Source organism: Staphylococcus sp. HMSC071G07, assembly GCF_001811435.1.
Taxonomy (GTDB): Bacteria; Bacillota; Bacilli; order Staphylococcales; family Staphylococcaceae; genus Staphylococcus; species Staphylococcus pettenkoferi.
In genome coordinates, this window is the sequence record NZ_KV804768.1 from 103,794 (window position 1) to 161,464 (window position 57,671).

At 39.1% G+C, this 57,671-nt stretch carries 55 protein-coding genes, 1 pseudogene and 1 riboswitch (1 of these 57 only partly in view); of the genes and pseudogenes, 18 read left to right on the forward strand and 38 right to left on the reverse strand.

Features of this window, described 5'->3' with window-relative positions; translation table 11 throughout:
• The first annotated feature begins 212 nt into the window (after nt 1-212).
• Nucleotides 213-1,121, forward strand: coding sequence for a COX15/CtaA family protein (locus tag HMPREF2802_RS04825; RefSeq protein ID WP_070502944.1), 909 nt, complete (start codon nt 213-215; stop codon nt 1,119-1,121).
• 97 nt (nt 1,122-1,218) lie between these two features.
• Here HMPREF2802_RS04825 and ftsW read toward each other — a convergent pair whose 3' ends face one another.
• Both ftsW and HMPREF2802_RS04835 read right to left on the reverse strand, forming a co-directional pair.
• Complete coding sequence (gene ftsW / locus HMPREF2802_RS04830) at nt 1,219-2,454, reverse strand: cell division peptidoglycan polymerase FtsW (protein WP_049410779.1); 1,236 nt, start codon at nt 2,452-2,454, stop codon at nt 1,219-1,221.
• A 918-nt stretch (nt 2,455-3,372) separates the two neighbouring features.
• Nucleotides 3,373-3,648 carry an Fpa/YlaN family protein gene (locus HMPREF2802_RS04835; protein WP_002472897.1) on the reverse strand — a complete coding sequence of 92 codons (276 nt, stop codon included), beginning with the start codon at nt 3,646-3,648 and terminating at the stop codon, nt 3,373-3,375.
• Nucleotides 3,649-3,999: 351 nt separating this feature from the next.
• On the opposite strand from HMPREF2802_RS04835, the gene HMPREF2802_RS04840 reads away from it, so the two are divergent.
• Both HMPREF2802_RS04840 and HMPREF2802_RS11825 read left to right on the forward strand, forming a co-directional pair.
• Nucleotides 4,000-4,482, forward strand: a complete 483-nt coding sequence (locus HMPREF2802_RS04840; RefSeq protein ID WP_070502945.1) for a hypothetical protein — start codon at nt 4,000-4,002, stop codon at nt 4,480-4,482.
• A 4-nt stretch (nt 4,483-4,486) separates the two neighbouring features.
• The gene (locus tag HMPREF2802_RS11825) at nt 4,487-4,660 is read left to right on the forward strand and encodes a DUF2197 domain-containing protein (RefSeq protein ID WP_002472895.1); all 174 of its coding nucleotides are present in this window, start codon (nt 4,487-4,489) and stop codon (nt 4,658-4,660) included.
• Between the two features lie 130 nt (nt 4,661-4,790).
• Here the strand turns inward: HMPREF2802_RS11825 and HMPREF2802_RS04845 are convergent, their stop codons facing one another.
• Nucleotides 4,791-5,960 (reverse strand): MFS transporter, encoded by a 1,170-nt coding sequence (locus HMPREF2802_RS04845; protein ID WP_176744773.1) that lies wholly within the window; start codon nt 5,958-5,960, stop codon nt 4,791-4,793.
• Nucleotides 5,961-6,206: 246 nt separating this feature from the next.
• Entirely contained in the window at nt 6,207-8,054 is a 1,848-nt protein-coding gene (typA, locus tag HMPREF2802_RS04850) for a translational GTPase TypA (RefSeq protein WP_070502947.1), read from the reverse strand.
• 98 nt (nt 8,055-8,152) lie between these two features.
• Here typA and HMPREF2802_RS04855 point away from each other — a divergent pair, with 98 nt between their 5' ends.
• Nucleotides 8,153-8,353: a DUF5325 family protein gene (locus HMPREF2802_RS04855; protein ID WP_002471888.1), complete on the forward strand. Its 201-nt coding sequence runs from the start codon at nt 8,153-8,155 to the stop codon at nt 8,351-8,353.
• A gap of 150 nt (nt 8,354-8,503) precedes the next feature.
• Here the strand turns inward: HMPREF2802_RS04855 and HMPREF2802_RS04860 are convergent, their stop codons facing one another.
• Nucleotides 8,504-9,322 carry an inositol monophosphatase family protein gene (locus HMPREF2802_RS04860; RefSeq protein ID WP_070502948.1) on the reverse strand — a complete coding sequence of 273 codons (819 nt, stop codon included), beginning with the start codon at nt 9,320-9,322 and terminating at the stop codon, nt 8,504-8,506.
• Nucleotides 9,323-9,527: 205 nt separating this feature from the next.
• On the opposite strand from HMPREF2802_RS04860, the gene HMPREF2802_RS04865 reads away from it, so the two are divergent.
• Entirely contained in the window at nt 9,528-10,139 is a 612-nt protein-coding gene (locus HMPREF2802_RS04865; protein ID WP_049406922.1) for a YktB family protein, read from the forward strand.
• Nucleotides 10,140-10,240: 101 nt separating this feature from the next.
• On the opposite strand, the gene HMPREF2802_RS04870 is transcribed toward HMPREF2802_RS04865, so the two are convergent.
• Nucleotides 10,241-10,735 carry a DUF4064 domain-containing protein gene (locus HMPREF2802_RS04870; RefSeq protein WP_070502949.1) on the reverse strand — a complete coding sequence of 165 codons (495 nt, stop codon included), beginning with the start codon at nt 10,733-10,735 and terminating at the stop codon, nt 10,241-10,243.
• Between the two features lie 246 nt (nt 10,736-10,981).
• Between HMPREF2802_RS04870 and HMPREF2802_RS04875 the strand changes: the two genes are divergently transcribed.
• A complete protein-coding gene (locus HMPREF2802_RS04875; protein WP_371091351.1) occupies nt 10,982-12,325 on the forward strand; it encodes an Nramp family divalent metal transporter in 1,344 nt (447 codons plus the stop codon).
• A gap of 106 nt (nt 12,326-12,431) precedes the next feature.
• On the opposite strand, the gene auxB is transcribed toward HMPREF2802_RS04875, so the two are convergent.
• From auxB to HMPREF2802_RS04935, 12 genes are all read right to left on the reverse strand, one after another.
• Nucleotides 12,432-13,517, reverse strand: coding sequence for a lipoteichoic acid stability factor AuxB (gene auxB / locus HMPREF2802_RS04880; protein ID WP_070502951.1), 1,086 nt, complete (start codon nt 13,515-13,517; stop codon nt 12,432-12,434).
• Between the two features lie 261 nt (nt 13,518-13,778).
• The gene (locus tag HMPREF2802_RS04885) at nt 13,779-14,849 is read right to left on the reverse strand and encodes an ABC transporter substrate-binding protein (RefSeq protein WP_070502952.1); all 1,071 of its coding nucleotides are present in this window, start codon (nt 14,847-14,849) and stop codon (nt 13,779-13,781) included.
• On the reverse strand, nt 14,846-15,652 hold the full coding sequence (locus tag HMPREF2802_RS04890; RefSeq protein ID WP_070502953.1) for an ABC transporter permease: 807 nt from the start codon (nt 15,650-15,652) through the stop codon (nt 14,846-14,848). Before HMPREF2802_RS04890 ends, HMPREF2802_RS04885 begins: the two co-directional genes overlap by 4 nt.
• Nucleotides 15,653-15,657: 5 nt before the next feature.
• The gene (locus HMPREF2802_RS04895) at nt 15,658-16,461 is read right to left on the reverse strand and encodes an ABC transporter permease (RefSeq protein WP_070502954.1); all 804 of its coding nucleotides are present in this window, start codon (nt 16,459-16,461) and stop codon (nt 15,658-15,660) included.
• Nucleotides 16,445-17,545 (reverse strand): ABC transporter ATP-binding protein, encoded by a 1,101-nt coding sequence (locus tag HMPREF2802_RS04900; RefSeq protein WP_070502955.1) that lies wholly within the window; start codon nt 17,543-17,545, stop codon nt 16,445-16,447. The genes HMPREF2802_RS04895 and HMPREF2802_RS04900 overlap by 17 nt, the downstream gene beginning before the upstream one ends.
• 10 nt (nt 17,546-17,555) lie before the next feature.
• Nucleotides 17,556-18,092: a helix-turn-helix domain-containing protein gene (locus HMPREF2802_RS04905; RefSeq protein WP_070502956.1), complete on the reverse strand. Its 537-nt coding sequence runs from the start codon at nt 18,090-18,092 to the stop codon at nt 17,556-17,558.
• A gap of 115 nt (nt 18,093-18,207) precedes the next feature.
• A complete protein-coding gene (locus HMPREF2802_RS04910; RefSeq protein ID WP_070502957.1) occupies nt 18,208-18,480 on the reverse strand; it encodes a UPF0223 family protein in 273 nt (90 codons plus the stop codon).
• Nucleotides 18,481-18,667: 187 nt separating this feature from the next.
• Entirely contained in the window at nt 18,668-20,074 is a 1,407-nt protein-coding gene (lpdA, locus tag HMPREF2802_RS04915) for a dihydrolipoyl dehydrogenase (RefSeq protein WP_049406893.1), read from the reverse strand.
• A gap of 3 nt (nt 20,075-20,077) precedes the next feature.
• Entirely contained in the window at nt 20,078-21,391 is a 1,314-nt protein-coding gene (locus tag HMPREF2802_RS04920; protein ID WP_070502958.1) for a dihydrolipoamide acetyltransferase family protein, read from the reverse strand.
• Nucleotides 21,392-21,538: 147 nt separating this feature from the next.
• Nucleotides 21,539-22,516, reverse strand: a complete 978-nt coding sequence (locus tag HMPREF2802_RS04925) for an alpha-ketoacid dehydrogenase subunit beta (RefSeq protein ID WP_049409235.1) — start codon at nt 22,514-22,516, stop codon at nt 21,539-21,541.
• Between the two features lie 3 nt (nt 22,517-22,519).
• On the reverse strand, nt 22,520-23,632 hold the full coding sequence (gene pdhA / locus HMPREF2802_RS04930; RefSeq protein WP_002471907.1) for a pyruvate dehydrogenase (acetyl-transferring) E1 component subunit alpha: 1,113 nt from the start codon (nt 23,630-23,632) through the stop codon (nt 22,520-22,522).
• Nucleotides 23,633-23,913: 281 nt separating this feature from the next.
• Nucleotides 23,914-24,543, reverse strand: a complete 630-nt coding sequence (locus tag HMPREF2802_RS04935) for a YkyA family protein (RefSeq protein WP_070502959.1) — start codon at nt 24,541-24,543, stop codon at nt 23,914-23,916.
• Between the two features lie 125 nt (nt 24,544-24,668).
• On the opposite strand from HMPREF2802_RS04935, the gene def reads away from it, so the two are divergent.
• A complete protein-coding gene (def, locus tag HMPREF2802_RS04940) occupies nt 24,669-25,220 on the forward strand; it encodes a peptide deformylase (RefSeq protein WP_049406883.1) in 552 nt (183 codons plus the stop codon).
• A gap of 89 nt (nt 25,221-25,309) precedes the next feature.
• Here the strand turns inward: def and HMPREF2802_RS04945 are convergent, their stop codons facing one another.
• Complete coding sequence (locus tag HMPREF2802_RS04945) at nt 25,310-25,582, reverse strand: hypothetical protein (RefSeq protein WP_070502960.1); 273 nt, start codon at nt 25,580-25,582, stop codon at nt 25,310-25,312.
• A 335-nt stretch (nt 25,583-25,917) separates the two neighbouring features.
• Between HMPREF2802_RS04945 and HMPREF2802_RS04950 the strand changes: the two are divergent.
• From HMPREF2802_RS04950 to rnjA, 3 genes and pseudogenes are all read left to right on the forward strand, one after another.
• A pseudogene (locus HMPREF2802_RS04950) lies at nt 25,918-27,301 on the forward strand (amino acid permease).
• Between the two features lie 673 nt (nt 27,302-27,974).
• On the forward strand, nt 27,975-28,190 hold the full coding sequence (locus HMPREF2802_RS04955) for a DNA-dependent RNA polymerase subunit epsilon (protein ID WP_002471871.1): 216 nt from the start codon (nt 27,975-27,977) through the stop codon (nt 28,188-28,190).
• A complete protein-coding gene (rnjA, locus tag HMPREF2802_RS04960) occupies nt 28,190-29,956 on the forward strand; it encodes a ribonuclease J1 (RefSeq protein WP_070502961.1) in 1,767 nt (588 codons plus the stop codon). The genes HMPREF2802_RS04955 and rnjA overlap by 1 nt, the downstream gene beginning before the upstream one ends.
• A gap of 55 nt (nt 29,957-30,011) precedes the next feature.
• Here the strand turns inward: rnjA and HMPREF2802_RS04965 are convergent, their stop codons facing one another.
• From HMPREF2802_RS04965 to HMPREF2802_RS04975, 3 genes are all read right to left on the reverse strand, one after another.
• Nucleotides 30,012-30,674 carry a potassium channel family protein gene (locus tag HMPREF2802_RS04965; protein WP_002471883.1) on the reverse strand — a complete coding sequence of 221 codons (663 nt, stop codon included), beginning with the start codon at nt 30,672-30,674 and terminating at the stop codon, nt 30,012-30,014.
• A gap of 115 nt (nt 30,675-30,789) precedes the next feature.
• Nucleotides 30,790-31,806: a cytochrome d ubiquinol oxidase subunit II gene (locus HMPREF2802_RS04970; RefSeq protein WP_070502962.1), complete on the reverse strand. Its 1,017-nt coding sequence runs from the start codon at nt 31,804-31,806 to the stop codon at nt 30,790-30,792.
• Nucleotides 31,806-33,158: a cytochrome ubiquinol oxidase subunit I gene (locus HMPREF2802_RS04975; protein WP_070502963.1), complete on the reverse strand. Its 1,353-nt coding sequence runs from the start codon at nt 33,156-33,158 to the stop codon at nt 31,806-31,808. Before HMPREF2802_RS04975 ends, HMPREF2802_RS04970 begins: the two co-directional genes overlap by 1 nt.
• Nucleotides 33,159-33,359: 201 nt before the next feature.
• On the opposite strand from HMPREF2802_RS04975, the gene HMPREF2802_RS04980 reads away from it, so the two are divergent.
• The gene (locus tag HMPREF2802_RS04980) at nt 33,360-33,590 is read left to right on the forward strand and encodes a glutaredoxin family protein (protein WP_070502964.1); all 231 of its coding nucleotides are present in this window, start codon (nt 33,360-33,362) and stop codon (nt 33,588-33,590) included.
• A 254-nt stretch (nt 33,591-33,844) separates the two neighbouring features.
• Here HMPREF2802_RS04980 and ptsP read toward each other — a convergent pair whose 3' ends face one another.
• The 5 genes from ptsP to auxA form a co-directional block, all read right to left on the reverse strand.
• Nucleotides 33,845-35,560 carry a phosphoenolpyruvate--protein phosphotransferase gene (ptsP, locus tag HMPREF2802_RS04985; RefSeq protein ID WP_070502965.1) on the reverse strand — a complete coding sequence of 572 codons (1,716 nt, stop codon included), beginning with the start codon at nt 35,558-35,560 and terminating at the stop codon, nt 33,845-33,847.
• 1 nt (nt 35,561) lies between these two features.
• On the reverse strand, nt 35,562-35,828 hold the full coding sequence (locus HMPREF2802_RS04990; protein WP_002471864.1) for a phosphocarrier protein HPr: 267 nt from the start codon (nt 35,826-35,828) through the stop codon (nt 35,562-35,564).
• A gap of 161 nt (nt 35,829-35,989) precedes the next feature.
• On the reverse strand, nt 35,990-36,532 hold the full coding sequence (locus HMPREF2802_RS04995; protein ID WP_049406862.1) for a hypothetical protein: 543 nt from the start codon (nt 36,530-36,532) through the stop codon (nt 35,990-35,992).
• Nucleotides 36,533-36,590: 58 nt separating this feature from the next.
• Nucleotides 36,591-37,760 carry a class I SAM-dependent rRNA methyltransferase gene (locus tag HMPREF2802_RS05000; RefSeq protein ID WP_070502966.1) on the reverse strand — a complete coding sequence of 390 codons (1,170 nt, stop codon included), beginning with the start codon at nt 37,758-37,760 and terminating at the stop codon, nt 36,591-36,593.
• Nucleotides 37,761-38,060: 300 nt separating this feature from the next.
• The gene (auxA, locus tag HMPREF2802_RS05005) at nt 38,061-39,395 is read right to left on the reverse strand and encodes a lipoteichoic acid stability factor AuxA (protein WP_002471891.1); all 1,335 of its coding nucleotides are present in this window, start codon (nt 39,393-39,395) and stop codon (nt 38,061-38,063) included.
• A 513-nt stretch (nt 39,396-39,908) separates the two neighbouring features.
• On the opposite strand from auxA, the gene graF reads away from it, so the two are divergent.
• The 4 genes from graF to HMPREF2802_RS05020 all read left to right on the forward strand — a co-directional run bounded on the left by graF (nt 39,909) and on the right by HMPREF2802_RS05020 (nt 43,313).
• Nucleotides 39,909-40,043, forward strand: coding sequence for a glycopeptide resistance-associated protein GraF (gene graF / locus HMPREF2802_RS12225; RefSeq protein ID WP_002471901.1), 135 nt, complete (start codon nt 39,909-39,911; stop codon nt 40,041-40,043).
• A 243-nt stretch (nt 40,044-40,286) separates the two neighbouring features.
• Nucleotides 40,287-40,391, forward strand: a riboswitch (TPP riboswitch).
• Nucleotides 40,392-40,510: 119 nt separating this feature from the next.
• Nucleotides 40,511-41,095: an ECF transporter S component gene (locus HMPREF2802_RS05010; protein WP_070502967.1), complete on the forward strand. Its 585-nt coding sequence runs from the start codon at nt 40,511-40,513 to the stop codon at nt 41,093-41,095.
• 12 nt (nt 41,096-41,107) lie between these two features.
• Nucleotides 41,108-42,517 carry an ABC transporter ATP-binding protein gene (locus HMPREF2802_RS05015; protein ID WP_070502968.1) on the forward strand — a complete coding sequence of 470 codons (1,410 nt, stop codon included), beginning with the start codon at nt 41,108-41,110 and terminating at the stop codon, nt 42,515-42,517.
• Nucleotides 42,510-43,313 (forward strand): energy-coupling factor transporter transmembrane component T family protein, encoded by an 804-nt coding sequence (locus HMPREF2802_RS05020; protein ID WP_070502969.1) that lies wholly within the window; start codon nt 42,510-42,512, stop codon nt 43,311-43,313. Before HMPREF2802_RS05015 ends, HMPREF2802_RS05020 begins: the two co-directional genes overlap by 8 nt.
• 240 nt (nt 43,314-43,553) lie before the next feature.
• Here HMPREF2802_RS05020 and purD read toward each other — a convergent pair whose 3' ends face one another.
• The 11 genes from purD to purE are packed head-to-tail and all read right to left on the reverse strand — an operon-like array spanning nt 43,554 to nt 54,786.
• On the reverse strand, nt 43,554-44,795 hold the full coding sequence (gene purD, locus HMPREF2802_RS05025) for a phosphoribosylamine--glycine ligase (protein WP_070502970.1): 1,242 nt from the start codon (nt 44,793-44,795) through the stop codon (nt 43,554-43,556).
• A 23-nt stretch (nt 44,796-44,818) separates the two neighbouring features.
• Nucleotides 44,819-46,297, reverse strand: coding sequence for a bifunctional phosphoribosylaminoimidazolecarboxamide formyltransferase/IMP cyclohydrolase (gene purH / locus HMPREF2802_RS05030; protein WP_070502971.1), 1,479 nt, complete (start codon nt 46,295-46,297; stop codon nt 44,819-44,821).
• An 18-nt stretch (nt 46,298-46,315) separates the two neighbouring features.
• Nucleotides 46,316-46,882: a phosphoribosylglycinamide formyltransferase gene (gene purN, locus HMPREF2802_RS05035; protein ID WP_049409214.1), complete on the reverse strand. Its 567-nt coding sequence runs from the start codon at nt 46,880-46,882 to the stop codon at nt 46,316-46,318.
• A gap of 3 nt (nt 46,883-46,885) precedes the next feature.
• On the reverse strand, nt 46,886-47,914 hold the full coding sequence (gene purM / locus HMPREF2802_RS05040) for a phosphoribosylformylglycinamidine cyclo-ligase (protein ID WP_002471942.1): 1,029 nt from the start codon (nt 47,912-47,914) through the stop codon (nt 46,886-46,888).
• Nucleotides 47,907-49,394: an amidophosphoribosyltransferase gene (gene purF / locus HMPREF2802_RS05045; protein ID WP_070502972.1), complete on the reverse strand. Its 1,488-nt coding sequence runs from the start codon at nt 49,392-49,394 to the stop codon at nt 47,907-47,909. The genes purM and purF overlap by 8 nt, the downstream gene beginning before the upstream one ends.
• The gene (gene purL / locus HMPREF2802_RS05050) at nt 49,373-51,562 is read right to left on the reverse strand and encodes a phosphoribosylformylglycinamidine synthase subunit PurL (RefSeq protein ID WP_070502973.1); all 2,190 of its coding nucleotides are present in this window, start codon (nt 51,560-51,562) and stop codon (nt 49,373-49,375) included. The genes purF and purL overlap by 22 nt, the downstream gene beginning before the upstream one ends.
• Entirely contained in the window at nt 51,555-52,226 is a 672-nt protein-coding gene (gene purQ, locus HMPREF2802_RS05055) for a phosphoribosylformylglycinamidine synthase I (protein WP_070502974.1), read from the reverse strand. The genes purL and purQ overlap by 8 nt, the downstream gene beginning before the upstream one ends.
• The gene (gene purS, locus HMPREF2802_RS05060; RefSeq protein WP_002471865.1) at nt 52,226-52,486 is read right to left on the reverse strand and encodes a phosphoribosylformylglycinamidine synthase subunit PurS; all 261 of its coding nucleotides are present in this window, start codon (nt 52,484-52,486) and stop codon (nt 52,226-52,228) included. The genes purQ and purS overlap by 1 nt, the downstream gene beginning before the upstream one ends.
• Nucleotides 52,486-53,190, reverse strand: a complete 705-nt coding sequence (purC, locus tag HMPREF2802_RS05065; RefSeq protein ID WP_049409204.1) for a phosphoribosylaminoimidazolesuccinocarboxamide synthase — start codon at nt 53,188-53,190, stop codon at nt 52,486-52,488. Before purC ends, purS begins: the two co-directional genes overlap by 1 nt.
• Complete coding sequence (gene purK / locus HMPREF2802_RS05070) at nt 53,190-54,317, reverse strand: 5-(carboxyamino)imidazole ribonucleotide synthase (protein ID WP_070502975.1); 1,128 nt, start codon at nt 54,315-54,317, stop codon at nt 53,190-53,192. Before purK ends, purC begins: the two co-directional genes overlap by 1 nt.
• On the reverse strand, nt 54,304-54,786 hold the full coding sequence (purE, locus tag HMPREF2802_RS05075) for a 5-(carboxyamino)imidazole ribonucleotide mutase (RefSeq protein ID WP_002471940.1): 483 nt from the start codon (nt 54,784-54,786) through the stop codon (nt 54,304-54,306). The genes purK and purE overlap by 14 nt, the downstream gene beginning before the upstream one ends.
• A 207-nt stretch (nt 54,787-54,993) precedes the next feature.
• Between purE and folD the strand changes: the two genes are divergently transcribed.
• From folD to qoxA, 3 genes are all read left to right on the forward strand, one after another.
• Entirely contained in the window at nt 54,994-55,851 is an 858-nt protein-coding gene (gene folD / locus HMPREF2802_RS05080) for a bifunctional methylenetetrahydrofolate dehydrogenase/methenyltetrahydrofolate cyclohydrolase FolD (RefSeq protein WP_002471878.1), read from the forward strand.
• A 517-nt stretch (nt 55,852-56,368) separates the two neighbouring features.
• Nucleotides 56,369-56,686 carry a DUF5011 domain-containing protein gene (locus tag HMPREF2802_RS05085; protein WP_070502976.1) on the forward strand — a complete coding sequence of 106 codons (318 nt, stop codon included), beginning with the start codon at nt 56,369-56,371 and terminating at the stop codon, nt 56,684-56,686.
• 344 nt (nt 56,687-57,030) lie between these two features.
• Nucleotides 57,031-57,671, forward strand: partial view of a cytochrome aa3 quinol oxidase subunit II gene (qoxA, locus tag HMPREF2802_RS05090; protein ID WP_049409201.1) — the 5' portion only. It continues 484 nt past the right edge of the window; the window shows 641 of its 1,125 coding nt (coding positions 1-641); the start codon lies at nt 57,031-57,033; its stop codon lies off the right edge, out of view.

The following is a 57,671-nucleotide window of genomic DNA, read 5'->3' on the forward strand; positions in this document are numbered from 1 at the left end:
TAAATGACTAATGAACCATTTTCATTGACGCAGGATTGAGGTATTTAGTTTAACTTGTCATTATAAAGACACAAATTAAAGGCATATCCTTGTTATAATAATACTAAGATTTTATTATGTTCAGTGAGAACATAGAAACGGTATATAAAAGAGAAATATGGTGAAACTGAGGAACAGAATATTCCTTAGTTTCTTTGATGGGGTGTTTAACATTGTTTAGAAAGCGTAACCTTAAGTGGTTATCTATTATAGCGACACTCATTATGGCTTGGGTCCAACTTGGTGGTGCTTTAGTCACGAAGACAGGATCTGAAGATGGTTGCGGGACAGACTGGCCTTTATGTCACGGCGCGTTAATCCCTGATAGCATGCCAATTCAAACGGTCATTGAATTAAACCATCGTGCTGTGAGTGCCTTGTCTTTAATCTTTGTATTATGGTTAGTCATCGTTGCTTGGCGCCATATTGGTTACATCAAAGAAGTTAAGCCGTTATGTATTATCAGTGTCGGTTTCTTGCTGATTCAAGCCCTTATCGGAGCTGCCGCAGTCGTTTGGCAACAGAACGCTTATGTATTAGCCTTGCACTTTGGTATCTCACTTGTCAGCTTCTCATCTGTGTTTGTTCTGACATTGATTATTTTCGAAGTAGATAGAAAGTATGACGCGGATGAACTTTATATTCATAAACCGCTACGTGTCTTAACTTGGTTGATGGCCGCTATCGTTTACTTAACGATTTACACAGGCGCATTAGTTCGTCACAAGAAAGCAAGTTTAGCTTACGGTGACTGGCCAATTCCATTTAGCGATCCATTGCCACATAGCGTAGTAGATTGGGTCAACTTCACCCACCGCTGTATGGCACTCATCGCGTTCACTTGGATACTGATTTCATTTATCCATGCGATTAAAATTTATTCAGAGAACCGTACGATTCGTTACGGCTACACTGCAGCCTTTATATTAATCATTCTACAAGTCATTACAGGTGCTTTATCTGTGATTACACATGTGAATTTGATTATCGCATTATTACATGCTTTAATTATTACAATACTCTTCGGTCTGATCGCCTACTTCATGGTTCTGATGATAAGAACGATTCGAAGTGGACATTAGCTGTTGAATGATATATAGACCTTGAGGAACGTAACCTCAAGGTCTTTTTTCTATATCGTAAAAAAGCAAGAGCCCGCATAGAGCTCTTGCTTAATTGTTAATAGCGACGCGGAATATCTACGTTACGTTGATGTTTCTGTGCTTGTTTCTTGCGCGCTTCATCAATTTTAATCTGTTTAGCTGTGATAAGTAATAGACCCATTGCGATACTCAAGCTGATCATAGATGAACCACCGAAACTGATGAACGGCAATGGCACACCCGTCAATGGAATCGTACCTGAGATACCACCTAAGTTAACGAACGTTTGACTACCGATGTAACTTGCGACACCTACACACACGAGTTTGTAGAAATAAGATGTCGTCTTATTCGCTAAGACAAAGGCTTTGTATACGATGAAGAACAGTAAGCAAATGACGAATAAACCGCCGATTAAACCGAGTTCTTCACAGATAATCGCAAAGATAAAGTCTGTATGTGGCTCTGGCAGATAACCGAGCTTCAGCACACTGTTACCGAGTCCACGTCCCAACAGTCCACCATTACCAATAGCGAGCAGCGAGTTAGAGACGTGATAGCCTGTACCCGATTCGCTGTTGAACGGATTGGTAAAAGTACTGAAACGTGCGGCTAAATAATCAGGAAAGGCCCCTAATAGTAAGAAGAGTCCACCTACTAATATGATACCGAAGAGGATGATAAACCCATACTTCAATATCTTCTCAATCCCTACCCCAGCGTAGAGAATAACCGCAAAGACAACCATAAGTATAAGCAATGTTTGACCTACGTCGCGTTGCAGAAGTACAAGTGCCACACAAATACCAGTGAGAATAAGTGGAGACATCAGTACTTTAGGTTCTCTGAAGACTCGTGGCCGCTTCTTCTCTATCATAAACGACAAATAAAGGACTAACGCGATCTTCAAGAATTCTGAAGCTTGTAAGTTCATAAAACCTAAATGAATCCAACTTTTAGAACCATTGATATTACTACCAATCAATAATGTAGCGACTAGTAAACCTACCATGACTAGCATCATAATCTTCTGGAATTTGAGCGTTTGTAAGATCTTGACGTTCATAAAGAAGGCCATGAAGAATACCAGTCCCATACTGACAATGACATAAAGCAATTGTCGTGTATAGAAGTACGTACCACTTACAGGCGTACCATTGGTCAACGTTCCTTTCGTCGCAGCTACCATGCTTGCACTATAAACCATGATGATGCTGATCAAGCACAAGATGACATAGGTCACGACTAAAGGATAATCTATGTATTTAGAATATTTACCTATGTATCGTAGAAATTGTTTAAAATTATTCATTTGCTTTACTCATCCAATTCTCCAAAATAAGTGCAGTAATTCGGCTTGGGACAAAATTAAAACTTATTAATTTTCAATGTTACAACTCTCGCTTGCTTGGGAGAAGTACAGAAATCTATGATTTCGTAGTACTTCCCCCGTGAAGCTGACTAGAGTTCGAGAAAGCGATAGCCATCTCGAATTCAGACAGCTACTACGTAGGACCACACTCAACTAATTCTTTTCGCTCAAAGAGCTCGAAGAATGGATTTTCGTTGTGGTCTTAATCCATCAAGCGTCTCGAGTTCACATTGAAAATTTGCTCAAAAAAATTCACTTTAAGCGCGATGTGAACTTATCTAAGATGTTAATTTCTTTTAGTGTCCCAGCCTCATACTTATTTATCAATATAAAAATATTTGATTTGTTTTCATTAAAATATACTTAAAGATTCATATGTAACATTCATTAATAAAAATGAGCAATAAGAAAGAACTAATAACAAAAGTAAACACTATTACATTTTAAGTGCCATATAAAAGTAAGTAGTATCTTACAAATTCTAGCTCATTGTTTATTTTTAATTAGTATATCCAATCACATCACTCATCTATTCACATATTATAGCAAAGATTTATGGTCAGACTCGAATAAATCTATGTGATTGTTCAAGACTTTTACTGCAGAAAAGAAAAAAGACTGAGTCGAATCAACTAGTGATAACTCAGTCTGCAACCTTTCATCTATGTATCATGTATAACTGCTATACGACATAGATACGGGTGTCCTATTAACATGCAATCCAGCTCGACTCTGTTTCACATGAAGAATAAGACATCTTTCTCTCTAACAATCTATATTCGAACTGCGACGTGCCATACCAAGCTATTCCCCTGACTCAGTTTCACACAGTAGCAGTTTGATAACTCGAACTAACTATTAGACATTTGTGAAAGCTTCATGTAATTTAGAAAGTTCTTTTTCTAAACGAAGCATTAAATCTTTGCCTTCTTCTCGGTCGACTAAACCAAGTTCAACTGCAAAGTCTACTTCTTTCTGTAAGCCATACATTTGAGTGTCTAATACTTCTTCGTATAATGGGCACTGCGGTAAAGTAAGATTATCCATTTGAACTTTAATCATTTGGAAGATTCTTTCCGCATCTTTATTTAACTGGTCATATGCCGCACTATTCAACTTCTGGCTCTTTACCATGACATACTCCCCCTATCATTTATAGCTTATAAATCAAATTCTATCTTACTGTTGCGTAAAAAGCAAGCCAATTCCAAGAATATGCTTACACTTGTGAGATGTGATAAAATTATTAAGAAAGAGCCTGAGACTAATTTAATAACTATTTACAAATGAGGTCGATTTTTAATTTCATCGACACTATAAGCAATGCTCATTTAATATCTCAGTCTCATTACAAAATAGTAAATGTCGATGTATTTGTATGGTAACGTTTTCAAGATGAATTGCAACTATTTTATAACTCTGAGAAATTCGAAATCAACTCAACCATACATAACGATACTAATAATCAATCGAGGGAGTGGAATTATGATACAAATTACGGGCGCTGTTAAATTCCCAATCACTTTAGATAGCACAACTTGGATCTTCGATGATCGCAAGGTACGTATTGAAGATTTAGAGAAAGGTGTCTTCGAAGGAACTAAACCTATCGCATTTGAAGACAACCGTGAATGGAACCGTGCCATTCTTGAGGGGCAAACGAATCCTCCAACATTAAACTCTGAAATTAAATATAAACGTCGTTCTTTCCTAGAAGGTACATTCGTGATTAATATGACACCATTTTTCAAAAATGCAGAGCCAGCGAAAGATGCATCTATCATTCGTTTATCTAACGAAGAAACCTCAGTGGATGTGCCGCTAGAACTCTTGCCTTACCTCTTCTTCCAATTTGCGAAGGAAGGTAAACGTCTTTACGATGACAACATGGTAGATAGTTTCGTCTATATTCCAGATAAAGGTTACGACTATCAAATCAAGCACGTCACACATATCGAGGTGCGATAAGCCGATGAGGAAAGTCACATGTATAATTTGTGATACAGAGGTTTATATCGACGAACGTACGCTAGAAGCTAAGCGTTTACGTAATGATCCGATTCATACCTTTATGTGTGATGAGTGTAAAAGTAGACTCGATACACCTAAGCAACGACGTCAAAAGACAACATTTAATCATCGCTAATATGTAATTACGCTCTCATGACTGTGCTATGGTCTTGAGAGCGTTTGTTTTTTTGAGTATGACTATAAGGAATTTTTATCCTATGAGTTATATTTATCTATGTGACGACAATCTATCTTCGTTGAATAGCTTATTCGACAGTTAAATGTACACAACGACTAAAGTATATAAATATGAGGAGCGTCAAAGTTGCGACGCCAATGAAAATGCCGACCATTGAAAAATGGAATAAAAAACCAAAAATTAAAAATGAGAGTGGTATTAACGATTGAACTAACATTTCATTTAATGAAAGCACACGTCCTTTATAGCTCTCTTTTACACTATTTTGTAAATAAATTGAATAAGGAACACTCGCAAGTGTCACAGATAACCCCATCACGAAATAAATACAAATCATCAATATTAGTGAGTATATAGCATGAAGATTTCCAATAAACATTAAACTTAAGGAAATGAGTATACCCAATTGCATTAAGATTGATATTTGAAATGACCGCTTCAGATTCTTTGAAATAGGAAGTAAAGACAACACTAATGATAGTACAAACATGCCGAGTGTAAAGGCACCCTCGATCAATCCAAATTGCTTTGAAGATAATTTGAAATAGTGAATTGCAGCAACTGGAACGCCTACAACTACAGAATTCATCAGAAAGTTTAATATACAACTGATCATCATAAATCTTAATAAATTAGACTGTCTAAGTGTATATCTCCATCCCTCTTTGAATGAATGGTAAAGAGATTCTTCTTCCGACTCAATCATTTTCTTTAAACTGATATAGAATAAGAGAATAATAGTCAGCGCCTCTGTAAATGCATTAAAGAATGCTAAATTCTCAATAGTGAAAAACGCAATCAACATACCGCCAAGAATTGGACCAAGAAAGTTCATGCCAATTTTATACATTTGTCTTATAGGAATAAATCGCTCAAGAGAATCACCTGATATATATTTCAAGTTTGCGTTAATAACAATAGATACTACTCCATCCGTTAAATTTAGGAACACACCTAACGCCACAATGAAATAAACTGTATGTAAATTGAAGGCTGCAAATAATATTAGTAACATCACATTGATAACTTGTGCAAAGAAGATCAGTTTCTTGTTGTTAAGCTTATCAGCAAATACGCCTAATATGGGTTCGCTCAATATAGTTGAACTAACAATTAAAGCTAAATAAATAGAATAAATCATAGAAGTATGTGACATTTGTAAAAGGTAAAACGCACACGCAAAGCTAAAAACCTTTGATCCAAGTGAAGAGATAATTTCAAATGACGCGAGTTTCATCGTCGATTGGTTCATGTAAGTCACCTACTTGCTGTTATTTTATTATTTATAGTGCTTAAATGTCAGAATTTTGTCAATTTTATCCTGCTGCTTTTATTATGAACAAAATCTGCTGCTTCAAATTAACTTATCCTTATACAGTAAATTGTCTCTTCCTCCAAACTCTACACCCTAACTTACCTAAATAAAATCGAAAAAAGCACCCACCCCCTGTTGGGATGCGTGCTCTATTCCTGCAACTAATTATTATTCTTCGTCTTGCATCATTTGTTTAACACGTTTTGCTTCTTTTTCACGTGCACCTTTTTCTAGTATTTTCTTTCTAATACGGATGGATTCAGGTGTCACTTCAACTAATTCATCATCGTTGATAAATTGAAGCGCTTCTTCAAGTGTTAAGATACGAGGACGTTTCATAGTTTCTGTTTGGTCTTTCGTAGCTGAACGTACGTTAGTTTGATGTTTCGTCTTCGTGATATTTACAGTTAAGTCATTTTCACGATTATGTTCACCAACAATCATACCTTCATACACATCTGTACCAGGTTCCATGAAGTTCGTACCACGGTCTTCTAAGTTAATAATCGCATAAGAACTTGCTTGACCTTTATCCATTGATACGAGTGCACCATTACGACGACCACCTAAACGGCTCTTAATACGTGGTCTGAATTCTTCAAAGGTATGGTTAATGATACCATAACCGCGTGTTTGAGACATAAATTCAGTTGTGTAACCAATCATACCACGCGCTGGCACCATAAAGATTAAGCGAGTAAGACCATTATCTGTAGTAATCATGTCTTCCATTTCGCCTTTTCGTGCACCTAGAGATTCAATTACTGCACCTGTGTAGTCAGATGGCACCTCACATTGAACGCGTTCAAACGGTTCGCAAGTCACGCCATCAATATCGCGTAAGATAACTTGTGGTTTAGACACTTGTAATTCGTAACCTTCACGTCTCATATTTTCGATTAGAATAGATAAATGGAGCTCACCACGACCTGCAACAATCCAAGTATCTGGTGAATCTGTTTCAGTAACTTTGAGAGATACGTCTGTCTCGAGTTGTTCGTCTAAACGTTCTTGAATTTGACGTGCAGTTACATAATCACCTTCACGACCTGCGAATGGTGAATTGTTAACTTTAAACGTCATTTCCAATGTAGGTTCGTCAATTCTGAGCACAGGTAATGCTTCTTGATGGTCTTGAGGTGTTACCGTTTCACCTACGTTAATGTCTTCCATACCAGATACAGCGATGAGGTCGCCGGCTTTCGCTTCTTCGATTTCTTCACGATTTAAGCCGAAGTAACCGAAGAGTTTCGTTACACGGAAGTTCTTCACGGATCCATCAAGTTTTAAAAGTGATACGCTGTCGCCAACTTTGATTGTTCCTCTGAACACACGACCGACACCGATACGGCCTACATAATCATTGTAATCGAGGAGTGCGACTTGGAATTGAAGTGGTTCGTCGCTATTATCAACCGGTGCTGGAACGTAGTCGATAATTGTTTCATATAATGCTTTCATGTTGTCATCTTGTTGTTCTGGGTCAAGACTTGCTGTACCGTTGACTGCTGAACTGTAAACAACAGGGAAATCACATTGTTCTTCAGAAGCATCGAGTTCGATAAAGAGATCCAATACTTCATCAACGACTGCTTCAGGACGTGCTGTCGGTTTGTCGATTTTGTTGATTACGACAACAGGTTTAAGGTTTTGTTCTAACGCTTTTTTCAACACAAAACGTGTTTGAGGCATTGTACCTTCGTACGCATCGACAACAAGTAAAACACCGTCTACCATTTTCATAATACGTTCTACTTCGCCACCAAAGTCAGCGTGACCTGGTGTATCTAATATATTAATACGATTACCGTTATAATCTACTGCTGTGTTCTTAGAAAGGATTGTAATACCGCGTTCTCTTTCTAAGTCATTGGAGTCCATTGCACGTTCATCAACATGTTCATTTTCACGGAAAATACCAGATTGTTTAAGTAATTCATCCACAATCGTAGTCTTACCATGGTCGACGTGCGCGATGATAGCAATATTACGAACATCTTCTCTTAAATTAGTCATTTTATATTTTCCTTTCTTATTGTAGATTCCCACTTTTAATTGTAACTTTTTTATTATATCATATAATAGATGAAAGAATACAAAAAGGTGTGATTCAGATGCAACAAAAGTCACAGAAAAAATCGAAAGCGATTTTCTGGGTACTCGCTGTCCTAGCGATTGTCTTTCTTACCCTCTTTAGCTTCAGTATAGGTGCTGGAAATATTCCATACATGATTTTAACACTTATACTATTCATTGCAACATTTGGCGTAGGTTTCTCACTCAAGAAGAAATATAGAGAGAATGACTGGTTCTAAGGAACTCAGCTCGTATAAATTTAGATACGTACATCTCGAAACGCGCATCCTATTGAAAAATGCGATGAGATACGTCAATCCAAAGCATGTCATATGACGAGGTAAAAAAGCCGGTTTAGCGTGAAGCACTACGCTAGACCGGCTTTCTGTTTATGATTGCTGTATTCTTTGATGGAAAGCTTGAATTACCTCTTGATGATGTGAGAAATAATGTGTAATAAGTTCTTCATGTAATTGAGGGTTAGCTACGACAACTGAGCTTGGTTGTTGAATCGATAAGGGTTGTCCAAGTAAATCTGTCGCTGTACCTCCTGTTTCTGCAAGGATAATCGCTGCACCTGCATAATCCCATGGACTGAGTCGCGGTGTCATATATCCTGCAAGCTTACCTAATGCCACGTTGACGATTTCCAACGCCGCAGAACCATAAGCACGCGCACTTCTCGCATCGGCCACCACTTGTTTAAATATCGCTTCGGATTTCGGTTTCGCTAACCAATTCGGATTGATACCAATGATACTTGTTTTTAAGGTTGTATGATTGATTTGACTTAATGCTTTATCATCAACAAAGGCACCTTCACCAGCTTTCGCATGATAGAGCGTATCCCCCATCACATCGTAAACAAAGCCAGCATAGGGTTCTCCGTCATCATAAATACCTATAGAAATCGCAAAGTAATCACCTTGATGTACAAAGTTCAACGTTCCATCAATCGGGTCAACCACCCACGTCACACCTTTAATTGAACCTAAATCATGTCCATGACCTTCTTCACCAATGACATGATGCTCTGGATACGTCTCTTGTATATTATTATAGATAAACGTTTCCGTCTCTTTATCTACATTCGTTACCAAATCATTAGGATTCGATTTCGTTTCAACTTGAATTGAAGCGTGCATCTTCTCACGGATTTGTTGCCCCGCTTCAAGTATTAATCCCTTAGCAAATTCGTACACTGTCATAGTTTCATCTCCCATATCTCCATTATACTACACTTATGTGTCATCTTTTCGCATTTCTCACTTGTAAAATGAGAACTAAAATTTCGTTAATATCACATATCAGTTGTCCATTTCCCTTTTACCTATAGTTAAAATCACTTACATGAGTAAAACTGTGAATTGTGCTACAATAACTACAAATAGACTCGTTGACGAGGAGGATTCGATGACTCAATACACATTTAAACCTAACGATTTCAAAGTCTTTGACGTTGATGGACTCGACGCTCGTATGGAAGCGTTAGACAAATATATACGCCCTCAATTACGCGAACTTGGCGAATACTTCACACAATTCCTTGAGACGGAAACAGGTGAAACATTCTATGCTCACGTAGCGAAACACGCACGTCGAAGTGTCAACCCACCTAGCGATACGTGGGTAGCCTTTGCGACAAATAAGCGTGGCTATAAGATGGAACCTCACTTCCAAATTGGCTTGTTCCGCGATCAACTCTTTGTCATGTACGGTATCATGCACGAAGGCAAAGATAAAGAAGAGAAAGTTAAGACTTTCGAAGAACACTTTGACTACTTGAAACAACTACCAGACGACTATAGTTTGAGTTTGGATCACATGAAACCCGAGAAGAAATACATTAAAGATTTAACGGATGAGGAAATTCAAGCTGCTATCGATCGTGTTAAAAATGTTAAAAAAGGTGAGTTGTTCGTAGCCAGAACACTCGATCCATCTGATTATCGCTTGAAGAAAGATCAAGCGTTCCTTTACTTCTTAGAAGATACGTTTAAACATTTATTGAAATTCTATCAATAAGTGCAGCACATAACTCAATATTACTACGAGTAAACCTCCTTATGAGCGAGAACGTTACGCACGGCTTATCGCGTTTGTTCTCTCATAAGGAGGTCTCTTTTTTAATAAATGTAAGAATCTTTCTCTTTTCTTTGTTGCATTTCGCGTTCTGGATCAAAGCTTTGTTCTGTGTTGCGTGTCTCTTGAGATAAAGAATCGTCTTCCCCACTATATTGTGGACGTTTCGGATCTTTCTTAGATAGCAACATAATACCTGCGATTAACCAAAGTATTGCAGCGATGTAGTTGCTCGTAACGAACCCAACTACAGCTACGGCAATCATGAGTATGCCACTTAACACGCGTTTCTTCTTAAGTAATAGCGTCGCAATGATTCCAAATACGGTACTGAATAATACACCTACGACAAACGCACCAAGTTGAAATGTGATTTGGTCCATTGAAAGTTGTTGACCTTGTTGTTTCATGACATCACTTATTTGTGCTCTCGTTTCAGGAATACTAAATAAAACTAAAGATAAAGCCATTATAATGAGAAACAATGCACTTAAACCGTTAGCGATCCATGCTAGAATCTTCTCTGTTTTTCTACTCATATTCTTCCTCCTCTACACTTATTTCTATAGTATCAAAAATATTTTAACTTCGACAATTTCGGGAATAGATTTTCGTAAGGTACTTGATTGTACAATGATTGCATTTTACTCAAACCTGTCGTTCTCCGTATTGTACGGAAATTCGAGTGAAACCGCCTTAAATAAATTTGCGCATAAATTTAGGTTGACCTAACTTTAGATTTCGATTAAGGTAATAGATGTAAAAATCAATAGATTGAAGGTGTTATATTGAAGTCTGAACCCGAATCCTCTCGTAAAAGTCTTGAGGAAATAAACAATACAGTTTCTGTAAATCATGATGGAAAGTTTAGTCAAAAATTATTATCTTATCTAGGTCCAGGATTACTAGTGGCAGTCGGATACATGGACCCTGGTAACTGGATAACTTCAATGCAAGGTGGCGCGCAATTTGGTTATACATTGCTATTCGTAATCTTACTCTCTAGTGTCGCAGCCATGTTATTACAAAGTATGACTGTGAGATTAGGCATAGCAACGGGTGATGACCTAGCTCAAGCAACACGTCGCTATCTCAATAAACCGATGGCATTTGTCTTCTGGATTATTGCAGAACTTGCTATTATTGCGACGGATATTGCAGAGGTCATTGGAAGTGCCATAGCTTTAGACTTGCTCTTCCACATTCCATTAATTGTGGGGGCAATCATTACCGTGTTAGATGTATTCTTACTTCTCTTTATTATGCGCTTTGGTTTCCGCAAGATTGAAGCGATTGTGGGCGTATTAATCTTTACGGTGCTCGCTATCTTTGTCTTTGAAGTGTTTGTCGCATCACCCCATGTGAATGAGATGTTAGAAGGCTTCTTACCGAGTCAATCAATTATCACAAATCACAGCATACTCTTTATCGCATTAGGTATCGTAGGTGCGACGATTATGCCACATAACTTATATCTACATTCATCTATCGTTCAATCAAGAATGTATGATCGCAATAGTACAGAAAGTAAAGCTCAAGCGATTAAATATGCGACGATGGATTCTAATATTCAACTCATCATCGCTTTCGTCATCAACTGCTTGTTGCTCGTCTTGGGTGCTGCATTATTCTACGGCGTCGACAGTGACAAACTCGGTGGTTTCTACGACCTATATCATGCGTTGCAGAACCAACCACTACTCGGCGCAACTTTAGGCAGCATCATGAGTACACTTTTCGCTGTGGCATTGCTTGCATCTGGACAGAACTCAACGATCACAGGTACGATTGCCGGACAAATTGTGATGGAAGGCTTTATTCATTTACGTTTACCTAACTGGGCACGACGTTTGATTACACGCGGTTTAGCGATCCTTCCTATCATCCTCTGTCTCATCATTTACAAAGGCAGCGAATCTAAGATGGAGGAGCTACTCGTGTTCTCGCAAGTCTTTCTGAGTATCGCCTTGCCATTCTCGTTAATTCCACTTCAACTTGCTACCAATAATAGTAAAATGATGGGGCGTTTCAAGAATAAAATGTGGGTTAACGTTATATCCTGGGCATTGATTATTATCTTGAGTATCTTAAATATTTATCTCATCATCGAAACATTCCAAGAGTTATAAGCGAAATTTAAAGCGCGCTGAGAGCATATACATAACGGTATGCTTTCAACGCGCTTCTTCTATACATAAAAGTGGAAGAACAACTGCTCTTCCACTTTTCACATACTTATTTCTGCTGATTTGTTGAATCGTTCTCAGAAGCTTGAGCATCACCTTCATGCTGTTGTTCAATCACTTTGCGTCGTTCTTCATAATTCATACGACGTTGATTAACCGCACTCGGTTGCTCTTTACGCTTCTCTTTCAAACGTTTCTTACGTTCTTTCTTCTCTTGACGTGCTTGCGCTTTCTCTTCTTTCTTCTGTTGTTTCAAACGCGCAGCCTCTTCTGCTTGTTCTTGTTTACGCGCTTGTGCCTCTTCACGCTCACGTTGACGCTCTTCCTCTTGTTGTCTAAACGCTTCCTCACGTGACAATCGTTGACCGTCATCTACCCAGTAATCCGTCGCAGATTCGTCACTCTTCGGCTGTTCAAAGTCATCCGCTTTGTACTTTTTCTTATAGTTGTACTTATCTTGACGAGACAACACTTCTGGTTCCTCTTCCGTAGCAGGTGTCTCATAGTCACTCGGGATATATCCGCCACGTCTGAGCAATTCATCTTGACGCGGTTGCGTTTCCGCTTCAGGTTGTGCATATTGCGGTTGAGCCGGTTCATGACTTTGAGGTCTCGGTCTTGGCTCCTCATCGTAAAATGGCTGAGCGTATTCAGGTCGATAAGACGTTGCATACTCAAACTTATCTTTACGCGCAAACATCATAATAGAAACGATGAAGAATAGAATCGGAATAATTAACGTCACCATCAACAATACGAGCGGTAAAGTTATAATGGATGCGATAAAGAATAAGATACCTGATAATATGCGAATATTCATCGAAATCAATGCTAAGAATGAAATAAGCAAACATACGATAAAGTAAACGATGATTGCCCAAATCCCATTCTGAAGCCAGATGACAAACTGCGTCGTATTCCAATCCAAATTGGAAAAGATTTGTTGGGCTAAATCATTATTATTTAACGAACCCTCTAACTTCTGAATCGATGTATCGCTACTAAACGACACGAGCGCGATAAACATCATCACAACAGTTAGCAATAAGAGGAATATCCAGTTCAACCAGCCTAAGACCTTTTCAGCCATACGATTGACTGGCTTTCTTATTTGAGTAAATTGCTCATCTGACATACTAACAGCTCCTTATATGTCTTGTTGAATTACACAGGATGGACATCGTCATCATCGAGCGTTCATCTCAAATCATCATCGACGCTCTCTGTAAGTGCACGCTATCTTCAAGCACTTAACTGCTTATCAACTCGCCAGCGTCGGTGCCATCTATATGTAATCATGTACTATAATTTTTGTGTAATCATTTCCTGTCGTCTCATTATATCTAATTCACGTTTAAATAACTACTCACACATATTTAATCATTCTTATTATACTTTACTGCAAACCCATCTTAAAGTTTAAGAATCGTTCATTATACTCACTCAAATGCTGCGAACCTAAATCACGATAAACTTCTAACTGACGTTGTTGCTTCTGAGTAGGATAAAAGCGTGTGTCATTCTTGATTTCAGCAGGTAACTGAGCACGTGCTGCTTTATTCGGCGTTGCGTACCCTACCCATTCCGTGTTCTGTTTACTGTTACGTGCTTCAAGTAAAAAGTCTATAAAGCGATACGCCGCTTCTTTATTCTGCGCCGTCTTAGGTATGACCATGTTGTCAATCCAAACATTCGAACCCTCTTTCGGAATTACATACTCAAATTCAGGGTGTTCTTGAACAATAGGTGTTGCCACGCCACTCCAAACGACTGCTGCATTTGCTTCGTGTTGTGTCATCATCATTGTCACCTCATCACCTACGACACCTTTGACTTGAGGTTTCAACTCATTAAGAAAGGTCTGCGCACGATGGAGATGAGTTTCAGACGTATCATTTAAACTATAACCATATCGATTCAATGACAAACCTATGACTTCACGTGCGCCATCTACCAGTAACACGTCGTTCTTTAGCTCGGATGGCGTTAAGTCTTTCCAAGAATCAAACTTGATATTAGGATAGCGATCTTTATTATACAATATACCGACTGTACCAAAGAAATAAGGGATAGAATAACGATTATGAGGGTCAAAGTCTTGATTTAAATAAGCCGCATCTAGATTTTTATAATGTGGTAACTTCTGATGGTCAAGCGGTAACAGCATATGCTCTTTCTTTAGCTTTTCCACCGTATACTCACTCGGAAATGCTACATCATAATGCGTACCCCCATTACGTATCTTTGCTTCCATCGCTTCATTGGAATCGAAAGTTTCATAAATTACTTTGATACCCGTCTGTTTCTCAAATTGTTTGATTAAACTTGGGTCAATATATTCTCCCCAGTTATAAATATAAACTTTCTCTTGATGTCTTGATTTCTGCGCCGTCAATTGATGACTAAGCACGAGGGCAAGTATACCAATAATAATCGCTCCACCCATCCATTGTATTAATCTCATCATGATGGCAGCCCTCGCTTTCTCGACTTGTTAGAGAATCTTTTTACAATATAATAGCCTGCTACACCAAGCATAATAAAGAGGAAGATCAACGTAGATATCGCATTAATCTCCATACTTATACCTTTACGTGCCATGGCATAGACCTCAACTGAAAGGACACTGAAACCATTGCCAGTGACAAAGAAGCTCACAGTGAAATCATCGAGTGAGTATGTCAAAGCCATAAAGAAACCGCCGATAATTGCAGGTGTAAGTTGTGGCAACAATACTTTACTCAACACTTGTCCTTCAGTGGCACCAAGATCTCGTGCTGCATTCAAGATATTGTGATTCATGTCGTAAAGCTGTGGCAACACGAGAATGAAGACAATCGGAATACAGAAAGCGATATGAGAAATGAGCACTGTAGTAAAACCAAGTCCAAAGCCCGTAATCTGACCTATAGCGATAAACATGATTAAAAATGATGCACCGATAACGACATCTGATGAAACCATCAATACGTTATTCAAAGCGGTTACTGTCGTCTTGATCTTCCGCTGCCTCAAATGATATACACCAATCGCTCCAAATGTTCCAATAATCGTCGCAATAGCTGCTGCGAGTAAAGCAACACTAACAGTATTGAGAATCACGCTCATCAGACGAGTATTTGAGAACAACGATGCATAATGTTCAAGCGTAAAGCCTTTAAACTCAATCATGTTGTTCGCACTATTAAATGAGTACACCATCAAGAAGAAGATTGGAAAGTAGAGAAAGAGAATGAGACATGTTAAATATACTTTGTCTTGCCAACGCATCCTGTTCACCCTCTTCCTTCACGTTGCGTCACTTGGGTTACGATAAGCACGAGCACCATAAAGATGACGAGCACTAGCGCTATCGCGGATCCTAGTCCATAGTTCTGTATGACTAAAAATTGTTCCTCAATCGCTGTACCTATATTGATGACCTTATTTCCTGCAATGAGACGTGTGATCATAAATAGAGACAAAGCAGGTATAAAGGTTACTTGAACGCCTGTCATCACGCCTTTTAAACTCAAAGGAAAGATTACTTTACGAAATGTCGTCCAAGGTGTCGCACCTAAATCGCTGGCTGCCTGAATCAGTTGATGTGGAATGTCGCGCAAGCAATTGAAGATAGGCAAGATCATAAACGGGATGTAGATGTAAACCGCAACTACTACAAAGGCTGGCCCTGTGAACAGAATATTTAACTCAGGAAGATGCACAGCATGTAATATGCGATTAATAATTCCATCATGACTGAAGATCCCAATAAATGCATAGGTCTTGAGAAGTAAATTGATCCACGTCGGTACGATTAAGATGAGAAGTAGCATTTGTTGATGACGAGATTGTGCCACATAGTAGGCAGCCGGATAACTCACGAGTAGCGTAATGAAAGTGATGATGAAAGCATAAATCATCGACGTGCTGAACATCTTTACATACTGCCAACTCAAGATTTGATGATAGTTACTCAAACTCCAATGACCCGCACTATCTGTGAGCGAAAAATAAATCAATAAAAGTATCGGAATGATGATAAAAATACCGAGCCATAAAACATATGGAACGAGTAATAGTTTATTCAGTCTCGTCATTTGCCGTGTCCTCATAACTTTCAATACGTTGATCAAACTCTGCTTCCGTTTCGCCAGGTACCATGATATGAATGGCTTCAGGATCAAAGTACAATCCTACGACCTCGCCGACTTCAGTACTTTGCGTCGAGTGAATAATCCACTCGTAGCCTCGCTGATCTCGACATATCAGCTCATAGTGAACGCCTCTAAACAACTTAGAATCTACTGTCACTTCAAATAATCCATGCTCACGATCAACGAGTGTAATATCCTCAGGTCGAATAACGACTTCAACTGCTTGTCTTGATGGAATACCTTGGTCGACACACTCGAAATCTTGACCATAAATATTCACCTTGAAATCTTCGACCATTGTACCTTCAATAATATTGGATTCCCCAATGAAATCGGCGACGAAGCGATTAACTGGTTCATCATAAATATCATTTGGTGTACCAAATTGCTGAATCTTACCCTCTTTCAACACAAAGATATAATCACTCAAAGCCAACGCTTCCTCTTGATCGTGTGTGACGAAGATAAACGTAATGCCTAATCGTGATTGAAGTTCACGTAATTCATACTGCATTTCTGTACGCAATTTCAAATCGAGCGCTGATAACGATTCATCCAGTAACAAGATTTCCGGCTCATTGACAATAGCTCTAGCAATCGCCACACGTTGTCGTTGACCTCCACTCATTTCTTCAATTCGACGTGTCTCATAGCCGCTTAATTTCACGAGTTGAAGTGCTTCTGTGACCTTGTCTTTAATTTGAGAACGGCTCAACTTTTTTAACTTCAGACCAAAGGCAATATTGTCAAACACGTTCAAGTGCGGAAAGAGTGCGTAGTCTTGAAAGACGGTATTGACTTGACGTTCATTGGCAGGTATCGCTTGTAGATCTTTACCTTGATACTTAATCTGGCCGTTATCGGCATACTCAAACCCGGCAATCAGCTTTAATATCGTCGTCTTACCACAGCCCGAGGGACCGAGCAAAGTATAGAAATGACCTGCTTCAATTTCTAAATTTATCTGATCAAGTACAGTCGTATCTTGATATTGTTTACTTACATTATGAAAAGACAAGAGTGCCATCACTTTCCTCCTAACTCGTCGATGTCGTTACGACCATCACTTCAGTTTCTACTTCACTCGGATTCGATAAGCAATGGGATTGATTCGCTTTGAAGTATAGCGCATCTCCTGATTCTGCTATATATTCGGATGCTCCTAATTGAAGTTGTATTTGACCTTTCAAGCAATAAACGAATGTTTCAGAATTCGAGGGTGCAAACGCTTTGTATGACGCGTGTGGACGAAGTGTAATCTTAAGTGGATCCATCTCAAAATCATGGGATTGATTGACGAGCCAATTCAAGACGTACCCTTCATCGTATTCGTCATAGCGGTGCTGTTGGTCAGACTTATAGAGTACGCGTGTTTCGCTTTGTTTTTTGAAAAATGTACTCGGAGTCGTATTCATCACTTCAAGTATTGATAGAAAGGTATCCATACTTGGAGAAGCATATCCACTCTCAATTTGGCTAATGTAACCCTTTGATAAGTCTGTACGTTCAGCTAATTCTTCTTGTGTCAGACCTTTGATTTGTCTTAAAGTTTTCAAACGTTGACCGATATCCATACCGTCACCTTTTCGTACCATATATTAAAAAGCTATACTTTGTTTACTTTTACTAAACTTTTTGTTTATTGCTTAATAAAAGTACCAAAATATAGCTTCAATAGCAAGAACTATTTTATTGTGAGTGAGAAATTGTTGTATCCGGCTCACGCTTAGCTAATTGTACAACTTTATAACTGTTATAACCGCTTGCCTTTTCAAAGGTTTTAAAGATTTGTTTCTCTTCTGCTTTACTTGGCACCACATTTTTAAAACGTTTGTAGTGGTCAATGACGTGATCGCTTTTAACTTGAGATTCATAATACGCTTCAATTTGGTTAAAGAATGCGATTACATCCATCATTTCTTCATTCGACCAATCTAAATCAATGGGATAATGATATTCCATCGTCGTTCATTCTCCTTTCTACACGAAAAGAGCAGGACAGAAATCGACATGATTTCATTGTCCTGCCCTACCAGTTCGTTCAAAACGCTTTAAAGTGAATTGTACACTAAGCGCTTTGAACAGCTATTTTATAACTATCAGAGATATCGTTTAACTCCCAATGAAGTTAAATCAACTATCTAATCAATTACATAGTGTGGATTGGTAAACCTAATGCTTTCTCAGCAGCTTCCATAGACATTTCACCTAAAGTTGGGTGAGCATGTACAGTTAATGCTAAGTCTTCAGCATTCATACCTGCTTCGATAGCTAAGCCAAGTTCAGAGATAACATCTGAAGCACCTGTACCTGCTACTTGAGCACCGATGACTGTGTTGTCTTCTTTAAGTGTGATTAACTTAACGAAACCAGTAGTATCGTCTAATGATAATGCACGGCCGTTAGCAGCGTAAGGGAATTTAGATGCTTTGTAATCTAAACCTTCTTCTTTAGCTTGTGCTTCAGTGTAACCTACTTGAGCTAATTCAGGTTCAGTGAAGGCAACAGCTGGCATACCGATGTAGTCTACTTCTGCAGCTTGTCCATCGATAGCTTCAGCTGCTACTTTACCTTCGTAGCTTGCTTTGTGTGCAAGTGCAAGACCAGGTACGATGTCACCGATAGCGTAGATGTTGTCGATAGAAGTACGGCTTTGTTTGTCAACTTCTAATAAGCCGCGTTCGCCGAATTTAAGTCCTAATTCTTCAAGACCTAATTCGTCAGTGTTTGGACGACGACCTACAGTAACTAATACGTAGTCTGCTTCGATTGTTTGTTCTTCACCTTTAGCTTCGTAAGTTACTTTCACGCCGTCTTCAGTTTCTTCAGCTGATTTCGCCATTGCTTCAGTGATGATTTCGATTCCTTTTTCTTTCATACCTTTTTTAACAGGTTGAGTCATTTGTTTCTCGAAGCCGCCTAAGATGTCTTTCGCACCTTCAAGGATAGTTACTTCAGTACCGAAGTTTGCATATGCAGTACTTAATTCTGAACCGATGTAACCGCCACCTACAACAACTAATTTCTTAGGTGCTTCTTTAAGGTTTAACGCACCAGTTGAGTCGATGATACGTTCACCGAATTCGAAGTTAGGAATTTCAATTGGTCTAGAACCAGTTGCGATGATCGCATTTTTGAAGTTGTAAGTTTGAGCTGATTTTTCGTCCATAACACGTAAGCTATTGTTATCTACGAAGTAAGCTTCACCTTTAACGATTTCAACTTTGTTACCTTTAAGTAAGCCTTCAACGCCGCCTGTTAATTTATTTACTACAGAGTTTTTGAACTCTTGTACTTGATCAAATTTAAGCTGAACGTTTTCAGCAACTACACCAAGATTTTCAGAGCTTTGAGCTTCTTCAAAACGGTGAGAAACGTGTAATAATGCTTTAGATGGAATACAACCCACGTTTAAGCACACACCGCCTAAGTTGCCTTTCTCAACGATTGTTACCTTTTGGCCTAATTGAGCCGCGCGAATAGCAGCTACGTAACCCCCTGGGCCTGCTCCGATAACTATAGTGTCTGTTTCAATTGGAAAATCTCCAACTACCATGTTTTACCCCTCCATTAATAATAATTCTGGATTATTTAATAAGCGTTTGATGTGATTCATAGCGTTTTGACCTGTTGCACCATCAATTTGTCTGTGGTCAAAGCTTAATGATAATGCTAGAACGGGTGCAGCTATGATTTCTCCATCTTTCACAATTGGTTTTTGAGCAATACGACCGATACCTAAGATCGCAACCTCAGGATGGTTGATTACTGGTGTAAACCATTGTCCACCTGCAGAACCAATGTTACTGATTGTGCAAGTAGCACCTTTCATTTCTTCTGATGTTAGTTTACCATCTCTGGCTTTAACTGCAAGTTCATTGATTTCATCAGAGATTTCGAAGATAGACTTACGATCTGCATGTTTCACAACTGGAACGAGTAATCCACGTTCAGTATCTGCTGCAATACCGATGTTCCAGTAGTGTTTGTGAGTGATCGTACCTTCTTCTTCGTTGAATGAAGTGTTAAGTGCTGGATATTTTTTCAATGCTGAAACAAGTGCTTTAACAACGTAAGGTAAGAATGTTAATTTAGTACCTTGTTCTGCAGCGATTTCTTTGAATTTCTTACGGTGATCCCATAATTGTTGTACATCGATTTCGTCCATCAATGTTACGTGTGGTGCTGTATGTTTAGAGCTAACCATCGCTTTCGCAATTGCTTTACGCATAGCTGGAATATTCTCAGTAGTTTCTGGGAAGTCACCTTCAGTTGATACAGGTGCTGATTGTTCAGATGCACTTGCTGCAGGTGCTTCTGTTGCAGCCACTTCTTCACCTGTTGCTGCTGAAGCATCACCGTTAAGGTATGCATCTACGTCTTCTTTAAGCACACGTCCATGTTTACCTGTACCATTAACTGCTTTGATATTGACACCATTTTCACGTGCGTATTTACGTACAGATGGCATCGCTTTAACACGTTTGTTCTCATCGACTTCTTCAGATGAAGTTGACGGAGTTGCGCCTGATTGTTCAGACGTTGATTCTTCTTGGCTTTGAGTTTCTTCTTCTGAAGCTTCTTCTTTGCCAGAATCGTCGTGGTCTCCGCCTTTGAATTGCATCTCTTCAGCATCTGGCGCATCAATCTTAACGATTGTGTCACCTACTACTGCTACTGTACCTTCGTCAACTAATACTTCTTCAATCGTACCAGCGACAGGAGATGGAATTTCAACAACGGATTTATCATTTTGTACTTCAGCTAGAACGTCATCTTCTTCGATAGTGTCTCCAGCTTTAACGAACCATTTTACAATTTCACCTTCATGGATACCTTCACCAATGTCAGGTAGTTTAAATTCAAATGCCACGTTCTTGTCCTCCTAATGTTTCAATATAAATTCTGTGCTTATCATCTTAAAATAGTAAAGACGAAGCTGAAATAATCATCACTAGAACCCTTTATACGGGCCAACATCTTTAATTATTTCAAGCTTCTCTTCACCATGATACTTTAATTAGAATTCTAACGTTGCTTTCGCTTGTTCTACGATATCATTCTTGTTTGGTAGCCAAACGTTCTCAGCTTGAGTAAATGGATATACTGTGTCAGCTGCTGCTACACGAGCGATTGGTGCTTCAAGAGAAAGAATGGCTCTTTCTGATAATTCAGCTGCTACTGTAGCACCTACGCCTGCTTGACGTTGCGCTTCTTGTACGACTACCGCACGGCCTGTTTTTTCAACAGAAGCTACAAGCGTATCGATATCGATTGGTTGAACACTGCGTAAGTCAATGACTTCGACAGAGTAACCGTCTTTTTCAAGCTCTTCAGCAGCTTTAAGAGACTCTTGAACCATCGCACCATAAGCGATTAAAGTGATATCGTTACCTTCTTGTTTAACGCTCGCTTTATCAAGTTCAACTGTGTACTCTTCTTCAGGAACTTCTTCACGGAATGAGCGGTAAAGTTTCATGTGTTCTAAGTATACGACAGGGTCATTGCTACGGATAGCTGAAATGAGTAGCCCTTTAGCGTCGTATGGGTTAGAAGGAATAACTACACGTAATCCTGGAGATTGCGCTAAAATGCCTTCAAGGTTATCTGCGTGCAATTCAGGTGTATGTACTCCCCCACCAAATGGTGTACGAATTGTGATCGGTGCAGCTTTAGAACCGCCTGCACGGAAGCGTGTACGAGCGATTTGACCTGCAACCTCGTCAAACACTTCAAATACGAAACCTAAGAATTGAATTTCCATAACTGGACGGAAGCCTTGAGTCGATAAACCTAAAGCTAAACCGCCGATACCAGATTCCGCTAATGGTGTATCGAATACACGATCTTCACCGAATTCTTTCTGTAACCCTTCAGTTACACGGAATACACCACCGTTAACACCGACGTCTTCACCGAAAATTAAAACATCTTCGTCGTTTTGTAATTCAGTTTTAAGCGCGTTATTAATCGCTTGAACCATTGTCATTTGTGCCATGGGTTACTTCGACTCCTTCTCTTTATAGATTTCATATTGTTCTGCTAAGTGTTGAGGCATATCTTCATACATGATGTCCATAAGATCAGTCACTTTTTGTTTAGGTGTATTGTCTGCTTCTTTAATCGCAGCTTTAATTTCTGATTTAGCAGTTTCAATGACTTCGTTCTCTTTATCTTCAGACCATAAGCCTTTATTTTCAAGATACTTTCTGAAACGTACTAATGGGTCCTTTTTCTCCCATTCAGAGTCTTCGTCAGAAGTTCTGTATTTAGTAGGATCGTCACCCGCCATAGTATGTGGACCATAACGGTAAGTCATTGTTTCAATTAATGAAGGTCCTTCACCGTTAATTGCACGTTCACGCGCTTCTTTAGTTGCTTGATATACAGCTAATGCATCCATTCCGTCAACTTGGATAGATGGAATACCTACTGCAATACCCTTTTGAGCAAGTGTTGCAGCTGCTGTTTGTTTACTACGTGGTGTTGAGATCGCGTAGTTGTTGTTTTGGATTACGAAGATTGCAGGTGCTTTGTAAGCAGATGCAAAGTTGATACCTTCGTAGAAGTCACCTTGAGATGAACCACCGTCACCTGTGTAAGTGATTGCTACAGCTTTCTTACCACGTTTCTTGATACCTAAAGCGACACCCGCAGTTTGAACGTATTGAGCACCGATAATAATTTGCGGACTCAACGCATTCACGCCTTCAGGCATATGGTTACCTTTGAAGTGTCCTCTTGAGAATAAGAACGCTTCAGTTAATGGTAAACCGTGCCAGATTAATTGTGGTACATCACGATAACCTGGAAGGATAAAGTCTTCTTGTTCAAGTGCAAATTGTGAAGCAAGTTGTGATGCTTCTTGACCTGCAGTTGGTGCGTAGAAACCTAAACGTCCTTGTCTGTTTAAAGAGATAGAACGTTGGTCAAGGATACGCGTCCATACCATTCTGCTCATCAACTCAACGAGTTCGTCATCTGATAAGTCAGGTACTAAGTCTTCATTTACAACGTTTCCATCCATGTCCAATACTTGGACCATTTCAAATTGAGATTGAGTATCTTGCAATACTTTCTCTGCGTCGAATTGGGCTTTTAACTTAGGAGCCATTCAATTCACCATACCTTTCCCGTATAATAGATATTCTTTTTAATCCACTACTATTGTACCATAATAAGAATATACTGTTAACTAAATATAAAATGTTCTGTATCAACGAACACAGGTACAGAATTTAAGCTGTACTAATAGCATTTCTTAAACTGTACTAGTATGTTTATTGATGTATAAATATAGTTTAACCCATTTAGGAAAGCGCATACAACATAAACGTACTATATTATATTTATTTTATTACTCAATAAGTTATATTTTTCATCAATTGCACACTTTTATTGTAATGTTTCTGCATTTTGTTTCTGTTCGTCTGCTTTTTTCGATGCGTCTTGATATTTTTTAGAACTGTCAGAGACTTTTTTGTAAGCATCGTTGACTTCTTTATTCTTTTTATCAATTACTTTTTGATCTGGATCATCTTTAAGGACGTAGTTGAACTTATCCTTTTCTTTCTTCATCGCGTCATTATACTTATCAGCGTAATCATCGAAAGCTTGATATTTTTTGTCGAGCGCTTTATCCCATTTCTTAATCGCATCGCGGCGCTTGTCGTTCTCAATGTTTTTAATATGTTTGTGCGCTTTATGATATTCATCTTTAGAATCTTTCATCGCTTTCGTTTCTTGTTTAAAAGACTTTTGCTGTTTATCTATTTTTTTAACGAGCTTTTTCGATAAGTCTTGTACTTTATCGAGATCATTTTTACCATCAAGTTTGTCCATTATCTTCTGTTTATCTTGTTGAATATCAGCCATTTCTTTATCTACTTTATTAATCACTTTCTCTTTACCTTGTGCGTCTTCAATTTGATGATTATAGGCTTTCATTTCACCTTTATCCGTCGTACAACCTGCGAGAAGTACTGCCGAAGCTAGGATGGCACTCATACCATATCTTAATTTCATTGTGTTTACTTCCTCCTTTTTTATCAGTGTAATCGTAAAAAATTTTTCTTGCAAAAGCAACTAGAATACTGTATCTTGCCGCGTCAAATTTGGTATAGTGGATAATTAAGGAAGGTGTATGACTAATGTTAACTATGAAAGATATCATTAAAGATGGACATCCTACATTACGTGAGAAAGCGAAAGAAGTTGAACTGCCATTATCAGATGACGAACGTGAGACGCTTCAAGCAATGCGCACGTTCTTAATTAACAGTCAAGATGAGGAAACTGCGAAGAAATATGGCTTACGCTCAGGCGTAGGTTTAGCTGCACCTCAAATCAATCTGTCTAAAAGAATGATTGCAGTTTATTTACCTGATGATGGAAATGGTAAATCCTATGATTTAATGTTGGTTAATCCTAAGATTATGAGTCATAGCGTTCAAGAAGCTTATCTTCCTACTGGTGAAGGATGTCTCAGTGTAGATAAAGATATTCCAGGATTAGTCCATCGTAATTATCGCATAACAGTAAAAGCATATGATATCGATGGAAACGAGTTGAAACTGCGTCTTAAAGGCTACCCAGCTATCGTGGTACAACACGAAATCGATCATTTAAATGGCGTCATGTTCTACGATCATATTGATGACGACCACCCACTTACACCACATGAAGGTGCAATCGAAGCATAAATTAAATATAAGAATACGCGCTAATGAGGAACAAGTCTTGCCTCGTTAGCGCGTTTTTCTTAACTATCTATTTGTTTCATTAGCAGACGTTACATAAAAACGTCACGCCGCTCGCTATAAGGAATATGTAATTCTGTTAATTTCTGCTTAATTGTTTCCATATCCTCTATTGCTATAAATTCAGGATCATGATGATGCTTCACTGCATATGGATTGCCGTGAATATTATCGACGACTTCATCATATTCGAAGAACATGATGACCTGTTGTTCCCTCACTTCAAATATAATTTTTTGCAACAGTTTATCTTTGCGTCCCTTTTCCCATTCGATTTCCTCAATCAGTTGTTTCAAAGTTGCCATAATAATCCCCTTCTTCCTCAGGATACCCATTGATAAGAATAATATTATCATAGCGGATACGAGTATCCATTTACAAGCAATCTTCAACGCAAACAAATATGTTCGGTCGTTGAGATGTAGATGGAAATGTGCATTCCATCATTTCCTCTCTGCATTTTAAAATAAGTCTTCAAAACCTTGTTATGAAAGGCTTTCAAAGCATTTTACAGAAACGAGTTGTAATATTCTGAACATTAGTGTAATATAACTTTAATAATATACGCTTGAACAATAGGGGTATGTTCACTCATAAACAAAGTATATTATTCACTCTAAAGTGACTGGGGAGAAAAACAATGGCAAAACATCTAAGAAGAGAACTGAGCAACCGTCATATCCAACTCATTGCGATTGGCGGCGCTATCGGGACAGGGTTGTTCTTTGGATCAGGGAACACCATTGCTAAAGCAGGTCCCTCTATACTCTTTACGTACATGATTGTAGGATTTTTCTTATTCTTATTTATGCGAGCAATGGGAGAAATGCTACTCGCAAAAACAGGTTTCAACACATTTACAGATATCGCACATGAATACTTAGGACCTTTCGTAGGATTTGTAGTCGGTTGGTCATATTGGATGTCGTGGGTCATCACGGTTATGGGTGATCTAACGGCTATCGCACAATATATTAACTACTTCAATCCAAATATACCGAACTGGCTGACGTGTTTCTCGGTATTAATATTTTTACTCGTACTTAACTTATCCAGTACGAAGATCTTCGGCGAATTGGAATTCTGGTTCTCGATTATTAAAGTTGTGACCATCCTTGCATTAATTGTGGTAGGAATCGTATTAGTTGCGCTTGCATTCAAGACGCCTACGGGTGCACATGCTTCATTCTCTAACCTTTATTCACATGGTGGCATGTTCCCACATGGCGTGAGTGTGTTTCTTAATGTCATTTGAAATGGCAGTTTACGCGTTTATGGGTATTGAATTCATCGGTATTACAGCGGGTGAGACGAAAGATCCTGAGAAGACACTACCACGTGCGATTAACAGTGTACCGCTTCGTATCATCATCTTTTACGTCGGAGCACTCGCTGTCATCATGATGGTTGTTCCATGGACGCAAATCAATCCTGAGAACAGCCCATTCGTTTCATTATTCGCATTAGCCGGAGTGCCTTTCGCGGCGTTACTCATCAACTCAGTAGTCTTAACAGCTGCTGCTTCATCTGCTAACAGCGGTATTTTTACAAATAGTCGTATCCTATTTAGCCTAGGAGATAAACAACAAGCACCTAAGATGATGGTCGCTTTATCTAAACGCGGCATCCCTCAGAATGCGCTCATCGTGACATGTATCTTGATTTCGATTACTGTCATCTTGAACTTTATCATCCCTGACGGTGAGAAGGTCTTTGTGTATATCAGTTCTGTCGTCACATCCATCACGATTGTAGTATGGGCACTCATCGTTTGTGCTTATATTAGTTATGTGAAAAAGGATAAAGCATTGCATCAAGCAAGTAAGTTCAAATTACCAGGTGGTGTCTTCGCTGCTTACTCAGTAATTATCTTCTTTATCTTTATCGCGATTATCTTGCTATTCGATCCTGAAACGTTGATCGGCTTTATCTTATCACCAGTATGGTACAGTGGTGTAGCAATCGCTTATTACTTCCATAAGCGTGCACTTTCTAAAGATCCCGATCGGTTGGCAAAACTTTAAGTTACAAGGCTGAGTATAACAGTTTATTTGAAATATTGATTGAAGCTATGAAGAGCTCGAACATGATGAGTTGCTTCATAGCTTTTTTAAACGGTAAAAGTGCATGCTTGAAGTTATCGCATTAACATGAAACTGAGCCCCCACTTCAATATAAGTAAGGATTTCATCTCATAAATCTATTATTTTCTTTTTCATCCCAAGCACGGACATTCTCAAAATTATGAGTTAGTACAGTGAAAATAGGACTGCGATATTACGACTTTCTACACTGTTCCCCCTCCTATTAAAATAAAACTGCTTTATTTATTTATTCACATAATGTAAAATAAGAACTAACTGAAATTGAGATGAGCTACTCAAATACTCATGATATTGTACAGATAGAATGACTTATTTTATCCATATTAAATCACAGTTAGCTAGAGGCTTTAATTATTCTATCTATGGACTTTACTAAACATCATGAGTTGGCAGCTCATTTCTCTACGAACGACATCAATTATCCCTGGAAACATACTGGGCAGAAAGCTGGTATGTTCTCTTTCTTTTTAGTAACATCACCTATTTTGATAGAAATAAGTTCACTTTATTTCGTACCAAGTATTCAACCAGGGAGTTAACTTTAATTATTTTAAAAATATAAACAAGTAATATATAGGAGGAACTGTAACAAATGGCAGTATTTAAAGTATTCTTTCAACATAATCGCAATGAAGTAATCGTACGTGAAAATACACAAACGATCTATGTTGAAGCACAAACAGAAGAACAAGTTAGACGTTATTTGAAAGATCGTAATTATAATATCGAATTTATCACTAAATTAGAGGGCGCACATTTAGATTACGAGAAACAATCTGAAGATTTCAATGTGGAGCAAGCTGAATAATGAAGCAAATTAACAATAATGAAGTTGCGGTATACGCGCTTGGTGGCTTAGGTGAAATCGGTAAGAATACCTATGCCGTCGAATACAAAGACGAGATTGTCATCATTGATGCGGGAATTAAGTTCCCGGATGACAACCTTCTCGGAATCGACTATGTGATTCCTGACTATACTTATCTTGAACAGAACGAAGATAAGATTGTCGGTTGTTTCATCACACATGGACACGAAGACCATATAGGTGGTGTGCCCTATTTACTTAAACAAATTAACGTACCTATTTATGGTGGTCCACTCGCTCTCGGTTTAATCCGCAACAAACTTGAAGAGCATCATTTATTACGCACAGCATCGCTCAATGAGATTGATGAAGATAGCGTGATCAAATCTAAGCATTTTGAAATTTCATTCTACCTTACAACGCACAGTATTCCTGAGGCTTACGGTGTGATTGTGAATACACCTGAAGGTAATATCGTTCACACAGGTGACTTTAAATTTGATTTCACGCCTGTAGGTGAACCCGCGAATATGGCTAAAATGGCTAAATTAGGTGAAGAAGGCGTACTCTGCTTAATGTCCGACTCTACGAACTCTCTCGTTCCAGATTTCACGCTTAGCGAAAGAGAAGTTGGACAAAACGTTGATAAAATTTTCAGAAACTGCACAGGACGTATTATCTTCGCAACGTTCGCATCAAACATTTATCGTGTACAGCAAGCGGTAGAAGCAGCGATTAAATATGATCGTAAAATCGTGACGTTCGGTCGCTCAATGGAAAATAACATCAAGATTGGTATGGAGCTCGGTTACATCAAAGCGCCGCCAGAAACATTTATTGAACCGAATAAGATTAATAGCGTGCCGAAACATCAATTACTCATCCTTTGTACCGGATCTCAAGGTGAACCGATGGCAGCATTATCAAGAATTGCCAACGGTACGCATAAACAAATTAAGATTATTCCTGAAGATACTGTGGTGTTTAGCTCTTCACCTATCCCAGGTAATACGAAGAGTATCAACCGTACAATCAACGCGCTTTATCGTGCAGGTGCGGAAGTTATTCATAACAAAGTATCGAATATCCACACATCCGGTCACGGTTCTAAAGTAGACCAACAATTGATGTTACGTTTACTCAGACCGAAGTTCTTCTTACCTATCCACGGTGAATACCGTATGTTGAAAGCACACAGTCAAACAGGCATTGATTGTGGTGTGGATCCGGACAATGTCTTTATTTTTGAGATCGGCGATGTGCTCGCGCTCACTCACGATTCTGCTCGTTACGCTGGTCGTATACCATCAGGCAATGTGCTTGTCGACGGTAGTGGTATTGGCGATATTGGTAACGTAGTGATTAGAGACCGTAAGTTACTATCAGAAGAAGGTCTGGTCATTGTAGTCGTAAGTATTGATTTCAATACCAATCGTCTACTTTCTGGTCCAGATATTATCTCTCGCGGTTTCGTTTACATGCGTGAGTCAGGTCAACTCATTTATGATGCTCAGAAGAAGATTAAGACGGACGTGATTGGCAAGTTGAATCAGAATAAGGATATTCAATGGCACCAAATCAAGTCATCTATCATCGAAACGTTACAGCCTTATCTCTACGATAAGACAGCGCGTAAACCGATGATTCTTCCAGTAATCATGAAAGTAAACGAACATCAGTCAGGCTCTAATCATCATAAGAAAACGTTCAAACCTTCTTACAAAGGTTTCCGCAAAGGTAAAAGTAAAAAACAAGATAAATCATAGCATAAAAAGGTCGCAAACGCTTGAATAGGTTTGCGACCTTTTTCCATACTATAACTTAACCTCTAACGACTTTCTTCTCAAAGCGACTCAAATCATTGTCATGACCAATCATGATCAAGATATCTCCGAATTCAATACTAATATTAGGATCAGGAGACACAATAATGTCACGTCCACGTTTGATTGCTATGATACTAATACCATACTGCGCACGAATATCCATATCAATAATTGACTGCCCTGCCATCTTCTCGCTCGCTTTAATTTCCACGATAGAATGTTCATCCGCAAGTTCAAGATAGTCCAAGACACTGGCACTCGCCACATTATGTGCAATGCGTCGACCCATATCACGTTCAGGATGCACGACGGTATCTGCACCAATTTTATTAAGAATCTTCGCATGGTAATCATTCTGCGCTTTCGCAGTAACTTTCTTCACACCAAGTTCTTTCAATATTAATGTAGTTAACGTACTTGATTGAATGTTCTCCCCTATTGCGACGATGACGTGATCAAAGTTACGAATACCTAAGCTTTTCATCACCGCTTCGTCAGTCGTATCTGCGACCACTGCATGGGTCGCAATATCACTATATTCGTTGACGCGATTCTCGTTGAAATCAATCGCCATAACATCCATATCTAAAGCATTGAGTTCTCGGACGATACTGCCACCGAAACGTCCAAGACCGATAACGACGTACTCTTTATCCATAAGTTGCCTCCATAATAAATAAGATGAGAATGATTTATCTATGAGTATTCTAACGTCATTAGCGTATAGTAAAACACATCATATTTCAATCATTCTCACCTTAAAAGTTTAAATTCTACTTTTTACCTTTCACATAACCTTTATCAAAAATAAATAGACGCATCAAGAATAAAAGTGATGGTAAGAGTAATAGGAAACCAGCTATAAATGCAATGATTAATGCTAATGCCATACTCCCGTTAGCTGCCCCATGTTCGATGCTGACGTACGGATAGAGAATGTAAGGCATTTTACTCAAACCATAACCAAGGAAAGCAAAGAACACTTGTAAGATGACCATGATAAAGGCAAAGCCATGCGCAACCTTAAAGAGAACAAGTAACATGGCGATGACGAAACATACTAAGCTCAACGCAAACATCCACCAATAATCTTGCACCGCGGTCATGAAATGAGTGTGGTTCTGAATTCTTAACGTTAAGAGCACGAATAAGGACATCGCAATCATCGGTGGTCCCCAGAAGATGAACCAATATCTCACAAGTTTATACGCCTTCCAATCTTCCGCTTTCGCTGCATAATACGTCAGGAACCCTGCTGAAATATATAGCACGGTGAGCACAGCGAGAAAGACGACTGCCCATGAGAATGGACTTAAAAAGAGTTCTGTCCAATCTAAATCAATGTGATGCGCATACTCGTGAATATAGCCCCCTTCTGATACGGTAAAAGCAACTGATAGAGAGGCCGGAATAAATAACCCAGCTATACCATAAAGGGCAAGCCACGGTAATTTCGTATCAGGACCATAGTTCTCAAAGGCATAGAAACCGCCACGAATTGATAATAGAATCAGCGAAATAGACGCTGGTACGAGTAAGACAGTACCCATATATTTCGCTGTATCTGGGAAGAACCCAACTATTCCTACGAAGAAGAAGACGAAGAAGACATTCGTCACTTCCCACACCGGATTTAAATACCGTGCAATGAGGTGATTAATACGTTTATCTTGATGTGTAATCTTCGCATGTAACGTGAAGAATCCTGCCCCATAATCTATTGAACCGATGATGATATAGCAGAACAAGAATAGCGATAAGACTAATATGCCTACATGTGCGTAATCCATTAATGGTCACCTCTTTCTGAGGAAAGTTCGTCGATCTCTTTGTAAGCAGGTTTGTTTCTGAACATCCGAATCAGCACGTAAGATGCAGTAACAAGAAGGACTAAATAAAGTAATCCAAACAGAATCGTTACTAACGTGAGTCCACCTGCTTGTGTTGCTGCTTGTGCCACTTTCATATAACCTCTAATAATCCACGGTTGACGTCCTTGTTCAGTTAAGAACCAACCAAATTCAATCGCTAATAGTGCAGCTGGACCCGTTAGAATTGCTGCATAAAGCAATGGTTTCTTGAAAGTCCAATGACGTAAGCGTTTAAAAATCATCGTAATAATAAATACGGCTGAGACGATGAAACAGAACACGCCCATTGCGACCATCAAATCAAAGTAGTAATGGACAATCATCGGTGGGAGTTCACTCGCTTTAAAGTCGTTTAAGCCTTTCACTTTCGTATTCACGTTATTATCAGCTAAGAAGCTAAGTAAGCCAGGTATTTTGACTGCGCCTGAAACTTCTTGTTTATCTTCATCCAGTACACCGAAGAATACGAGATCAGACTTACTTTGGGTATCAAAGTGCCATTCATACGCAGCGAGTTTCTCCGGTTGTTCTTGATGGAGGAATTTCGCTGACATATCTCCAGCAAGCATAGAACCTAACGTGAAGATCAAACCGAGAATCATCGTTAATTTTAAAGCTTTTTTATGATAAGCGGCGTCTTTCTTAAATTTATTCTTTAACAGTTTAAAAGCAGCAATCGTTGCGAGAACGAAAGCCATCGTCATTAAGGCCGTTGCAACGACGTGGAATGATCTCACTAAGAACGAATCATTAAACATCGCAGCCCACGGTTCGACGTTAATCATTCTGCCATTCTTCATTTCAAATCCTGCGGGTGTATTCATGAAAGAGTTAACTGAGGTGATAAACAATGCTGAGAAGGAACCACCAAGTATCACGGGGATACTAATAATAAGATGGGTCCACTGACTTTTGAAACGATCCCAAGTGTAGAGGTAAATACTCAAGAAGATCGCTTCAAAGAAGAATGCGAACGTCTCCATAAAGAGTGGTAGTGCGATGACATGTCCACCAATCTTCATAAAGGACGGCCATAATAGAGAAAGTTGTAAACCTATAATCGTACCTGTAACAACACCTACTGCAACGGTGATCGTGTAACCTTTTACCCAACGCTTCGCTAAAGTTAAATATTCAGGATCTTTCTTCTTGATCCCTAGAAATTCAGCGATAGCAAACATGAGTGGCATACCTACACCAATCGTTGCGAATATAATATGAACTGCGAGCGTCATTCCTGTGAGAAAACGTGCAATTTCAACTGAATCCATAATATCACCTATATTTATATAAATATCATTGAGTTCTTACTCATGATTCTGTTAAATTATAAATCGACTACTATACCAAATGAAATCAATTTGTTCATAAATTAAATGACAAATCTTTGACAACGCGCGGTTCAGACCCCTTTCGTCTGTTCAACGATTATGCTAATCTGTAATTATTCTAAGCTTAAAAGGAGTAACACTATGAGTGAAATTGTTATTTATACCCAAGATGATTGTCCACCTTGCACATTTGTAAAAAATTACTTAGCTGAACATAACGTTGACTATACTGAAAAGAATATTAATCATGGTCCATATCGTAATGAGATGATAGATTATGATGCGTCTGCGACACCATTTATTCTGTTAAATGGAGAGCCTATGTATTCTGTAGATATGGATAAAATCAATCACGCGTTTAGCATTGAGTAGAAGATTTATACTATTTTCGACAGAAATGAATATACTACTATCATTCCTGATTCTATACGTCGCTAAACATGGATAATATTGAGAAAAGGCGTTATGCTAAATCATCATATAAAAGAGTAGACGGAGTCAGCCCAATCCCAGACTATAGAAACACGACTTTTCTATCTTACTACCTACTAAAAAGAGCTTAAGCTGAAGCTATTCGCATTCAACTTAAGCTCTTATTTTTTATCAATCATAGTTATAAAAACAACTTATTTCGTATAAGATTGAACTAAATCTTCTACCTCATCAGCAGAAACACAATCAAGTGCACGATTTGCGAGTTCACGCATTTCGTTCTGACTTAAACCTTTGATTTGGCGACGTGCTTTGAGTACAGATGTCGCACTCATAGAGAACTCATCTAAGCCGAGACCGAGTAAGACTGGAATAGCAGTAGCATCGCCAGCCATTTCACCACACATACCTGTCCATTTACCTTCTTGATGTGAAGCATCAATAACTTGTTTAACAAGGCGTAAAATGGATGGATTGTATGGTTGGTAAAGATAAGAAACACGTTCTGACATGCGGTCTGCTGCCATCGTATATTGAATCAAGTCGTTTGTACCGATACTAAAGAAGTCAACTTCTTTCGCAAAGACATCAGCTAATGCAGCTGTAGCTGGAATTTCAACCATGATACCAAGTTCAATATCCTCAGCCACTTCAACGCCTTCTTTAATTAACTTCTCTTTTTCTTCGTTTAAAAGTGCTTTCGCATCACGGAATTCCTGAACCGTTGCAACCATTGGGAACATGATGCTCAACTTACCATACGTTGACGCACGTAATAACGCACGAAGTTGTGGTTTGAATATTTCTGGTTCATTCAGACATAGACGAATTGCTCTGTAACCTAAGAATGGATTCATTTCTTCAGGCAGATTTAAATATGGTAACTCTTTATCTCCGCCGATATCCAACGTACGAACAACGACGCGTTTACCATCCATTTCTTCTAACACGGATTTGTACGCTTCAAATTGTTCATCTTCTGACGGCATTTCGTCTCTGCCCATATATAAGAATTCTGTACGGTATAAGCCAATACCTTCAGCACCATTGTCCATTACACCATCAAGGTCTTTAGGTGTACCAATGTTTGCCGCAAGCTCGACGTTAACGCCGTCTACTGTTGTTGTTTCTTCGTCACGTAATTTCTTAAGTTCTTCTTTATCTTTAAAGAAACGTTCACGCTTATTCTGATAAGCAATGACTTCGTCTTCTGTCGGATTAATAATCACTTCACCTGTCATACCATCTACGATAATCATATCACCTTGTTGTACTTCTTCAGTGATTGATTTCGTACCTACGACTGAAGCAATTTCTAAAGAACGACTCATAATAGCCGAATGTGACGTTCTTCCACCGATATTCGTAACGAAACCTTGTACGAACTCTTTGTTTAATTGAGCTGTATCAGATGGCGTTAAGTCATTACCGATAATAACGACATTCTCATCGATCATACTTGGGTTAGGTAATGTCACGCCAAGAATGTGCGCTAAGACACGTTTAGATACGTCTCGAACATCTGCGGCACGCTCTTTCATATATTCGTTGTCCATAGACTCAAAGATCGTTACAAATTGTGAAGTCACGTCAGTCAATGCCGTCGGTGCATTCACTTGTTCGTTAGAAATCTTTTCTTCTACAGGTTTAATAATTTCTGGGTCGTCCAGAATGAGTAAATGCGCGTCAAATATCGCTGCTTTGTCAGGACCAATATTTGCTTCGGCATTATTTCGAATCTTAGTTAATTCAACTTTAGAAGTATCGATAGCGTTTCGAAACTTGTTGATTTCTGCATCAACATCTGCAACCTTATCGCGTTCAAAGGATAAGTCTGGTTCAACGAGTAAATATGCTCTTGCAATTGCGACGCCGTCTGAAGCCGCAATTCCGTTCATACGTTGTGACATATTATTCTGTTAAACCTTCTTTAGATAAGATTTCAGTGATCGCTTCGATTGCGTCCGCTTCGTCGCTACCATCAGCATAGATTGTAATTTCAGCATCTTTGCCTACACCTAAGCTCATAACACCCATGATTGATTTAAGGTTAACTTTCTTACCATTGTATTCTAATTGAATATCTGAATCGAATTTTGAAGCTGTTTGTACAAGCATTGTAGCTGGACGTGCATGAATACCTGTTTCGTCAATAATTACATATGATTTTTGTTCCATAATATGCTGTCTCCTTCGTATAGTTAGAATCGTTCAGTTTAATTAAACTTTCTTAGCCTTATAACTAAACATTACCAAAATTGATATTGAAATTCAATTTGTTAAACCCTAGCTACGATAATATTTGTAGCACTTTTGACTATTTTATGAAACGGGTTCCATTACCATAGAGATTTGATGACACTTTCACATTTTTTCATGTGATCTTCGCCAACTTTTTTCATAAAGTAAAAGCTAATTGACGCTGAGATCGCTTGACCTACTACTGGGAACCATTTCGTTTGTTTCGCCGCTGCACGTTTTGCTACATCACGAATGACGACTTTCAAGATTGCGTTAGACACCTTTTTACCGATAAATTGGCTACCTTGAATCGCTGCAGCAGAGAAGATACGTTGTTTCGTGTCATCACCTAAAGAATTCACTTGTTTGTGATCTAAACCATACAGTTTATTTAAATCTTCAATGATATCGCGCATTAATTTAATATCTACACCGAAGTCTAATCCAGGAATCGGTACGACGCTCATGCCAGAAGAAAGTAAAGATTTCTTCTTCACTAATGACATCGCACGACGATGACGTTCCTTTAATTCTGCTTTTGTAGTAGGAATATTACTTTTTTCTTTAATCTCTTCAATGTTGAGAACTTTATTTCCAATCTTACTAGTGACATCGTTTGTAATCTTATTAGTAAAACTCATGATCCATCGCTCCTCATAGTTAATTGTTCACAAGACTACATACCCGATTCAGCATAATTTATTTAAGTTGTACGAAAATTGCTTTCAAATACTTAGATGGTTTGTAATGCGGATGTGTCTTAAAGTCTTTAGGTAAGCCCATCACTTCCGCAAACTCAAAGTCTACGCTTGCTTTATTGAGTGTCTGTTTAATCACTGATTTAAATTGTTTCTTCGTAAACTCACTGTGGTTTGTACATAAGAGCAACGTACCTTGAGGCGCAATAATATTCAGCGCTCCCTCGATTAATTTGTCGTAGTCCTTCTGCACTGAAAATGTTTTCTTTTTATTACGCGCAAAGCTTGGCGGATCAATAACGATCGTATCGTAAGTAATGCCGTGACGCTCTGCATAACGATAGTAGTCAAAGGTATCCATGACATAGATATATTGCGTTTCAGGATCGATGGCGTTAACACCGAAATTCTCTTCAGTGAGCTCACGTGAACGGTTAGCGAGGTCAACACTTGTCGTTGTCTTAGCTTCGTTCGCTGCCACTACTGAAAATGCACCTGTGTAACTAAAGAGATTTAACACATCACGATGTGACGCAAAGTGATCACGAAGTTTCTTACGCACATCTTTCTGGTCAAGAAACAGTCCCGTCATCATACCATCATCTAGATTGACGTTATAGAAAGTGAAGTTCTCTTCGATAATAATAGGAAATTCTGGGGCATCGCCTTCAACAAAGCCACCTTCGTGCGTGTGATTAGGAAAGCGCATCTTTTCGTAAATAGACGTGTAATCAAACACTTGACGAATCGCTTGTAGAATTAAATATCTAAATTTGTAAATCCCTTTCGAATACCATTGAATCAACAAATGCCCATCGTAATTATCGATGGTTAAACCACCTACACCGTCTCCTTCTGCATTAAAGAGACGGAATGCATTAGTACCTTCAATATGATAGAAATAATCTCTTTCTGCTTGCGCTTCTTCAAATAAATTCACGAAGAATGTGGCATTAATATCTTCTGATTGATCGTAGCTCAACACCCATCCGAGTCCTTTATGTTGATGACCGACGTAAGCTGTGGCAATATAATTTCCTGAGTCAGTCACGAGTTGAAAGATATCCCCCTCTTTCAAATGATCGTGTGCATAGAGGTCCGCTTCATCTATCAATGGATAGTGATTCAAATACTTCTTCTCTTTACCTTTATTTAATGTCGCTGTCTTCATCTCTGACACTTACACCCTTTCTATTTATGCACTGTTATTGTGTTATTATTTTAACTTTCAATTCTACCATATCATATGCTGTGTTCACCTAGTTTATCATTCTTTAGTGAGCTTAGCCTACGACTTATTCGCATTTTGTTTGCCAATTCTATCCTCTCCTATTCTTTAGAGAAATTCAATTCTTTCATGAGCGTTGAAATGCCGCAGAATGCTTTTGTCATTTTAAAAAGCAGATACAGAAACCGAGTTGATTTCCATATCTGCTTCTCATTCTCAATTTTAACTTTTTAAAAGTAAGAACTACTTCGAATTTAAAGTTTCCATTCTCTCTTTATCATTACGATCAGGCTCACGTAATTTAATGACGAAAGCAACGATGACTGCAATGAGCATAATGAACAGAATTGGCGTAATGAATGTTGAGAATAATTGACCGTGAATCATGATATTCGCAAACTCTGTAAATAATTTGAAGAAGAGTATGCTAATAATAAAGAGATGTAAATAATAGAATCGATTTTTAAAGTAATTGGTTAACGTCAATAACACATAAACGATCATGATTAACATGAGCAAGAATAAAGTGATCCACTCAATAACATATTGCGTTTGTGATAACTCCCAATTCCCTGACATAAACAAGGAACTTCTGTTGTGTAACTCAATGAGTGTAAAGAAGAGCATGATTCCTGCACAAATTAATTCAATATATAACGATTTCAACCATTTCGGTTTGCGCATCCATTTCGGTACATCATCTTCCTGAATATCGATGCGTTGTTTCCATTTATCAACGAATTGATCTTTCTTGTTACGCATTTTTTCAATATCCATACTACGACGTGTCTTATGAGTAATCTCCGTCGTTTTATCTTGTAAGTGTTTAATACGTTCTTTCGTTTGGTTCGTCATTGACTCTTTGTTCGTCCGTGATAATTCTGGTTCTTCTTCACCTAACTCTTGCTTAGTTAACGGAAGAGAGCGACGTAAGAACAAGAAGTTCCAAATCGCCATTTGACCGAGTAACCACATCACTAAGAAGAAAGCATTCACACTCAAGATGTCAATCGGGATAATATCATTATTGTCTACACGGCCATATAGCACAACTTGCGTGATAAGGTAAGAAATACCATAGCTAAAGATAATCCATAAATAATGATATTTACGATGATTCGGATTTAAATCATCTTTATAAACGATATAACCAATGTGAATGATAAAAGGAATCACAAAGATAATCGCAAAGAAACTATAAACTTGCGTCATCAAGACGAGTGTAATGATAAAGAATAGTATTCCGATGACTAAGAAGAATACAGAAATATCATAGTCGTAAGAAGTTGTTCTGAACAACAGAATACCTATACCGATAACTAATAAACCGAACAGAATGATGATAATCGCACTGACGATTGGAAAGCTACCAATAAACGTACTCATTACTCGAATAATTTCTGCAAAGAATGCGTTAATAAAGTCCCATACATTATGTATGTTTAAGTTGATCTTATCTTTCCCATTAAGCATGTGAATGAAAGATAAATTAAGTAATATAATAACACCTATTAACAGTGCGACTGCACCGATAATATAGCTGTATATAATTTCGGCGTGTTTTTTAAGGAAAGACATTCATTTCACCTCAAAACAATTATATATGAACATATCCATGTTGTCTCTATATCGTACAAGAAATAGGTCTAGAGACCGAAATTTCTCACACTTTTCTCGCTTATGATTAAACATGAGCTACAATGTCTGTTTCAGTATGTAAAATCATTGAAACAAGTAACGATGGTGCTTTGTCACACCAATTTATAAATTTAAGTTCTTTTCTGTAAACAAGCTGAGTCGCGATTTGTATTCTCGATCCCTACTTTATCTGTAAAAGTAAATGAAGCGTTTATAGCACACAGCAATCGCATTTGAACTTGAGCTTACCTTTCATGTGTGCACACTAACGCTTTGTTCGAATGTGAGATAAGTATGTAAATTATAACGCACGCGACCTATCAACTCAACTTACTTCTTCTATTTCCATTTCGCCCAGTAAAGAAACAGATTTTACAACATTATTGTGTGTAAATTATTTAAAACGGGTATAATACTAATGGTAAGAATAATCAACAAAGGAGCCTGATTCCCATGACAAATGAAGATAAGAACAAACAAGCAGCTGAACAAGCAAAAGAACAAGAAGAGCAATTAAAGGATAAGAAAGAACAAGCTGAAGATAACGTTAAAGAAACAAAACAGAACGTCCAAGATTCTTTAGATTAATAGCCAAACATCGTTCGAATTCTACACATTTTATTCGTAAGATAAACACAAACCCTATAATTATTAGTCGCAAGGCACGCGTCACTCACACCTAATATCATGTGGCGCGTGCATTTTCACGTGCTTTTTAATGTAATTATACTACTCTATGACCCCACTAAACCGAACTTCTCTGACATATCTCAAGAAAGCCTTGACAATCGTTCTCAACCAGTCTACATTAGAATTAAATTACAAATCAATCTAACGCACTAGGGGTGTTATGTTATAACTGAGATGAGGTAGAACCTCAAACCCTTTGAACCTGATCTAGATGATACTAGCGTAGGAAAGTGAGCGATTACTATTATGTTAAGCTCTGCCTTTTATGACTCGGCAGAGTCTTCATCCAATGTTTATTTCTTTCTGTTTGTTTTTCGCGCAACTTCTAGATGAGGTTGTGCGTTTTTTATTGGGAGGAAATAGATATGACAAGAGCTTCAAGAGGTTTAAAGCTTTCCGACATACTCGTCACAGTCTTAATCGCAGTCGTCTTCGCGATTATTTATAACGTTTGGAATTTCGTATATGATTTTTCTAAAATATCTGGTTTACACGTAGAAGAAATCGTCTACGGCATGTGGTTTATGGCAGCGGTCGTTGCTTATCTCATCATTCCTAAACCTGGTATCGCAATTCTAGCTGAGTTTGCAGCAGGTGCTGGTGAAACCATCGTCATGGGCCGCTTCGATGTCCCTACGATGATTTACGGTTTACTCCAAGGTGTCGCTTGTGAGGTTATCTTCCTCATCTTCCGCTACAAATCACGTTCAGCTGCAGTAGCTATGCTTGCTGGATTAATGGCAGCGATTATTACCTTGCCACTCGACTTCGCGTATGGCTACCTCAATGAGTTGACAGGTTGGAACTTAACACTGTACATCGTCTTCAGATTAATCGGTGGTCTGTTAGTCGCAGGTTTACTGTCTTACTACATCGTCAAGGTGCTGGATCAGACCGGAGTAACCAAACTCTTCAGACCTGCATCTAAAAAAGATTACGATAACTTGTAAGGAGACGATACTGTGCTATCGACTAAAAATTTACGTCTGAAGTATCCGAATGGTGAACATAAGATCTTCGACGGTCTCAATTTAACAATTCATGACAAAGAGAAAGTACTCTTACTCGGTCCCTCTGGGGCGGGTAAGAGTACATTATTAAATGTGTTAAGTGGCATCGTTCCTGAATTAATTGAACTTCCGATGAAATATGACGACTTACATATTGATGAACATTGTGGCATGATTTTTCAAGATCCTGACACACAGTTCTGCATGCCGAAAGTGAAAGAAGAACTCGGCTTTATTCTTGAGAATCGACAAGTGCCACGTTCCGAAATGGACCAAGCGATTCAACGCGCTTTAGATTCAGTAGGTCTCAATGTTGATCCTGATCAATACGTAAACCAGCTCAGCGGCGGTATGAAACAGAAATTAGCGATTGCAGAAACGTTACTGCAACAAGCTGAGACCCTTTTCCTAGATGAGCCAACAGCTATGCTTGATACAGAAGCCACAGCTGAATTGTGGAGCAAGATCAAAGATTTCTGGGAAGACCAAACTGTCGTGATCGTGGAGCATAAGGTTGAACATATTTGGGAACACATCGACCGTGTCATTCTACTCAATTATAACGCCGAGATTATTGCTGATGACAAACCCGAAGCAATTCTCGCTCAACACGAGGAGCTACTGACCGAGTACGGGGTATGGCATCCAAATGCATGGGATTATGCGCCCAAAGCACAGGATACATCCTCCACCCCTACTGAGCCTGTCTTTCATTATCAAGATGGAGCTATTCGTCGCGGTAACAAGACGTTGATCGCTCTTGACGAATTTACCGTTTCCTTAGGTGAGTGGATCACGATTACAGGTAAAAATGGTACCGGCAAAACGACATTGCTCGAATCTATGATGCAGTTAATCAAATACGATGGCAAGATGATCTATGACGGACATTATTTAAAGAAAATCAAGGATGCAGCGCAACATATGTATCTCGTGTATCAAAATCCTGAACTACAGTTTATTACGCAATCCGTTTATGATGAAATCTTTATTCAATTTAGTCAAAAAGATAACAAGAAAGCACAACAACAAACGAAAGAGATGTTACGCTTACTCAATTTAGAACGTGTGCAGAACCAACATCCGTTCGAATTGTCTATGGGGCAAAAGCGTCGTCTGAGTGTGGCAACTGCGTTAAGTTCACCAGCAGATATCATCATGTTGGATGAGCCTACCTTTGGATTGGATAGCCATAATACTTTTAACTTGATCCAACTCTTCCAAGAACGTGTAGCACAAGGTCAGACGATTATCATGATTACACACGACCCAGAAATTATTGCACGCTATCCTTCTCGACAAATTCACGTCGAAGATCAGCAGTTACATGAAGTAAGAAAGACAGGTGATATGCATGTTTGAAGCGTGGAAAGTACGCAACACCTTTGTCCATGATGTCAATGTAATTACGAAGATTGTGATGGCGATACTCTTATTCGTCTTCGTCATCTTTATTCACCAATTCGATATCATGATTTATACAACGATACTGATGTTTCTGTTTCTAGTCTTATTTAACGGCGTACAGTTTAAAGTTGTAGGTATCTTCACCTTCTTCGCAATTTTGTTTGCGATTATATCGTCATTATCGATGATTCTTTATGGAGAAGGAACACATACCCTATTTAAACTTGGTTTCATCCATATTACACGTGAGAGTTTCATTCGCGGTATACATTTATCGTTACGTTTATTAACGGTCTCCTCTATGGGGATACTGATTTCATTAACTTCTGAAATCGTCATGATTTTTTACAGTATGATGCAGCACTTAAAGGTGAAACCGAAGTTCGCCTATGCGTTTATGGCAGCCATTCGTATGGTGCCCATTATGATCACATCATTTATTCAATTGCGTCATTCACTCAAGATGCGTTATCAAGTTATAGATGCACAACACTATCGAGGGCTGAAACGTTTGAAACATTTGTTTATCCCGTTGCTCAGTCAGAACATTCGCCGTGCACACCAACTTTCTGTCGCGATGGAGATGAAAGGCTTCCAAGATGGTCCACGTACGTATTACTACAAAGCACCATTTTCATACAAAGATATCGTGTTTATCGTTGTGACCTTAGCATTACTCGCCATCAGTTGTTACCTGGCACACGTGCTACCACTGACAGGCATTCCAGATGTACGTAGCCATAATTTCTAGCTATTTTTCTTAAGTTTTGTAAAAGGCGAGCGGATTTGGCAATAGAAAATGATGGCTCTTAGCCGATAGCAGCCAATCCCTTTTATCACTAAACAATGCTGAACTTTGAGACAATCATTGACATTCACCACATCTCAAAAACCCCGTTCCAAACAATTCATGGAACGGGGTTAAATTATGTCTCATTGTACATTCATCTACATTAAGTTAGCATGCTCAGCACTCAATTACTACTCTAGCTTAACGTAACGCTTTGTCACTAATATCATTACGATAGAATAAAGCATCGTTAGCTACGGGTTCTACTGCTTCATAAGCGGCTTTCTTCGCTTCAGCAATATCTTTGCCTTCTCCTAAAGCTAAGATTACACGGCCACCTGAAGTAACGAAGTGGTCACCTTCTTTTTTCAAACCACTCACGAAATATTTACCTTCATCTAAAGTGAAGCCAGAGACTTCTTTACCTTTCTCATAGCTACCAGGATAGCCTTTAGACGCAAGCATCACACCAACAACAGCTTGATCTTTCCACTTAAAGTGAATTGGTTGTTTCGCGTCTAAGTCGAGAATATGTTGCATCAAGTCGCTTTCCATACGTGTGAGTAAGACTTGAGCTTCAGGGTCTCCAAAGCGCGCATTAAATTCAATCACTTTCGGACCTTCTTTAGTGAGAATCGCACCGATGTACAATAATCCGAAGAAATGATAGCCTTCTTGCTCCATCGCTCGAGCAATCGGTTGTGCAATTTGACGATTCGTTTCTTCGATGACTTCTGAGCTGATATGTGGGACAGGACAATAAGCGCCCATACCGCCAGTGTTCGTCCCTTGGTCATTGTCGAACGCACGTTTATGATCCTGCGCAATACAATCGAATGGCACGGCGTAGTCTCCATTTACGAATGTCATGAGCGAGAATTCTTCACCTTCAAGGAAAGTCTCAAAAACTACAGTTTCGTCGTTTGTAGGATACAATTTTTCAACCGCTTCTGCTGCTTCATCGTAATTGTCCGCAATAATAACGCCTTTTCCTGCCGCGAGACCATCTTTCTTTAATACCACTGGATAGTCGCAAGATTGAATATATGCTTGCGCTTCTTTCTTGCTAGAAATTTCACGATAGTCAGCCGTAGGAATATCATACTTAGCCATCAATTTCTTCGCAAATGATTTAGAGCCTTCAATTTGCGCAGCTGCTTGCGTTGGACCAAAGACTTTAATATCTACGTCTAACAAGCGATCTGCTAAACCTTCAGTCAATGGCTGTTCAGGACCTACAACGACCCATTCAATACCTTGTTGTTGCGCGAAATCAACGATGTCATCATGTGCACTTTCAGCAATATCAGTGTGAACTTCAGCGACTTGAGCCATCGCGTCACTGCCTGGAATCGCATGAACTTCGTCAACGAGTGGCGATTGATTTAACTTATGTGCAAGTACATGTTCGCGCCCACCTGCACCAATCACTAACACTTTCATCTTTCTACCTCCTGTAGTTGAGATTAATGTTTAAAATGACGTTCTCCTGTCGTTACCATAGCAATGCCATGTTTGTTGGCCATATCGATAGAATCTTGGTCTTTAATTGAACCACCTGGTTGAATAATTGCTTTGATACCATGTTTCGCTGCGAGTTCTACCGTATCATCCATTGGGAAGAAACCATCAGAAATCATCGCGACATTATCATCAATACCAATTGCTCTTTCAATCGCAATTTCAGCAGAACCTACACGATTCATTTGTCCTGCACCAATACCAACAGTTTGTTGTGGATTGCTGAGGATCACCGCGTTACTTTTAACTGCTGCAACAACTTTCCAGCCTAAGAGCATCGCATCCCATTGCGCTTCAGTAGGCTCTGCATCAGTTACGACTTTCATATCTTCACGAGTGATTGTAGAGTGGTCTTTCTCCTGAACGAGATAACCACCAGAAACAGATACGAACTCTTCTTCATCATCATTGACTGACATATCAATTTCTAGCAAGCGGATATTCTTCTTCTGTTGTAATACATCAAGTGCATCTTGAGAGAATTCCGGTGCAATGACGACTTCTAAGAAGATACTGTGTAATTGCTCAGCAAGTTCTTTACCTACTGGACGGTTAAGCGCAACGATACCGCCAAAGATAGATTGACTATCCGCCTCATAAGCGCGGTTGTAGGCTTCTTCGATAGTGTCGCCCACACCTACACCACATGGGTTCATATGTTTCACCGCTACTGCAGCTGGCTGTTCAAAGGATTTCGCCAATGTTAATGCAGAGTCTGCGTCTTTAATGTTGTTAAAGCTTAATTGTTTACCATGAAGCTGTTTTGCTCCCGCAATCGTATTCGGAGCATCAGATTCACGTACGAAGTAAGCAGATTGTTGTGGATTCTCACCATAGCGCAGTGATTCTTTACTATCTTTAAAAAAGTTAACAATCGCATGATCGTAAGCATTCGTATGTTCGAACACTTTAATCATCAATGATTTACGATACGCTTCATCTAACTCGTCGTTTCGTAGTCGTTGGATCACTTCATCATAATCCTCAGGATGTACAATCGTTGTCACATGTTTGAAGTTCTTAGCTGCCGCACGTAACATCGTTGGCCCACCGATATCGATGTTCTCAATTGCATCCATTTCTGTTACATCCGGATTCGCCACTGTTTCTTGGAAAGGATAAAGATTGACGACTACCATATCGATGAGATCAATATCTTGCTCTTTCAATTGATCAAGGTGTTCAGATTTATCACGATCAGCCAATATACCACCGTGAACTGCTGGATGTAATGTTTTAACTCGTCCATCCATAATTTCGTCAAACTGTGTTAACTTTGAGATCGATTGAACAGGTACACCTGCTTCTTCGATTGCGCGCATGGTACCTCCAGTAGAATACAATTCGTAGTCCAATTCAGTTAATGCTTGCGCGAAATCTACGATACCTGCTTTATTCGATACACTTAATATTGCTTTCTTCATTACGTTATTTCGCCCCTCTTATTGAATAATTTCAGCTATGACTTTCGGATAAAGTTCATATTCGAGTGATTTCACTCGTTGTTCTAAGTCTGCTTTCGTATCATCTTCATAAATTGGGCACTGACGTTGCTCAATAATTTGGCCCGTATCCATACCACTATCAACATAATGGACAGTAGTTCCGGTTTCTTTGTCACCACTAGTAAAAGCTTGTCCAATCGCATCAACGCCCTTGTACTTCGGTAACAATGACGGATGGATATTCAATATTCTACCTTCATACGCGTCCAAGATGGTTGCGCTGATCAACTTCATATATCCTGCTAGAATAATCCATTCAACGCCCTCAAGTTGTAACTGCTTAAGGATCGCTTGCTCATAGTCAGCTTTAGAGTCGTAGTCTTTCAATACTGTGATGTGAACATCTAAATCAAATTGCTGCGCACGCTGGATACATTCCGCTTCAACTTGATCAGTATACAGTGCAGTAACCTCAATATTAGGTAATTCACCTGCTGTCACACGTTGCATAATGTTTTCGAAATTTGTGCCTGAACCAGAGGCAAAGATTGCTACTTTAACCATAGATTAAACACCTTTCACCGTAATCGGTTCTTCTGCTTCAGTTATCGTACCGATATGGAATGCTTCAACATCTTCTTTGGCTAGGATGTCTATCACGCGTTCAACGTCTGCTTCATCTACAACTAACGTAAAGCCGATACCCATATTAAAAACATTGTACATTTCATCTGTCTCAATGTGTCCTTGTTGTTGAATCCAATCAAAAACTGGCGGTGTTGGGAAAGTAGTTACATCGACTTCAGCAGATTTGCCTTCTGGTAATGCTCTAGGGATATTTTCATAGAAACCGCCGCCTGTAATATGTGTCATCGCATGAATCTTCACTTGTTCTTTGACTGCAAGTACAGGCTTAACATATAAACGTGTTGGCTCAAGGAATACATCTAAATAGGATTTACCGTCAACGAATGTATCATTTAAATCAATATCCGATTGTGCAATCAAACGACGAACGAGACTATAACCGTTAGAGTGTACACCACTTGAAGCCAAGCCAATAATTGCTTGGCCTGCTTGTACGCTACTGCCATCGATGTACTCATCCTTTTCAACAGCGCCAACTGCAAATCCAGCTAAATCGTACTCACCTTCGTGATACATTTCACCCATCTCAGCAGTTTCGCCACCGATTAATGCCGTATTTGTTTCTTCACAACCATCACTGACACCTTTAACAATCTGTTCAATCACTTCGGGAACAACTTTATTCGTTGCAATGTAATCTAAGAAGTAAAGTGGTTCAGCACCTGTCGTTAAGATGTCGTTCACACACATCGCGACAGCATCGATACCAATCGTATCGTGTTTGTCGTGGTCAATCGCGAGTTTCAATTTCGTTCCTACACCGTCTGTACCAGAGACCATGACCGGCGCTTTCATGTTGAGTTGAGATAAATCAAATGTCGCGCCGAAGCCGCCAAGACCACCAAGTACTTCAGGGCGCATTGTTCTCTTTACGTGACTCGACATACGTTCTACTGCTTCGTAACCTGCGTGAATGTCCACGCCAGCTTCTTGGTATGATTTAGACATTAAGATTCCCCTCACTATCAAAGTATTGTTTGTTCTGCGCTAAATATGCTTTCTGTCTCTCACTTAAGTTGGCTTTGTAGTCCGCTTCATAATCATACAAACCTGCAGGATAATCGCCAGTAAAGCTTTCTACACATAATCCGCTATATGGTGAATCTACATCAAGTCCGATAGAATCAATTAAGCCATCTACTGAAAGATAGGCCACAGAATCCGCACCGATGTGTTCACAAATCTCTTCTGGTGATTTGTTCGCAGAAATAAGTTCAGCTGTCGTAGATACATCGATACCATAGAAACTTGGGAACATGAACTCTGGAGAAGCAATACGCACATGAATTTCTTTGGCACCTGCTTCTTTCAACATGCGGACGATACGTTTACTTGTTGTACCGCGCACGATTGAATCATCGACGAGCACGATATTTTTACCATGCACGATATCTTTAACAGGTGATAACTTCGTACGCACACCTTGTTCACGTAATTCTTGTGTCGGTTGAATAAACGTACGTGCTACGTATTGGTTTTTAACAAGACCCATCTCATATGGTAATTTCATCTCTTCAGCGTAGCCAGACGCTGCAGATAATGAAGAGTTAGGTACGCCGATAACCATATCTGCAGTTTCAGCCGGACTCTCTTGCGCCAAACGTTTACCTGACGCTTTACGCACCGCATGAACGTTCTTTCCTGCAATCGTTGAATCCGGACGTGCAAAGTAGATGTACTCCATAGCTGAAATGGCTGTGTTTGTATGTTCTGTATAGCTTTCCACGCGGATACCTTCGTCATTGATGACCACGTATTCACCTGCATGAATGTCACGTACAAATTCTGCACCGAGTACGTCAATTGCACATGTTTCACTTGCGATGATATAAGCGCCATTCGGCATTTCTCCCACAACTAACGGGCGAATCGCATTTGGGTCTACAGCTCCATAAAGTCCTTCTTTAGTTAAAATAGCGAACGTAAAGCCACCTTTAATAATACGTAGACTTTCTTTTAAAGCTTCTTCAAAGGTAGGTTGCTTACTGCGACGAATCAAGTGCATAATCACTTCTGTATCAGATGAAGAATGGAAGATGGCACCTTGATGTTCTAACTCTTGGCGTAAGCTTTGTGCGTTGATTAAGTTACCATTGTGGCACACCCCAACGCTCATATCATAGAAATGATACAAGAACGGTTGAATATTCTCGATTCCTTTATTTCCTGAAGTTGCATAGCGAACGTGACCAATGGCATATTGATAGTCTTGTAAGTGGCTCATCTTCGTCTTGTTGATGGCATCTGTCAGCAAACCTAAACCACGTTCACTGACAAATTCCTTACCATCTGAACAAACGATACCTGCACCTTCTTGACCACGATGTTGTAAACTGTGTAAACCCATGTAAGTCAATTGTGCTGACTCAGGGTGATTCCAAATTCCAAACACGCCACATTCTTCGTTTAATCCGTTGAAGTCATACATTGAGGAATTGCTCCTTCCCATGCTTGTTTTAATTGATCAGCATTGCGTGAAATTGTAGTTGAACCGTTCTTCACAGTGAAGGATTGGTCGTTAGTGATGTGACCAATTTTAACTGCATCTGGCATATCAAATGATTGACCCTCTTTAACTGTAACTAAGTAACGGCCTTGTGTTTCACTAAAGAGTTGTGCATCTGAAACGTCTAGTTCGACATCTAAGCCTAAATCGTAATGAGCGCTGAAACGAGCAAGTGTGATGAGCAAGCCACCTTTACCTACTGTTTGAACATGTGATAACACACCATCTCTAACCGCTTGTGCGATGTGTTCACCTTTAGCTACTTCGTCAGATAAATCAATCGCTTCAAATTCGTGATTGACTGAACCGTGAAGTAACTTCTCAATTTGACTACCACCGAAATCATCACGTGTACCGCCGACGAGATAAACGTCTTCGCCTTGAGTTGGATGGAAGTCTTTCAAGTAATCGATATCTTCAATCAAGCCAACCATACCTACGACAGGAGTTGGGAAGATCGACGTCTTCGGTGTTTCGTTATAAAGCGAAACGTTACCAGAAACAACTGGTGTCTTCAATGTTTCACAAGCTTCAGCCATACCTTTCGTAGAGTCGATGAGTTGTTGATAAATTTCTTTCTTCTCTGGAGAACCGTAGTTTAAGCAGTCTGTCATTGCTAGTGGTTTCGCACCGACTGCAATTAAGTTACGATACGCTTCAGCTACGACCATCTTACCGCCTTCGTATGGTTGGTTGAAGACGTAGCGTGCTTCACCGTCAATCGTTGAAGCAATGGCTTTGTTCGTACCTTCAACACGTACGACAGAAGATTGCAATCCTGGCTTAACAATCGTATTCGCACCAACTTGTTGATCGTATTGTTCGTAAAGATAGCGCTTAGAAGCGATTGTTGGATGTGTAAACAATTGATCAAATGTTTGTTCAACATCAACTTGGCTATAATCATTTTTAGACGTATTAAACTCTTTCTCTTCCCCTTCAAGGATATATTCAGGTGCTTCGTCAGCGAGCGGTTGAACTGGAATATCTGCGTACACTTCGTCTTCGTAAGTGAGGACGAAGCGGTCAGTATCTGTCACTTCACCAATTACCGCGCTGTCTAACTCATGATCTTCAAAGAGGTCTAAGAATTTTTGTTCTGTACCCTTTTCAACTACAAGCAACATACGCTCTTGCGTTTCAGATAACATCATTTCGTATGGAGAGATGCCTTCTTCACGAACTGGCACTTGATCCAATCTTAAGTGCATACCACTGCCACCTTTAGCAGCCATTTCAGAAGAAGATGATGTCAGACCAGCAGCACCCATATCTTGAATACCAACGAGTTCTTTATATGTAATGGCTTCAAGTGTAGCTTCCATCAGTTTCTTACCAACAAATGGGTCACCGATTTGTACAGAAGGACGTTTGCTTTCGCTTTCTTCGTTTAACTCTTCTGATGCGAATGTCGCACCGTGAATACCATCGCGACCTGTCTTCAAGCCGACGTAAATCACTGAGTTACCTTTCCCCTTAGCTGTACCTTTCTGAACCATGTCATGATCGATGACACCTACACACATCGCGTTAACGAGTGGGTTACCGTCATAGCGTTCGTCGAATTCGATTTCACCTGCTGTAGTTGGAATACCGATACAGTTACCGTAACCACCGATACCTGCGACGACGCCGCGTAACAAACGGCGATTCTGTTTCTCAGTTAATTCACCGAAGCGTAAACTGTTGAGCAAGTTGATTGGGCGTGCACCGATAGATACAATGTCACGGATAATACCGCCGACACCTGTAGCAGCACCTTGGTAAGGTTCAACTGCAGATGGGTGGTTGTGAGATTCTACTTTGAAGACCACCGCTTGTTTGTCGCCAATATCTACGACACCTGCCCCTTCACCAGGACCCATGAGGACATGTTCGCCTGTCGTTGGGAACTGTTTCAAGAACGGCTTAGAGTGTTTGTAGGAACAGTGTTCACTCCACATCACTGAGAAGATACCAATTTCTGTAAAATTCGGTTGGCGTCCGAGAATCTCGCACACTTTGTCGTATTCTGCGTCTGTGAGTCCAAAGTCTTTATATAGCTTCTCTGTTCTAATTTCTTCACTGCTTGGTTCGATAAATTTAGACATTTTGTTCCCTCCAACTTTTCACCATGGCTTCGAATAACTTCATACCACTATCAGTACCTAAGATTGCTTCAAGCGCACGTTCTGGGTGTGGCATCATACCGCAAACGTTACCGCGTTCGTTAACAATACCTGCGATGTCTTCATGAGAACCATTTGGATTATCAACATATTTCAAGATGACTTGATTGTTGGCATGTAAATCATTGTAAATCTCATCTGTACAATAGTAATGACCTTCACCGTGTGCAACTGGATAAACGACCACTTCATCTTTGCCGTAGAGATGAGTAAAAGCTGTGTCGTTATTCACTACTTGTAATTCTTCGTTTCTGCTGACGAATAAATGCGAATCGTTATGTAGCAAAGCACCTGGAAGCAAACCAATTTCTGTGAGAATTTGGAAACCATTGCAGACACCCAATACAGGCTTACCCTCTTCTGCTAAACGTTTCACTTCTGTGATGACTGGTGCCACGCTCGCTACCGCACCTGAGCGTAAATAGTCACCGAATGAGAATCCACCTGGGATGAGTACGCCGTCGAAACCTGCAAGTGATGTTTGACGATAATCTACATATTCTGCATCGACACCTGCTTTAAGTGCAGCATTCAGCATATCACGGTCGCAGTTCGATCCAGGGAATCTAAGCACTGCAAACTTCATTAGAAATTCTCCCCTTCTTCAACAACTTTATAGCTATATTCTTCAATGACTGTATTCGCAAACAATTTCTCACTTAAAGTTGTCACGATATTATCCACCGCTTCATCTGACGCTTCATCCACTGTTAAGTAAAGTACTTTACCCACACGAATATCGTTGACTTGTTCGTAACCTAAATCGTGTACTGCACGTGTTAATGCTTGTCCTTGCGTATCTAATACTTGTGGTTGTAATGTGATGTGTAATTCGATTTTTTTCATTATTCTACGTCCTCCAATTTAGTTAAAAATGCTTGATAAACATCTAAGATTGAACCTCTATCTTCACGATAAACGTCTTTATCAAAGTTCTCGTCACTGTCCAATGCCCAAATACGACATGTATCCGGAGAAATTTCATCAGCGAGAATAATCTTGCCATCCTCTGTACGACCGAACTCAATCTTGTAATCCACGATTCTTAAATCCATCTTCGCCATAAGCGCTTTTAAGTGTTCGTTGATACCTAACGCTGCTTCTTTTAGCGTAGCGATTTCGTCATCATTCGCTAAGTTGAGTAATTTCACGTGATCATCTGTAATAAGTGGATCGTTGAGATCATCATTTTTATAGAAGAATTCCACGAGAGGTTGCTCAAATTCATGTCCTTTGTCGAAACCAAGGCGTTTAGTGATAGAGCCTGCTGCGATATTGCGAACTACGACTTCTAACGGAATGATTTCTACCTTTTTAACTAACTGTTCAGTGTCAGAGAGTTGTTCGATAAAGTGACTTTCAAGACCTTGTTCTTTCAAATATTGAAAGATCTTAGAAGTGATGAGGTTGTTCAAACGACCTTTACCTTCTAAATGGTCTTTTTTAGCGCCGTTGCCAGCTGTAACTTCATCTTTATACTCCACACGAAGTACATCATCTTGTTCTGTAGTAAAAATACGTTTCGCTTTACCTTCATATAATAAAGACATTATTGGTTTCTCCCTTCAAAACGTTGTAGCATTTCTCGTTCAGTTTGATCGACATCGTTCGTTAAGATCGTCATGTGCCCCATCTTACGGTCAGGTTTACGCGTTGTCTTACCATAGATGTGCACGTGCCATTCTGGATGGTCACCAAATTGATCTTCAAGTAAATCTAAATCACGGCCGAGTAAATTCATCATGACTGCCGGTTTTAATATTTCAATCTCTTGAGGTAACTGCTGACCAGTCACAGCAAGGATATGCGTATCGAATTGAGAATAATCACACGCTTCAATTGAATAATGGCCTGAGTTATGAGGTCTTGGCGCGATTTCATTGACATAAAGATGATTATCTCGATCGATGAAGAATTCAACAGTGAACGTACCTACGAAATGAATATAATCTGTAATCTTCTTCACTTCATCACGAGCTTCAGTTTCTTTATCTGAGCGCGCAGGTACAATTGTTTTAAATAGTATTTGATTTTGGTGTTCATTCTCTTGGAGAGGGAAATAAGTAATTTGACTATTATTACCAATCGTTACAGTTAGTGATACTTCTTTAGCTAAATCAACAAATTGTTCGGCAACACATTCTTGATTCTCAATTAATGTGCGTGCTTCATCTAGGTCGTCTTCACTTTGAACCAAGATTTGTCCTTTTCCGTCGTAACCGCCAAAGCGTGTTTTGACCATAAATGGGTAACCTAATTTGTCGACCGCTCTTTCGATATCATTCGGTTCAGTGAGCTGTTCAAATGGAACAATTTGTGTTCCAGCAGCTTCTAAAGATTGCTTTTCAGTCAAGCGATCTTGGAGCAATTCAATCGCTTGATAACCTTGAGGAATATTGTAGCGTGAAACGAGCGCTTTCAGTTGTGGAGCAGAGATATTCTCAAACTCGTATGTAATTACATCCGATTGCTCACCTAACTGTTCGAGCGCTTCCATGTCATCATATGGTGCATTAATAAATTCATGTGCGACGTGTTGGCATGGACATTCAGCATCCGGATCGAGGACGATCACACGATAACCCATCTTCTGTGCAGATTGAGCCATCATCTTACCTAACTGACCGCCACCGATAATACCAACCGTTGCACCAAACGCTAGTTTATTGAAGTTCACTTTGCATTTCACTCACTTTCTCAGCTAAAGACTTTTCATAATTTTGTAAGTTTTCTTGAACTGAAGTATCTTGAAGTCCTAATATTCTGGCAGCTAAAATGCCCGCATTCTTCGCCCCAGACTTACCGATAGCTGTTGTAGCAACAGGAATACCACCTGGCATTTGTACAATAGAAAGTAATGAATCCAAACCTTGTAGCGCTTTAGATTCAATCGGTACACCAATAACTGGAAGTGTCGTCATTGAAGCAATCATACCTGGAAGGTGTGCAGCGCCTCCAGCTCCTGCAATGATCACGTCGTAACCATTGAGTCGTGCTTCTGACGCGAAATCTACCATTAATTTAGGCGTACGATGTGCAGACACAACTTGTTTATCGTACGGAACGCCTAATTCTTCTAACATCTGACAACTTTCTTTCATCGTAGCCCAGTCAGATGAACTACCCATGACAACTGCCACTTTCATTATGAACACCCTTTCAAAGATTTGAAATTCACATTGCTTAAGTTGTATATTACATGTATAAGGATAACAACAATTTACGAGTATTTCAATTTAAAATCGAACTTTATCTGAATTTCTTGCGTCAATTTACGTTTATTACTATAAATTTGATTGACCTACTCGGGAAATGTAAGGATAGAGTGAATCTAAACAAGGAGGATTTGGTTTATGTCTGCTAAGGTATTAGACGGTAAACAAATTGCAAAAGATTATCGACAAGGACTTAAAGATCAAGTTGAGGAATTAACTTCTAAAGGTTACACTCCAAAGTTATCTGTTATTCTCGTAGGTAACGATGGTGCAAGCTTAAGTTATGTTAAATCTAAGAAAAAAGCTGCAGAAAAAATTGGTATCACTTCAGAAATCGTACATTTAGATGAAGATACTTCTGAAGAAGAAGTGTTAAAAGAACTTGATCGTTTAAACAATGATGATTCAGTAAGTGGTATCCTCGTTCAAGTACCTCTTCCTGATCAAGTTAGCGAACAAAAGGTATTAGAATCTATCGACCCAGCGAAAGACGTAGACGGATTCCATCCTGCTAACATCGGTAAACTTTATATCGATGAACAAACTTTCGTACCTTGTACTCCACTTGGCGTAATGGAATTACTTAACCACGCTGATATGGATTTAGAAGGTAAAAATGCTGTCGTTATCGGCCGTAGCCATATCGTAGGCCAACCTGTTTCTAAATTACTTTTACAAAAAAATGCGACAGTAACAATCTTACACTCACGTACAAAAGACATGCATGCGCACCTTAAAGACGCAGATGTCATCGTAAGTGCGGTAGGTCGTCCAGGACTCGTAACGAAAGACGACGTTAAAGAAGGCGCTGTAGTCATCGACGTAGGTAACACACCTGATGAGAACGGTAAACTTAAAGGTGACGTTGAATACGACGAAGTGAAAGAAGTTGCCGGCGCTATCACTCCAGTTCCAGGCGGTGTAGGCCCAATGACAATCACTATGGTACTTAACAATACGTTATTAGCTGAAAAAATGCGTCGCGGAATTGAATAATTCCTATCATTATATGGAGAAAGCAATTAAGTATAATTCGTAATTGCACTTTAGACCTTTCATAGTATTTAGGATAGAAAGGTACACACTGTTCTAATATGAATTAAATATTTACGTTTCATTATGTATATAAGGATAGAATTAGGATTGTATTAAATTTCCAATTCTATCCTTATTTTTTGTTAATATTTCTATAAAAGTAAAAGAGTCTGAGATATAAATAAAACTTACTAATTTTCAATGTCTATCCAAACTTTATAACGCTACATTAATATCTAAATACTTGTATTTTCGTTACTGCATTAGCGAGTTCTTTCATATTATATAGATATAGTTATCTCTCTAAATTGAATATATTCAAAAATATTTTTTATCATTTCCACCTGTACAGCTTCTTATCATTTCAATACTTCGCCCTACTTTCCTAAATTAAGACCATAGTATGATGTATTTTCAATTCGTATAAAGTATAGTATAGTTAACACTAAGTTGTGACTTGATACGGAGGTAAATCGTTATGAACAAATTACTACAGTCATTATCAGCTATTGGAGTCTCAGCAACATTGGTTTCTCCTAACTTAAATGCCGAAGCCACAGATAATTCCACACCTGCAATCAAAGGAGCTAAAGACGTCGTTGTAGAAAAGGGTTCTGAATACAACGTCCTCAATGGTATTACTGCCTTTGATAAAGAAGACGGCGATTTAACCGATCAGATTACCGTAGAGGGTCACATTAATACGAACCAAGTGGGTAAATATAAAATCGCTTATCAAGTGAAAGATTCAGACGGTGGCGTGGATACTTCAACTCGCTACATCGAAGTCAGATAAGTCTGTCAGAACCTCATTCATTACATCCGTTTAATCCATTCATAATGAATATCTTCATTTTGGAATATAATTTCTATCACAAGTCAAAACGCCTACTTACACTGTCGCATTAAAGTGTGATGAGTTAGTATTTGGCGCTATGTATCACTAATTTTATAAAATTGACGATAGTCACAAAATGTACACATAAATTTAACAATTGCTTCAAAGCCCGTCAGACGCCGTGTCTGTAGGGCTTATTTTAAATTTACAACAATTTTTTTGCCGTAGGTACTTGTAAATATTCCGTAATATCTTAAAATTGATGATAAGCCCTACAATTGTAGTATTAGGAGGTCAAAAAAGTGTCAAAATTTAAGTCTTTGCTTCTATTATTTGGCTCACTAATTTTACTTAGTGGCTGTTCAAACGTAGAAGTCTTAAACCCAAAAGGGCCAATAGCAAGCGACTCTAAATTCTTGATTATGTATTCAATCATTTTCATGCTTGTTATTGTCGCAGTGGTGCTTATCTTATTCGCTGTATTCCTTTTTAAATACCGCTTAAAAGGAAATGACGAATCAGGTAAAATGCATCACAACTCTTTAATCGAAACAATTTGGTTTATTGTTCCGGTTCTTATCGTAACTGCTTTAGCGATTCCAACTGTTAAATCGCTTTACACTTACGATGCACCACCGCAAAAAGATAAAGATCCAATCGTTATCTACGCAACAAGCGCTGGTTATAAATGGTTCTTCTCTTATCCAGAAGAAAAAATTGAGACAGTTAACCATTTAACAATCCCTAAAGATCGTCCTGTTGTCTTCAAGCTCCAATCTATGGACATGATGACAAGTTTCTGGGTACCACAACTCGGTGGTCAGAAATACGCAATGACAGGAATGACAATGGATTGGACATTAACTGCGGATCAAACTGGTACATTCCGTGGACGTAACTCGAACTTCAATGGTGAAGGTTTCGCACGTCAAACATTCGATGT

Bases quoted from the DNA above. Each gene is read 5' to 3' on its own strand.
- HMPREF2802_RS04900 (WP_070502955.1), bottom strand. From the start codon at position 17,545: ATGGCACTCTTGTCTTTTCATAATGTAAGTAAACAATATCAAGATACG.
- auxB (WP_070502951.1), bottom strand. From the start codon at position 13,517: ATGTCAGATGAGCAATTTACTCAAATAAGAAAGCCAGTCAATCGTATG.
- HMPREF2802_RS04910 (WP_070502957.1), bottom strand. From the start codon at position 18,480: ATGGAATATCATTATCCCATTGATTTAGATTGGTCGAATGAAGAAATG.
- HMPREF2802_RS04990 (WP_002471864.1), bottom strand. From the start codon at position 35,828: ATGGAACAAAAATCATATGTAATTATTGACGAAACAGGTATTCATGCA.
- def (WP_049406883.1), top strand. From the start codon at position 24,669: ATGTTAACTATGAAAGATATCATTAAAGATGGACATCCTACATTACGT.
- HMPREF2802_RS04845 (WP_176744773.1), bottom strand. From the start codon at position 5,960: ATGAAACTCGCGTCATTTGAAATTATCTCTTCACTTGGATCAAAGGTT.
- HMPREF2802_RS11825 (WP_002472895.1), top strand. From the start codon at position 4,487: ATGAGGAAAGTCACATGTATAATTTGTGATACAGAGGTTTATATCGAC.
- purL (WP_070502973.1), bottom strand. From the start codon at position 51,562: ATGTCTAAATTTATCGAACCAAGCAGTGAAGAAATTAGAACAGAGAAG.
- HMPREF2802_RS05085 (WP_070502976.1), top strand. From the start codon at position 56,369: ATGAACAAATTACTACAGTCATTATCAGCTATTGGAGTCTCAGCAACA.
- HMPREF2802_RS05010 (WP_070502967.1), top strand. From the start codon at position 40,511: ATGACAAGAGCTTCAAGAGGTTTAAAGCTTTCCGACATACTCGTCACA.
- HMPREF2802_RS04955 (WP_002471871.1), top strand. From the start codon at position 27,975: ATGGCAGTATTTAAAGTATTCTTTCAACATAATCGCAATGAAGTAATC.
- HMPREF2802_RS04965 (WP_002471883.1), bottom strand. From the start codon at position 30,674: ATGGATAAAGAGTACGTCGTTATCGGTCTTGGACGTTTCGGTGGCAGT.
- ptsP (WP_070502965.1), bottom strand. From the start codon at position 35,560: ATGTCACAACGTATGAACGGAATTGCGGCTTCAGACGGCGTCGCAATT.
- HMPREF2802_RS04870 (WP_070502949.1), bottom strand. From the start codon at position 10,735: ATGAGTAGAAAAACAGAGAAGATTCTAGCATGGATCGCTAACGGTTTA.
- HMPREF2802_RS04925 (WP_049409235.1), bottom strand. From the start codon at position 22,516: ATGGCACAAATGACAATGGTTCAAGCGATTAATAACGCGCTTAAAACT.
- HMPREF2802_RS04860 (WP_070502948.1), bottom strand. From the start codon at position 9,322: ATGACAGTGTACGAATTTGCTAAGGGATTAATACTTGAAGCGGGGCAA.
- HMPREF2802_RS04865 (WP_049406922.1), top strand. From the start codon at position 9,528: ATGACTCAATACACATTTAAACCTAACGATTTCAAAGTCTTTGACGTT.
- HMPREF2802_RS04840 (WP_070502945.1), top strand. From the start codon at position 4,000: ATGATACAAATTACGGGCGCTGTTAAATTCCCAATCACTTTAGATAGC.
- HMPREF2802_RS04945 (WP_070502960.1), bottom strand. From the start codon at position 25,582: ATGGCAACTTTGAAACAACTGATTGAGGAAATCGAATGGGAAAAGGGA.
- purS (WP_002471865.1), bottom strand. From the start codon at position 52,486: ATGAAAAAAATCGAATTACACATCACATTACAACCACAAGTATTAGAT.
- purF (WP_070502972.1), bottom strand. From the start codon at position 49,394: ATGTATGACTTCAACGGATTAAACGAAGAATGTGGCGTGTTTGGAATT.
- purQ (WP_070502974.1), bottom strand. From the start codon at position 52,226: ATGAAGTTTGCAGTGCTTAGATTCCCTGGATCGAACTGCGACCGTGAT.
- HMPREF2802_RS04895 (WP_070502954.1), bottom strand. From the start codon at position 16,461: ATGACGAGACTGAATAAACTATTACTCGTTCCATATGTTTTATGGCTC.
- lpdA (WP_049406893.1), bottom strand. From the start codon at position 20,074: ATGGTAGTTGGAGATTTTCCAATTGAAACAGACACTATAGTTATCGGA.
- typA (WP_070502947.1), bottom strand. From the start codon at position 8,054: ATGACTAATTTAAGAGAAGATGTTCGTAATATTGCTATCATCGCGCAC.
- ftsW (WP_049410779.1), bottom strand. From the start codon at position 2,454: ATGAATAATTTTAAACAATTTCTACGATACATAGGTAAATATTCTAAA.
- auxA (WP_002471891.1), bottom strand. From the start codon at position 39,395: ATGTCTTTCCTTAAAAAACACGCCGAAATTATATACAGCTATATTATC.
- HMPREF2802_RS04890 (WP_070502953.1), bottom strand. From the start codon at position 15,652: ATGCGTTGGCAAGACAAAGTATATTTAACATGTCTCATTCTCTTTCTC.
- HMPREF2802_RS04905 (WP_070502956.1), bottom strand. From the start codon at position 18,092: ATGGATATCGGTCAACGTTTGAAAACTTTAAGACAAATCAAAGGTCTG.
- rnjA (WP_070502961.1), top strand. From the start codon at position 28,190: ATGAAGCAAATTAACAATAATGAAGTTGCGGTATACGCGCTTGGTGGC.
- graF (WP_002471901.1), top strand. From the start codon at position 39,909: ATGACAAATGAAGATAAGAACAAACAAGCAGCTGAACAAGCAAAAGAA.
- HMPREF2802_RS05000 (WP_070502966.1), bottom strand. From the start codon at position 37,760: ATGAAGACAGCGACATTAAATAAAGGTAAAGAGAAGAAGTATTTGAAT.
- pdhA (WP_002471907.1), bottom strand. From the start codon at position 23,632: ATGGCTCCTAAGTTAAAAGCCCAATTCGACGCAGAGAAAGTATTGCAA.
- purE (WP_002471940.1), bottom strand. From the start codon at position 54,786: ATGAAAGTGGCAGTTGTCATGGGTAGTTCATCTGACTGGGCTACGATG.
- purM (WP_002471942.1), bottom strand. From the start codon at position 47,914: ATGTCTAAATCATACCAAGAAGCTGGCGTGGACATTCACGCAGGTTAC.
- HMPREF2802_RS04975 (WP_070502963.1), bottom strand. From the start codon at position 33,158: ATGGATTCAGTTGAAATTGCACGTTTTCTCACAGGAATGACGCTCGCA.
- HMPREF2802_RS04980 (WP_070502964.1), top strand. From the start codon at position 33,360: ATGAGTGAAATTGTTATTTATACCCAAGATGATTGTCCACCTTGCACA.
- folD (WP_002471878.1), top strand. From the start codon at position 54,994: ATGTCTGCTAAGGTATTAGACGGTAAACAAATTGCAAAAGATTATCGA.
- HMPREF2802_RS04855 (WP_002471888.1), top strand. From the start codon at position 8,153: ATGCAACAAAAGTCACAGAAAAAATCGAAAGCGATTTTCTGGGTACTC.
- purH (WP_070502971.1), bottom strand. From the start codon at position 46,297: ATGAAGAAAGCAATATTAAGTGTATCGAATAAAGCAGGTATCGTAGAT.
- HMPREF2802_RS04835 (WP_002472897.1), bottom strand. From the start codon at position 3,648: ATGGTAAAGAGCCAGAAGTTGAATAGTGCGGCATATGACCAGTTAAAT.
- HMPREF2802_RS04885 (WP_070502952.1), bottom strand. From the start codon at position 14,849: ATGATGAGATTAATACAATGGATGGGTGGAGCGATTATTATTGGTATA.
- HMPREF2802_RS05020 (WP_070502969.1), top strand. From the start codon at position 42,510: ATGTTTGAAGCGTGGAAAGTACGCAACACCTTTGTCCATGATGTCAAT.
- HMPREF2802_RS04970 (WP_070502962.1), bottom strand. From the start codon at position 31,806: ATGGATTACGCACATGTAGGCATATTAGTCTTATCGCTATTCTTGTTC.
- purN (WP_049409214.1), bottom strand. From the start codon at position 46,882: ATGGTTAAAGTAGCAATCTTTGCCTCTGGTTCAGGCACAAATTTCGAA.
- purC (WP_049409204.1), bottom strand. From the start codon at position 53,190: ATGTCTTTATTATATGAAGGTAAAGCGAAACGTATTTTTACTACAGAA.
- purD (WP_070502970.1), bottom strand. From the start codon at position 44,795: ATGAAAGTGTTAGTGATTGGTGCAGGTGGGCGCGAACATGTACTTGCA.
- HMPREF2802_RS04995 (WP_049406862.1), bottom strand. From the start codon at position 36,532: ATGAGTTTTACTAATAAGATTACAAACGATGTCACTAGTAAGATTGGA.
- HMPREF2802_RS04935 (WP_070502959.1), bottom strand. From the start codon at position 24,543: ATGAAATTAAGATATGGTATGAGTGCCATCCTAGCTTCGGCAGTACTT.